Here is a 57671-nt window from a genome sequence, read left to right as displayed (position 1 = left end):
GCTACCGGGCTCGGCCGTCACCTTGATGTGGAGCTGATCCGAAATCACCGTGGTCCCCGCCGTCACCGCCGAACGGTCGCCGCCAGCCTCGCGGATGACTGGCGCGCTTTCGCCGGTGATCGCGGCCTCGTTGACCGAGGCGACCCCGGAGACGACCTCGCCATCGGCGGGGATCTGCTGGCCAGCGACAACGACGACCACGTCGCCGCGCTTCAGCTGCGTTGCTGGGATTTCCTCGGCCGTCCCGCCCTTGCCGATACGCAAAGCGACAAGCTGGTCCTTCGTCGCCCTGAGCGAAGCGGCCTGCGCCTTGCCGCGCCCTTCGGCCAGCGCCTCGGCGAAGTTGCCGAACAATACGGTGACCCACAACCAGATCACCAGCTGCCCCTCGAACAGCAGGTCGCCCGTGCCCGTCGCCAGGTGGTGGAACAGGATCAGCGTCGCCGCCGCGGCGACCACGGCGGTCGCGAACATCACGGGGTTGCGGGCCAGCGTCCGCGGATCGAGCTTGACGAAGGCGTCACGCGCCGCGGGCGCCATCAGCGCGGGGTCGAACATACCGGAACGCGCCATCAGAACCGCTCCGGCCGCAAGAGGGCGAATGTCAGGTAAGCCAGCAGGCCAAGCGCCACCAGCGCGGCCAGAAGTAGATCGAAGGTCATGGGGACTCCCAATGCGCAGTCACAACGGGCTGCCGATGCCGCCGATCCGCGTGAAATATCGCCGCTCCAAACGGGCCTTGCGCATTAAATCTGCGTGAAATGCGCGCGCCGCTGCGGGCCAGCCGGGTGCCGCTTCACGCAGATTTCACGGCCCGCGCCGCTTTTCCGCATCGCGATTTCACGGCGCCCGGGACCATTGGCGTCGCTTCGGCGGCATCGAGATCGCCGCAATTTCTTAAGGGTCTGAATGATGAGAAAATCGAACCTGACGCTCACCGCAACCGCGCTGACGGCCTGCCTCGCGGCGGCGATGCCGGTCGCCGCAGAGGACGCGCAAGTGGCGGTCGGGGAGGACATGGCCGCATCCGGCCCCGGCCCGATCTGCACCGATCGCCCGGCCAAAGGCAACGCCGTATGCACCGTTCCCGAAGGCATGGTGCAGGTCGAGGCCGATCTGTTCAGCTGGACCCGGATCGCCGCTGGCGCGGCTGGGCGAACCGATGTGCTGCTTTATACCAATCCGACGCTCAAATATGGTCTTGGCCCCGACAGCGACATCCAGCTGAACCTCGCACCGCTGGTCGAGGTTCGCACCCGTGCGGGCGGGCAGACCGTCAGCCAGACCGGGGTGGGCGATCTGACGGTGCGTTTCAAGCAGCGCCTGACCGGCCCGGAAAGCGCGGTGCAGGCCGCCCTGCTGCCCTTCGTCAAGGCCCCCACCGCCGCGACCGGGATCGGCAATGGCGCGTGGGAGGGCGGCCTGATCGTGCCGGTGCAGATGCCGGTCGGCAAGGCCACGCTGACGCTCGTGCCGCAACTGAATCTGCTCGCCGATGTCCTCGCGCCGGACGATCGCCATCCGGAGTTCCAGGGCGTGGTCAACCTTGCCCACCCGATCGCGCCGCGCACCACGATCGCGGCCGAATTGTGGACATCGCAGAACTGGGACCCCGCCGGAACCGTGCGCCAGTATTCTGCCGACGCCGCCTTGGCCTATCTGCTGACGGACGAGCTCCAGCTCGATGTCGGGGGCAATTTCGGCCTTAATCAGGCGACCCCCGATGTGCAGATCTACGCCGGGATCTCGGCGCGGTTCTGACGGCATGATCCTTGGAGGGGTGCGGCCGCTGCCCCCTGTCCGGGCGCGCCATCGCACATCACGGGCAGACACGAACGCCATCGCGCGATATGGGCGCGCGATGGCCCGGCTGCTTCTGTTCAACAAACCTTTCGGCGTGCTGTCGCAGTTCACCGATCGCGGATCGCCGACCACGCGCGCGACGCTGTCGGATTTCATCACTGCCAAGGGCGTCTATCCCGCCGGACGGCTCGACCGTGACAGCGAGGGTCTGCTGCTGCTGACCGACGATGGCCGGCTTCAGGCGCGCATTTCCGAGCCGCGTTTCAAGCTGCCCAAGACCTATCTGGTGCAGGTCGAAGGCACGCCCGATGACGCTGCGCTTACGCAGTTGCGCCAAGGTGTCGCGCTCAACGATGGAATGACGCTGCCTGCTGAAGCGTTGCGGATCGACGCGCCCGATCTGTGGCTGCGCGATCCGCCGATCCGCGTGCGCAAATCGGTGCCCGACGCGTGGATCAGCCTGACCATCCGCGAAGGGCGCAACCGGCAGGTGCGGCGGATGACCGCCGCGGTCGGCTTGCCGACCTTGCGGCTGGTGCGCTGGTCGATCGGCGACTGGACGCTGGAGGGGCTGGCCCCGGGAACCTTCATGGAAATCGCCGTATGAACTATCGCCATTCGTTCCACGCGGGCAACAGCGCCGATGTGGTCAAGCACGCGGTGCTGATCGCGCTGGTCAAGGCGCTCCAGCGCAAACCCTCGGCGCTGACGCTGATCGATACCCACGCGGGCTGCGGATTGTACGATCTGGGCGGGCCGGACGCGCTGCGCACCGGCGAGGCGGCGCAGGGCGTGCTGCGCGCCCTGGCCGATGCCGACCCCCTGCTCGGCGATTACCGCGCGGCGGTTGCGAGCGTCAATGAAGGCCCGGAGGAACTGCGGCTCTATCCGGGCAGCCCGCGCATCCTGGCGCAGCTTTTGCGCGAACAGGACGTGCTGATCCTCAACGAAAAGCACCCCGAGGATGCGCAGGCGCTGCGCCGGGCGATGCGCGGGAGCAATGCTGCGGTGCATGAACGCGACGCCTATGAGCTGTGGCTTGCGATGCTGCCGACGCGCACCCCGCGCGGGGTAGTAGTGGTCGACCCGCCTTACGAGCAGACCGACGAACGCGCGCGGATTACTGCAACCCTTGCCGCCGCGCAGCGCAAATGGTCGCACGGCGTAACCGTGATCTGGTATCCGCTGAAAGACCGCGCCGCGCACCAGCGCTGGAAGGACAAGCTGCGCCAGCTTGGCATCCCCAAGTTCCTGAATATCGAACACTGGCTTTACGATGCCGATCAGCCGGGGATCTACAACGGCGCGGGGCTGTTCGTCGTCAACCCGCCCTATGCCTTTGCCCAGGGCCTGCCGCCGCTGCTCGAAGCCTTGCGCACCGCGCTGGCACCCGAAGGGCACCGCGGGACGATGACCGCCGCATGGCTGAACCCCTGACCGGCTCAGCGCGCTAGTCGCTCAGCCAGTGGCGCACGCTGAACCACGCCAGAACCGCCGCGCCGATTACCGCGCAGAATGCGACCACGCCCCAGAACGCCTGCGGGTGATCGGCAAAGGGAATGCCCTGCACATTCATTCCCAAGAGGCCGGTGACAAAGGTCAGCGGCAGGAAGATGAAGGCGGTCACCGCGATGCCCAGGCTGCGCTGATCGATCATTTCGGCGCGCAGATCGGTCAATTGTTCGTGGAGCAGCGCGGCGCGTTCGCGCACCGCCTCCAGTTCCTCGGCCATCCGCGCAAACCGGTCCGCCGCTTCGCGCAGGTGCAGGCGGTCGTCCTTGCTGATCCAGGCGAATTCGAGCTGCGCCATCTGGCCCAGCGCATCGCGATCGGGCGCGACGAACCGGCGCAGCACGATCGCCTGACTGCGGATCCATGCGATATTCCGGCGCAGTTCATAGATGTTGCCCCCGTCGAGCATGCCTTCGCAATCGTCGAGCTGGTCACCCAGATCGGCAACCTTGGGATCGAGCTCGACCGAAATCGCATGCGCCAGCGCGGCAACGAAATCGCCTCCGTCGACGATCCTTCCGCTGCGCGCCGCGGCCTCGACTTTGCCCAGCGCCGCCATGCTGTGACGGCTGACCGAGGTGACCCGGTGGTTTTCGACCCACACCCGGATCGAAACCAGCCCGTCGCTGTCTTGCATGGTGTCGGCGGCCGTGCCGCGCAGGTTGATCAGCACGCCGGCATCGACCGCATCGCAGCGCGGGCGCGTCTCGCTTGCGACCAACGCATTGGCCGCCATGTGCGGCACGTAATCGGGAACGTCCATCTCCTGCCGCTTGCCCGCGCCATCGACATGCAGCCAGACGAACCCAGGCCCGGCAAAGTCCGCGACGGTTTCGGGGCCGATTTCAGTGACGGTGCCGGCATCGACCAGCAAGGCGCGCACGGCGAGCGGGTGGGTTTGATCGTCCATCGGTGCAGGTGTTAGCCGCGCGCGCGCCGGTGCGGCAAGCCGCGGGACATGCATATCCGCGTTGCACGATGCAGCCGTTGGCACGCCCGGATCATCGCACGCCTACCCGGATGCCCCTGCAACGCTGCGATCAGGCACCGGTCGGCCCGGGGGCAAAACATAGCGAACCGCTTGATACCGGCGCAAGTCCCCGCCACTCTGCGCCCTCGGGTTCGGAAAGGGGTATGGGAATATGAAACGGCATTTCTTTGCTTTGGCAGCAGCCCTTGTGGCCCACCCCGCGCTTGCCGATGCGCCGCCAGCCTTGACCGATACGGAAACCGCGGCCCCCACGCTGCCTGAAATCCAGTCGCCGCGCGAACGTGCGACGCTCGAAAACCGGATCCTTGCCGAACGGCTCGACACGCTGATGCCGCAGATCATGCAAGCCGAAGGCGTGGACATGTGGTTGCTGGTGGCGCGCGAATATTTCGAGGAACCGGTGGTCGCCACCATGCTCGATGCCGAAAACATGCATGCGCGCCGCCGCACCATCCTGATCTTCTTCGATCCCGGGAACGGCAAGCCGGTCGAACGCTTGACGGTCAGCCGCTACGGGCTTGGCGGATTTTTCGCACCGGCGTGGGACCCCGACACGCAACCCGACCAATGGGCCGCGGTGGCCGAGATCATCGCGGCGCGCGACCCGCGCAGGATCGCGATCAATTCCTCCGATCTCTACCAGTTCGCCGACGGCATGACGCTGAGCCAGTATGACCGCATGATGGCGGCGCTGCCCGCTGCGCTGCACGAACGGGTCACCAGCGGCGAAGGGCTGGCGATCCGCTGGCTCGAAACCCGCACGCCTGCGGAAACGGAAATCTACCCCACAATCGTGCGGATCGCCCACGCGGTGATCGGCGAGGCGTTTTCGCGCCGCGTCATCACCCCCGGGGTCACCACCGCCGAACAGGTGCAATGGTGGTATCGCGACCGGTTGATGCAGCTTGGCCTTGACCCGTGGTTCCACCCTTCGGTGGCGATCCAGCGGCAGGGTGCAAAGGGCATGCTGGAAGGCGACGAGGTGATCCAGCCCGGCGATCTGCTCTGGACCGATTTCGGCATCACCTATCTGCGGCTCAACACCGATACCCAGCACCTTGCCTATGTCCTGAAGCCCGGCGAGACCGAGGCGCCTGCGGGGCTGCGCGCGGGTCTCGCTAACAGCAACAAGGTGCAGGATTTCCTGCGCGCGGCGTTCAAGCCGGGACGTTCGGGCAACGAAGCGCTGGCCGAGGCGCGCGCCAAGGCGATTGCCGCCGGGCTCGACCCGTCGATCTATTCGCACCCCATCGGTTATCACGGCCACGGCGCAGGGCCTGCGATCGGGTTCTGGGACAACCAGAACCCCGACCCGCGCGGCAGCGGGCCGATCCGGCCGAACACCGCGTGGTCGATCGAGCTGACCTCCTATGCCGCGGTTCCCGAATGGGGCGGGCAGAAAGTCGACTTCCGCACCGAGGAGGACGCGTTCTTCGATGGCAAGACCGTGCGTTTCATCGACGGGCGGCAGACCGCGATCACGCTCATCCCGTCCGGACAATAGGCAGCGGCCGCCGCACAATCGCCCGATTGTCGGCTTAGGCCCGCAGAATAGGCTGCAATCAAAGGATGACCCATGCCGCTTCTGCTGTGCCCCAACGACAACAGTTCGATGCAGACCGTCGACCGTGACGGGGTGCAATTCGACATGTGCCCGACCTGCCGCGGGGTGTGGCTCGACCGCGGCGAGCTGGAAAAGCTGATGTCGGCGGCGCAGGACAATGCCCCGCCGCCGGCAGCGCCGCAGCGCCCCGTTGCCCCGCCCCCGCCCCCGCCCCACCAGCCGCACGGCGGCTATCGCGGCTATGGCGAGGCGGGTGAATACGGCGAGCGCGGAGAATATGGCGAGCGCGGGGAATATGGTCATCGCCGCAAGCGCAGTTCGATTTTCGACATTTTCGATTGATCGCGCAGCGGTGCCGCGCAGCCTCGCGCTCAGCCCCCAAGGCCAGCACTTTTGAGGGGAGCGGCAAGGCTTGCAAGCCTGCCGCGCGGGGGGCATTGGGGCGGCAGAGACAGGAGATACCCCCCACATGACCCAGGCCCTGCGGCATATCGATCACTTCATCGTCGGCCAGTCCCCCGCGCCCACGCGCAAGCACGCTATCTGGAACCCCTCGACCGGCGAAGTGCAGGCCGAAGTTGCCCTCGGGGATGCCGCGCTGCTCGCCCGCGCGGTGGAAACCGCCAAGCGCGTCCAGCCCGCGTGGGCCGCGACCAACCCCCAGCGCCGTGCGCGGGTGATGTTCGCCTTCAAGGCGCTGGTCGAAGCGGAAATGCAATCGCTCGCCGAACTGCTTTCGAGCGAGCATGGCAAGACCGTTCCCGATGCCAAGGGCGATATCCAGCGCGGCCTCGAGGTGATCGAGTATGCCTGCGGGCTGCCGCAGATCATGAAAGGCGAATACACCCACGGCGCCGGGCCGGGGATCGATGTCTATTCGCTGCGCCAGCCGCTCGGCATCGGCGCCGGCATCACCCCATTCAATTTCCCCGCGATGATCCCGATGTGGATGTTCGGCATGGCCTGCGCGGCGGGCAATGCCTTCATCCTCAAGCCTTCCGAGCGTGATCCCAGCGTGCCGGTGCGGCTTGCCGAACTGTTCCTCGAAGCCGGCGCGCCCGAAGGGCTGCTTCAGGTCGTTCACGGCGACAAGGAAATGGTCGATGCGATCATCGACCACCCCGATATCGCCGCGATCAGCTTCGTCGGCAGCTCGGACATCGCGCAATATATCTACGGCCGCGGCGCTGCGAACAACAAGCGCGTGCAGGCCTTCGGCGGCGCCAAGAACCACGGGATCGTGCTGCCCGATGCCGATCTCGATCAGGTCGTCACCGATCTGACGGGAGCCGCCTTCGGCTCGGCGGGTGAACGCTGCATGGCGCTGCCCGTGGTGGTGCCGGTGGGCGAGGAAACCGCCGAGCGATTGAAGGAAAAGCTGCTGAAATCGATCGCGGCCCTGCGCATCGGCGTCTCGAACGATCCCGAAGCCGATTATGGCCCTGTCGTCACGCCCGAACACAAGGCGCGGATCGAACAGTGGATTACCACTGCTGAAGAAGAAGGCGCGGAGATCGTCGTCGACGGGCGCGGGTTCAGCCTTCAGGGCCATGAAAAGGGTTTCTTCGTCGGCCCCACGCTGATCGACCACGTCACCCCGCAGATGCGCTCGTATCAGGAAGAAATCTTCGGCCCCGTGCTGCAGATCGTGCGCGCGGCCGATTTCGAGGAAGCGGTGCGCCTGCCGTCTGAACACCAGTATGGCAACGGTGTCGCGATCTTCACCCGCAACGGCCACGCCGCGCGCGAATTCGCCGCGCGGGTGAACGTGGGCATGGTCGGCATCAACGTGCCGATCCCGGTGCCGGTCGCCTATCACAGCTTCGGCGGGTGGAAGCGTTCGGGCTTTGGCGACATCGACCAATACGGCACCGAGGGCCTCAGGTTCTGGACCAAGAACAAGAAGATCACCCAGCGCTGGCCCGATGGCGCGCAGGACGGATCGAACGCCTTCATCATTCCGACGATGGGATAAACGATATGAACCGGCTTACCCTTCTCGCCCCTGCGCTCACGCTCATGCTGGCTGCATGCGGCAGCGAAACCGCCGAGCCGCCCGCAGCCCCGGCGACCGCCGAGGTCGTCACCGCGGATACCGAAGGCACGCCGGGCGATATGGCCCCGGCCGCCCCGCCCGCAGCGACGCTGACCGCGATCCCGGCGGCATTCCACGGCGTATGGGATGCCGAAAGCGGCAGTTGCGAGCCGGCATCGGATATGCGGCTGGAAATCGCCACAGGCACGATCGGCTTCTATGAAAGCGAGGGCAAGGTCACCACAGTCACCCCGCAGGCCGATGGCAGCGCGGCGGTCGACCTCGCGATGACGGGCGAAGGCGAAAGCTGGAACATGGGCATGGTGCTGAGCGTGCGCGGCGACGGCGATGGCCGCCGCCTCACCGTTCGCGACACCGGCGCAGGGACGAGCGAGGCACGCACGCTGAAGCCCTGCCCTGCCTGATCGCAGAGCTGCATCGCGTGCGGCGGCGGACCGCCGCGCGCGATCCCGCTTGGCTAAACCCGCAATTTGCGGTTAAGGGCGCGATCATGCTTACCTCGCCCCTGCCCGCCTCGGCGCATCGCTGGGCCTGCGCCTGACACGCGATGCAGCGGGTTTTCGCCAATATGGGCTGGCTCTTGGGCGGGCGCGGGTTCAACGCGGTGCTCAGCCTCGTCTACCTCGCGATTGCCGCGCGCACGCTGGGAACGGTCGGCTTTGGCCAGATGGCGCTGATCATCGCGCTGGGCCAAGCGGTCACGGGTTTTTCGAGCTTCCAGACCTGGCAGTTCATCGTGCGTTGGGGCGCTGATCCCGACAATCCCGGGGTCGATATCGCCCGCGCACGCGAGGCAACGGGGTTCGCGGTCGCGCTCGATCTCGTGTCAATGATCGGCGGCACGATCGCGTCGGCGGCACTGGTGCTCAGCGCGCCGCTGTGGCTCGACGTGCCGCCCGATCTCATGTGGCTGACCTTCTGGTATTGCGTGATTTCGGTGATGACGATCCGCACCACGCCAACCGGCATGCTGCGGCTGCATAACGAATATGGCCGCGCGACCGGGGCCGAGGCGGTGCAGCCGATCATCCGCGCGGGCGGTGCGGGCCTTGCATGGTGGCTGATGCCCGATGTGACCGGCTTCATCCTCGCCTTTGCCGCGTCGGAAATCGGCACTGCGGTTTCGCTGTGGTGGGTGGCCGCGCGGGTGCAGCCCGTCAGCCTCGCCTCGGTCAGTTTGAAGGCGATCCCGGCGCGGTATGACGGGGTGTGGCGGTTCGTGCTTTCGACCAACCTGTCGGGCAGCCTTGCGGTCGCGGGCAAGCAGGTGATGATCCTGCTCGTCGGCACGTTTGGCGGGGCCTATCTGGCGGGCGGTTTCCGGATCGCCAACCAGCTCGGCGTGGCGCTGATCGCGCTGGCGCAGACGATCTCCAAGGCGATCCTGCCCGAACTGGTGCAGTCGCGCGACGGCGCGGTCGAGATGGCGCGGCGCATGGCCAACATCGCCGCGATTGCCGGGGTGACTGCGGTGATCACCGCGATCCTGTTCGGCCGTCCGGGCCTTGCGCTGATTGCCGGGCCGGAATTCACCGGGTTTTACTGGGCGATGATCATTCTCTCCATCGCCGGCGCGGTCGAGTTGGTGGGGGCGAGCCTTGAGAGCCTGCTGATTTCGGCGGGCAAGGCGCATGTCGCCTTCCTCGTCCGGCTGTTCCCCACGATCCTTGCGCTGGTCATGCTGCAAATGGCGATCGAGTGGAAAGGCGCGCAGGGCGCAGGCTTTGCGGTGCTGGGGTCAAGCCTGCTCGCGGTGGTCGGCTTCTATGTCGCGATCGTCAACCTGAAGCAGTTCAGGCTGGTGGTCGAACCCGAAGACAAAGGGGCGGACACACCGCCCGCCCCTCCCTTGCCGTAAACCTTCCGGTTGCCGCTTACCCCTCGTAAGCCAGCTTCGGCTTGCGCGCCGCGCCGGTTTCGTCGAGCCGGCGACGCGGCGAATAGTAAGGCGCCTGCTTCAGTGCCTCGTCCCCGCCGAGCGCACGCTCCACCACGGCGCGGAACGCGGTGATGAACTGGTCGATCGCGGCCTTGCTCTCGGTCTCGGTCGGCTCGACCAGCATCGCGCCGTGCACCACCAGCGGGAAATAGACCGTCATCGGGTGATAGCCCTCATCGATCAGTCCCTTGGCGACATCCAGCGTGGAAAGCCCGTTGGCGAAATCCTTGTCGCCAAACAGCGCCTCGTGCATGCACGGCCCGCTGGCACCGAACGGCGCGTGGAGAATGTCCTCCATGCTGCGCAGGATGTAATTGGCGTTGAGCACCGCGTCTTCGGCGACCTGCTTCAAGCCATCGGCCCCGTGGCTGAGGATATAGGTCAGCGCGCGGGTGAACATCCCCATCTGGCCGTGGAACGCGGTCATCCGGCCAAAGGTCGGGCCGCATTCATCGCCATGCTCTTCCTCGACCAGATAGAACGCGCCCGCATCGTCCTTGCGGACAAAGGGCAGCGGGGCATAGGGCGCGAGCGCTTCGGACAGCACCACCGGCCCCGAACCCGGTCCGCCGCCGCCGTGCGGGGTGGAGAAGGTCTTGTGGAGGTTGATGTGCATCGCATCGACGCCAAGGTCGCCGGGGCGCACCTTGCCGACGATGGCGTTGAAATTCGCCCCGTCGCAATAGACGTAGCCACCAGCTGCGTGAACCGCATCGGCGATTTCGCGGAAGTCCTTTTCGAACAATCCGCAGGTGTTGGGGTTGGTGATCATCACGCCGGCAACATCCGGCCCCAGACGGGCCTTCAAGGCGGCGACATCGACGCGGCCTTCGGGCGTCGCGGGGATATCTTCCACCCGGTAACCCGCGAAAGCTGCGGTCGCAGGGTTGGTGCCGTGCGCGCTTTCGGGCACCAGCACGACCTCGCGCGCATCGCCGCGGGCTTCGTGCGCCGCGCGGATCGCGAGGATGCCGCACAATTCGCCATGCGCGCCCGCCTTGGGGCTCATCGCGACCGCGGGCATCCCGGTCAGCGTGCACAGCCAGTGGCCCAGCTGATGCACGACTTCTAGCGCGCCCTGCACGCTCGACTGCGGGGCGAGCGGGTGGATGTCGGCAAAGCCGGGAAGCCGCGCCATCTTCTCGTTGAGCCGCGGGTTGTGCTTCATCGTGCAGCTTCCGAGCGGGAAGAAGCCGAGGTCGATGCCGTAGTTCTGCCGCGACAGCCGCGTGTAGTGGCGCACGGTCTCGGGTTCGGTCAGACCGACGAGGCCGATCGCGGCGCTGCGGGCAAGGCCGCCCAGCCGGGTCGGTGCGCTTGCATCGACCTCAGGCAGATCGACGCCGGTCACGTCCGCGCGGCCGATTTCGAACAACAAAGGTTCTTCGAGCATCAGCCCGCGATTGCCGGTGGTGGTGACCGGGCCGCCGTGGAACCCGTCGGCGGCGGCCTGCATCTCGGGCTTCCAGCCGCTCTTGTTGGGGGCGTTCACTGTGCAGTCTCCTTGATGGCGGCTTCAAGTTCGGCGGCGAGACGCTCGATGTCCTCTTCGGTGGTGGTTTCGGTCACCGCGACCAGCAGCCCGTGTTCGAGCGCTTCGACGCCCGGATAGAGCCGCCCGAGCGACACGCCGCCAAGCACGCCGCGATCCGCCAGATCGCGCACGATTGCGCGCGCGGGCTTGCCGCCGAGCATCACAGTAAATTCGTTGAAGAAGGCGCGGTTCAGCACCTCGACCCCCGGCACGCGTGCCAATCGGTCGGCGGCAAGGCAGGCGAGGCGGTGGTTTTCCGCCGCAAGCTGCCTCAGGCCCGTCTCACCCAGCAGCGTCATATGGACGCTGAAGGCGAGCGCACAGAGGCCGGAATTGGTGCAGATGTTGCTGGTCGCCTTTTCGCGGCGAATGTGCTGTTCGCGGGTCGAGAGCGTCAGCACGAAGCCGCGTTTGCCTTCCGCATCGGTCGTCTCGCCGCACAGCCGGCCCGGCATCTGGCGCACATGCTTGGGATCGCGCACGGCGAACAGGCCGAGGTAAGGCCCGCCGAATTGCAGGCCGACGCCCAGCGACTGGCCTTCGCCCACCACGATGTCGGCGCCCATTTCGCCAGGGCTCCGACAAGCGCCCAAAGCGACAGGCTCGGTGTTGACCACCACCAGCAGCGCGCCCTTGGCATGCGCGGCTTCGGCCAGCGGGGTCAGATCGCTGATCCGCCCCAGGATATCGGGATATTGCACCACGACGCAGGCGGTCTGATCGTCGATCCGCGCGATCAGCCCGTCGAAATCGGGCTCCGCGGTGATCGCGGGCAGCGCGTCGGCGATTTCGTCGCCGGTGAAGTGCGCCATGGTCTTCACCACCTGCGCATAATGCGGGTGCAGCGCGCCCGAAAGCACCGCGCGCTTGCGCTTGGTCACGCGGGTCGCCATCGCGACGGCCTCCCAGCACGCGGTCGAGCCGTCATAGAGCGAGGCATTCGCCACCGCGCAGCCATAGAGGCGCGCAACCTGCGTCTGGAACTCGAACAGCATCTGCAGCGTGCCCTGCGCGATTTCGGGCTGGTAGGGCGTGTAGGCGGTCAGAAACTCGCCGCGCTGGATGATGGTGTCGACGCTGGCCGGGACATGGTGGCGGTATGCGCCCGCGCCGATGAAGAAGGGCACGTCGCCCGCGACCAAGTTCTTTGCCGCCAGCGCCTTCATGTGGCGCTCGACCGCCATCTCGCTCGCATGCATCGGCAACCCCTGGATCGGGCCGTCGAGCCGGGCGACCTCGGGCACATCGACGAACAGGTCGTCGATCGCCGAAGCGCCGATTTTTGCCAGCATCGCTTGCCGGTCGGTATCGGTCAAAGGAAGGTAGCGCATGGGAGAGGGGTGTCCGTGGCTGGGAAGGTCAGGAAGGCGCGTGGCCGGGTCTTGCGGGCCGATCGGTGGACGTGCCGGCGGGGAAACCTGCGCCCCCGCCCGCGCCGTCTCTAGAGATCCTCGATGAAGGCCTTGTAGCCGTCTTCGTCCATCAACGCGTCAAGCTCGGCTTCGGCGGCGATGGTCATCTTGAAGAACCAGCCGCCGTCTTCGGGCGAGGTGTTGACCAGCGAAGGGTCTTCCTCAAGCGCGGGGTTCACTTCGGTGATCTCGCCCGTGATCGGGGCGTAGACGTCGCTCGCGGCCTTGACGCTTTCGACCACGGCGGCATCCTTGCCCTGTTCGATCATCGCGCCGACTTCGGGCAGTTCGACGAACACGATGTCGCCCAGCTGGCCTTGCGCATATTCGGTGATGCCGACCGTGGCGATATCGCCTTCAACGTCGATCCATTCGTGTTCATCGGTGTAGTAACGCATGGGTCAATTCCCCCTGTAGTAGCGGTGCGGGACAAATGGTGTGGGCGAAACGGTGGCGGCAAGGCGCTTGCCGCGCACTTCCACTTCGAGCGCGGTGCCGATGGCCGCATGTTCGGCAGCGACATAGGCCATTGCGATCGGCGCTTGCAGCGTGGGCGAAAAGCCGCCGCTGGTGACGATCCCGATCTTCTCGGCGCCGTTGAAGACTTCGGCGCCTTCGCGCGCGGGCAGGCGGCCTTCGATCCGGAGGCCGACCCACTTGCGGCCCGTGCCTTCGGCGATCTCGCGGTTGATCCGCGCGGCACCGGGGAAGCCGCCTTCACTGCGGCGGCGCTTGTTGATTCCGAAGGTGAGCCCCGCCTCGATCGGCGAAGTTTCGGGGGTCATGTCGTGGCCGTAAAGCGGCAGGCCTGCCTCAAGCCGCAGCGAATCGCGCGCGCCGAGCCCGATCGGCTCGACTTCGGGTTCGGCGCAGAGCAGATCCGCGATTTCGGCGGCAGCTTCGGCGGGCAGCGAGATCTCGAACCCGTCCTCGCCGGTATAGCCCGCGCGCGCAATGGTGACATCGTGGCCTGCAAGCTGGAACCGGCCGAACTTCATGAAGGTCAGCGCCGACAGCGGATGCTCGCCGGTCGCGTGGCGGGCCAGCGCTTCGGCGGCCTTGGGGCCCTGCAGTGCCAGCAAGGCGCGGTCATCGAGGTAGTTCATCGTGATGTCGTCAGGCAGCGCCTCACGCAGCGTCCCCATGTCGTCCCACTTGGTCGCGCCGTTGACGACAAGGTGAAGCGCATCGGGCCAGCGCGAGACCATCAGGTCGTCAAGCACCCCGCCCTCTTCATCGAGCAGCAGCGAATAGCGTTGCTGACCGACTTTCAGCGTCGACAGGTCGATCGGCAGCACGGCTTCGACCGCGGCATCGAGACCCGGGCCGGACAATAGCAGCTGGCCCATGTGCGACACATCGAACAGGCCCGCGTTCTGCCGCGTCCAGTTGTGTTCGGCGACGATCCCGCCGTGCGGCCCGGCATACTGGATCGGCATGTCGTAACCGGCGAAGGGCACCATCCGCGCCCCGCGCGCACGGTGCCACGCATCGAGCGGCAGCGGCTCAAGCGCGATGTCTTCGACGAAATCTTCGGTGTCTTGATCGGTCACGTGGGTGTCCCCGGGAACAGAATACGGCAGTCCGGCAGCGCGCGAAGCGCCGCCACAATAACTGCCCCCTCTGTCGGGTGACCTGAGAGCTTCGGCAGGCCGCAAAGACGACCAACCTCCCCTTCGGTGGCCTTTTGCCATACCGGCAAAAGACGCTTTCCAGAGTGTCACGCAGCCGAGCGGTCCGTTGGCCTGAGAGTTTCCGGGGCGGTTGCTCCTTCGGCGCCTTTGCCCCCGATCAAGGGTGCATCGGGCTCTCCCGCTCGCCTGCCCGCGCCAGAATCACTCCCGGCGCGGAAGACGATTTCGCCCTGCCCATATTGCTGCATCGCGTCAATCGGCGAGGCGCAGCTTTCTCCGGTGAAAACCCGTTTGCGCAAGGCAGGGCGGCTGAATAGACAGGCGGCCGCGATGAACCTCACCGAAGTCTACCTGATCGCGCTGACGATCATCTTCGCCGTCCCCTGGCTGGTATGGCGCGTGGCGCGCACCGATCACTGGGCGCCGCTGGTGGTGGTGCAGATCGTCGGCGGCATCCTGCTTGGCCCCGGGGTGCTGGGCGCGGTGTTCCCCGATTATTACGCCTTCGTCTTCCGCCCAGACGTGATCACCGCCTTGAACGGCGTCGCGTGGTGGGCGGTGATGCTGTTCGTGTGGATCGCCGGGATCGAACTTGACCTGTCGCAGGCCTGGAAACACCGCGGCGAGACGGGGCTGACCGCCGGCCTCGCGCTCGGCGTGCCGCTGCTCGCGGGCACTGCGGCGGCGGCGGTGATCCTGCAATTTCCCGGCTGGCGCGGCGCGAACGGCGAATACTGGCAGGCGCTGCTCGGCATCGGGATGGCCTGCGCGGTTACCGCCCTGCCCATCCTCGTGCTGCTGATGGAGAAGCTGGCTATCCTGCGCGAAGCGCTGGGCCAGCGGATCCTGCGCTATGCCAGCTTGGATGACATCGCGATCTGGGGTGTGCTCGCGCTGATCCTGCTCGATTTCGACCGGCTGGCGCGGCAGGCGATCTTCATTGCCGGCTTTGCGGTCGCCGCCTTCCTGATCCGCCGCCTGATGGCGCGGATCAACGAGGCCGACCGCTGGGCGGTGGGGCTGATCTGGCTCGCGGTGTGCGGCTTTGCGGGCGACTGGTCGGGGCTGCATTACATGGTCGGCGCGTTTCTGGCGGGCGTTGTGCTCGATGCGAAGTGGTTCGGCCACGAGGCGATGGACCGGTTCCGCAACACCGTCCTGCTGACGATCATGCCGGTGTTCTTCCTCTCGACCGGCCTGCGCACGCAGTGGGAAGGCGGCGGGCTTGCCGTGTTCGGCGTCGCTGCGCTGCTGCTGGCGGCAGCGGTGGGGGGTAAGCTCCTGGGCGTCCACATCGCCGGACGGCTGCTGGGCTGGAGCCGCACCGAGGCGAGCCTGATCGGCTGGCTGCTCCAGACCAAGGCGCTGATCATGATCATCTTCGCCAACATCCTGCTCGACAAGGCGGTGATAACCCCCACCACCTTCACCGCGCTGCTGCTGATGGCGGTGGGCAGCACGATGCTGACCAAGCCCTTCGCCACCCCGCTGATCGCGAAGCTGGGCGAACGGGTGAAGGCCGAGGCCTGATTCGCCGCCGCCGCCTGCTTTCGTTCAGCTTGGACTTGCCGAAGCTGAAGCATGAGACGCTTGAGACACTGTCCTGAAAGCGAAAAGTCGCCGCCCGCAGGTGTGCGGTCGGATGGCGGAACATAATGGGCGGCGCGCAGGGTCATGCCGTCGATCCTGCGCGCCGGAAGGCGAGTAGGAAAGCCCGCCCCGGCCGTGCCGCCCCAAAGGTCAGTCGAGGTTGGGCCTCAGCCAGCGTTCGGCCTGTTCGACGCTCACCCCGCGCCGTGCGGCATAGTCTTCCAACTGGTCGCGGCCGACGCGGGCGACACCGAAATACTGGCTTTCGGGATGACCGAAATAAAAGCCCGAAACCGCCGCAGTCGGCCACATGGCGAAGCTTTCGGTCAGCGTCAGCCCGGCATTGGCGGGCGCATCAAGCAGGTCGAACAGGATCGGCTTCAGGCTGTGATCGGGGCACGCAGGGTATCCCGGCGCAGGCCGGATGCCGCGATACTCCTCCTTGATCAGCGCCGCATTGGTGAGCTGTTCACCCGGCGCATAGGCCCACAGCGTGGTGCGCACGTGCTGGTGGAGCGCCTCGGCAAAGGCTTCGGCAAAACGGTCGGCCAGCGCTTTCAGCAGAATGTCGGAATAATCGTCCTTGTCCGCCTGGAAACGCGCCGAATGCGGCTCGATCCCGTGAATGCCGACCGCAAAGCCGCCGATCCAGTCGCCCGCCGGGTCGATGAAGTCGGCCAGGCACATGTTGGCCCGGTCGCGGCTTTTCTTGACCTGCTGGCGCAGGAAGGGAAGGCGCACATGGCTTCCGGTTTCGGGCAGGTGGATCGTCACATCGTCGCCGTCGCGCGCGCAGGGCCACAGCCCGGCAACGCCGCGTGCGGTGAGCCACTTCTCCGCGATCACCTGGTCGAGCATCGCATTGGCATCGGCGAACAGCTGCGTCGCGGTTTCGCCCACCACCTCGTCGGTGAGGATCGCGGGGTAGTTGCCGTGCAGTTCCCACGCGCGGAAGAACGGCGTCCAGTCGATGAAGTCGCGCAGGTGCGCCAGATCCCAGTCGGCAAAGACATGCAGGCCCGGCTGTTCGGGCGGCGCGGGCTTGTCCGAAAGGAAGGCGTCGTAGAAATTGGCCCGCGCTTCCTCGATCGGCAGCAGCACGCTTTGCGACTTGCCGCTGCGCGCATCGCGGACGTGGGTGTATTCGTCGGCGACCTCGGTGACGTAATCGTCGCGCTGGGTGTCGGAGAGGAGCTTGGAGGCCACGCCCACCGCGCGGCTCGCATCGAGCACATGGATCACCGGCCCTTCGTAAGCCGGGTCGATCTTCAGCGCGGTGTGGACCTTCGATGTGGTCGCCCCGCCGATCAGCAGCGGCATGGTCATGCCCGCACGCTGCATTTCCTCGGCGACCGTGACCATCTCGTCCAATGACGGGGTGATGAGGCCCGACAGGCCGATCATGTCGGCCTTGTGTTCCTGCGCCGCGGCAAGGATCGTGGGCCAGGGCACCATCACGCCAAGGTCGACCACGTCATAGCCGTTGCACTGGAGCACCACGCCGACGATGTTCTTGCCGATGTCGTGAACATCGCCCTTCACCGTCGCCATGATGATCTTGCCCTTGGCCTTGCGTTCCTCTTCGGGAAGCAGGTCCTTTTCCGCCTCGATGAAGGGGATGAGATGGGCGACCGCTTTCTTCATCACGCGCGCGGATTTCACCACCTGCGGCAGGAACATCTTGCCGCTGCCGAACAGGTCGCCGACCACGTTCATGCCGTCCATCAAGGGGCCTTCGATCACTTCGATCGGGCGGCCGCCCTTGGCAGCGATTTCGGCACGCATGATTTCGGTGTCGTCGACGATATGCGCGTCGATGCCCTTGACCAGCGCGTGTTCCAATCGCTTTGCGACCGCCCAGCCGCGCCATTCTTCGGCGGCCTTTTCGTCCGCGACGCTCTTGCCCTTGAAGCTTTCGGCAAGCGCGATGAGGCGTTCGGTCGCGTCGGGATCGCGGTTGAGGATCACGTCCTCGCAGGCATCGCGCAAGGCGGGGTCGATCTGGTCGTAAACGTCCAATTGCCCTGCGTTGACGATCGCCATGTCGAGCCCGGCGGGGATCGCGTGGTAGAGGAACACCGAATGCATCGCGCGGCGCACCGGCTCGTTGCCGCGGAAGCTGAAGGAGAGGTTGGAGAGGCCGCCCGAGTAATGCGCATGGGGGCACAATTCGCGCAATTCCTTCACCGCCTCGATGAAGTCGACGCCGTAATTGTTGTGCTCCTCGATGCCGGTGGCGACCGCAAAGATGTTGGGGTCGAAGATGATGTCTTCGGGCGGGAAGCCTTCACCCACGAGCAGGTCATAGGCGCGCTTGCAGATTTCCACCTTGCGCGCCTTGGTGTCGGCCTGCCCCGTCTCGTCGAAGGCCATGACCACGGCGGCCGCGCCGTAATCCATGCAGATCCGCGCGTGTTCGAGGAACTGGGCTTCGCCTTCCTTCATCGAAATCGAATTGACGATCGGCTTGCCCGACACGCACTTGAGGCCCGCCTCGATCACGTGGAATTTCGAGCTGTCGATCATCACCGGGACGCGGGCGATATCGGGCTCGGCGGCGATCAGCTTGAGGAACGTCGTCATCGCGTGGACCGCGTCGAGCAGCCCTTCGTCCATGTTGACGTCGATCACCTGCGCGCCGTTTTCGACCTGCTGGCGCGCGACTTCGACCGCGGCGGCATAATCGCCCGCCATGATCAGCTTCTTGAACGCGGCCGAACCGGTGACGTTGGTGCGCTCGCCGATATTGATGAAGCGCGCGGAGGAGGAGGTCTGGGTCACTTGCAAACTTTCACTTCGGATCAGGCGGCGATGAACGCTTCGAGCCCGGCGAGCCGCATCTGCGGCGCGGGCGAAGGCACCGTGCGCGGTTCGCTGTTGGCGACTGCGCGGGCGATCGCGGCGATGTGCGCCGGCGAAGATCCGCAGCATCCGCCAAGGATATTGACCTGTCCGTGATCGGCCCAGTCCTTGACCAGCCCTGCGGTCGTCTCGGGCATCTCGTCATATTCGCCAAGCTCGTTGGGCAGGCCGGCGTTGGGATAGATCATCAGCAGCGTGTCCGCGATCTGCGAGAGCACCTTGACGTGCGGGCGCAGCTGATCCGCGCCGAAGCTGCAATTCAGCCCGATGGTGACGGGGTTCGCATGGCGCACCGCATACCAGAAGGCCTCGACCGTGTGGCCCGAGAGGTTGCGGCCCGACAGGTCGGTCAGCGTCATCGAGATCATCACCGGCACTTCCCGGCCCAGATCGCGCTCGAGATGCTTGACTGCCATGATCCCGGCCTTGGCGTTCAGGGTATCGAACACGGTTTCGATCAGGATGAAATCGCATCCCCCTTCGATCAATGCTTCGGCCTGTTCCTTGTAGACCGCGACCAGTTCGTCGAAGTCGATCTCGCGGAAACCCGGGTCTTCGACATCGGGGCTGAGCGAAAGCGTCTTGTTGGTCGGCCCGATCGCGCCTGCGACAAAGCGCGGGCGGCCATCCTTCGCGGCGTATTCATCGGCCAGTTCGCGCGCGATCTGCCCGCTGGCGACGTTGATTTCGCGCACCAGACCTTCGGCGGCGTAATCGGCCTGGCTGATGCGGTTGGCCGAGAAGGTGTTGGTCGAGACCACGTCCGAGCCGGCATCGAGATAGGCGCGGGTAATGTCCGCGATCACATCGGGCCGCGTCAGCGCGAGAATGTCGTTGTTGCCCTTCTGGTCGGCGCTGAGGCCAAGATCGCCCGCATAATCCGCCTCGGACAGCTTGCGGTTCTGGATCTGCGTCCCGAAGGCGCCGTCGAAAATCAGCACGCGGCTCGCAGCGGCGGCCTGGAGTTGTGCGCGGGCGTTCATGCGTTGTCTCCGACGCTTCCGGTTTCTTGGGGGCGTTTGCCGAGCATGTGGCAGATCGCATAGGCGAGCTCGGGCCGGTTGAGGGTGTAGAAGTGGAAATCGCGCACCCCGCCCGCGTAAAGCCGGCGGCACAGTTCGGCGGCGACTGTGGCCGCGACCAGCTGGCGTGCGGCGGGCTTTTCGTCGAGCCCTTCGAAGAGGCCATCCATCCACGCCGGGATCGCCGCACCGCAGGCAGAGGCGAACTTTCTCGCCTGCGCCACGTTGGTGACAGGCAGGATGCCGGGCAGGATCGGCGCATCGATCCCTGCCGCAGCGCACTTGTCGCGGAAGGCGAAGAAGGCTTCGGGCGAGAAGAAGAACTGGCTGATCGCGCGGGTCGCGCCGGCATCGAGCTTGCGCTTCAAATTGTCGATATCCGCCTCCGCCGAGGCCGCATCGGGGTGGGTCTCGGGATAGGCGGCGACCGAAATCTCGAACGGCGCGATGGCTTTCAGCCCTGCGACGAGTTCAGCCGCGCTGGCATAGCCTTCCGGGTGCGGCACGAAGGGCGCGCCCGGTTCGCCCGCATCGCCGCGCAGCGCGACGATGTGCCGCACGCCCGCGTCCCAATATTGTTCGGCAACCTCGCGGATCTCGTCCTTGCTCGCCGCAACGCAGGTCAGGTGCGCCGCCGCCGGGAGCTTAGCCTCGGCAATGATCCGCGCCACGGTGGCATGGGTGCGCTCGCGCGTCGATCCGCCCGCGCCATAGGTGACAGAGACGAAGCTGGGGCCCAGCGGCTTCAGCTGCGTCACCGCGTCCCACAACTGTTCTTCCATCTTCGCGCTCTTGGGCGGGAAGAATTCGAAGCTCACCGCGACATCGCCCGGCAGGCCTGAAAACAGCGGCGTGTCGGTGGCGGTGCGGTATTCGTTGAGTTGGTCGAGCGTCGGGGTCATGTCGCGGATTCCAGAGCGGTGGTCTTGGTGGAAGCGGGGGTAGGAGCGGCGCCGGGGCGGCGGGTGGCGGTCCAGATCTTGACCACCAGCTTGCCCCCATCGAGCGCCTGCGGTGGGCGCGCGGCAAAGCCTGCGGCTTTCAGCATGTCGGCCATCTGCCGGTCGGAAAAGCCCAGCCGCACGTGCTGGTGGCGGGTGCGCAATTCCTCGTGATCGTGGCTGGCGAAGTCGACGATTCCGATCCGCCCGCCGCCGCGCAGCACGCGCGCCGCTTCGGCGAGCGCAGGTGCGGGATCGGCGGCAAAATGCAGCACCTGGTGCAGGATCACGGTGTCGAAACTGGCATCGGCAAAGGGCAGATCGGCAAAATCGCCCTGCACCAGCTCGACACTGCTGGCGGGCAGATGCTGGAGCTTGGCGCGCGCGACGCGCAGCATTTCAAGGTTCTTGTCGAGCGCCACCACACGCTCGGCCGCTTGCGCGAACAATTCGGCGATCCGGCCCGTGCCCGTGCCGATGTCGAGCAGGTGGCCCAGCGGCGCATCGCCAAGCGCATCGGCGAGGCGCGTTTCGACCTCGGCATCGGCGCTGTGCAGCGCGCGCAGATCGTCCCATTCGCCCGCATGGCGCGCAAAATAGGTTTCCGCCGCCGCCTCGCGCGCGTCGCGGATCGCGGCGAGTTTCCTGCGGTCGGCCTCGCACAGCGCGGCAAAGCCGGGTTCCTCGTGTTCGGCAAGGCCAAGCAATTGCTGCACCGCGTCGATCAGGGCTCCGCGCTGTTCGCTCTGCCGCAGGAACACCCAGCTGCCTTCGCGCCGCCTTTCGGCCAGCCCCGCATCGCACAGGATACCGACATGGCGCGACACGCGCGGCTGGCTCTGGCCGAGCACCTGCGCAAGTTCGCCCACCGCCAGTTCCATCGCGCCGAGCAACCGCGCGATGCGCAGCCGGGTGGGATCGCCCAACGCCTTGAAGATGTCCTCGATCAGCATGACCGGGATCATATAAAGATATTTTTATATCTGTAAATCACCCAAGATCGCCGTCCCCGCTTGCCGGTGGCCGAGTCATGTCAGGGCGCGGCGATCGCGCCTGCGCCGCTGGCCGCGCGATAGGTTTCCGCGCGTGCGGGCAGATCGGCATCGACGTTGTAGCGCGCGACCGCATCATCGATCGCGCCTGCAGCATCGGGCGTGCTGACCGCGACCAGACAGCCGCCAAAGCCTGCCCCTGTCAAACGCACCCCGCCCGCATCGCCCAGATGTTCGGACACCATCTGCGCCAGCCGGTCGATCGGCGGGAGCGAGACGGCAAAATCCTGCGACAGCGACAGGTGCGCCTCGCGCATCACGCGGGCGAGCTGCGCGGTGTCGCCGCGGGCCAGCGCCACCGCGACCGGTTCGACCCGCGCGATTTCGCCCACCACGTGACGCGCGCGGCGATAGAGCACGGGGTCGAGCCCGCCCTCGCCCGCCGCCAGCCCGTCCGGATCGAGATCGCGCAGCGCGTCGACCCCGAAATGCGCGGCGGCCGCTTCGCATTCGGCGCGGCGCTGGTTGAAGGCGCTTTCGGTCAGATTGCGGCGGATGCCGGTGTCGATGATCGTGATGGCGAGCGCAGGGTGCACCGGGATCGGCATGTGTTCGAGCGTGCGGCAATCGAGCAGCAGCGCATGGCCTGCGATGCTCGCGGCCGAGGCCATCTGGTCCATGATTCCGCATGCGCAGCCGACGAATTCGTTCTCGGCCCATTGCGCCGCGCGGGCGAGCGTTTCGGGCGCAAGCCCCAGCCCCGACCAGTCCGAACAGGCGAGCGCGGTCGCCACTCCGAAAGCCGCGGACGAGGACAGCCCAGCCCCGATCGGCACATCGCCCGCGACCGCGATCCGCATCGGCGCAGGTGCGTGGCCGGCATCGATCAGCGCCTGCACCACCCCGCGCACGTGGTTCTGCCAGTTGTTCTGGCCCGGACGGATCGGCGCGGCGGGATCGAAACTGTCGCGCGCGCTTGCCGCCTCGCCCATGTCGAGCGCCACCGTCTCGAACATTGGAGGCCCGCCGCTGCTGCGCGCCGCGGGGCCGGCGGCGACGATGGTTTCGCGGTCGATCGCGCAGGGCAGGACAAAGCCGTCGTTGTAATCGACATGTTCGCCGATCAGGTTCACCCGCCCGGGCGCAGCGTAAAAGCGCACCGGATCGGTGCCGTATGCGGCGCGGAAGCCCCTTGCTGCGCGGGCGATCAGTTTGTCGCGGCGGTTCATGGCGTGTCCTGTTCGTGTTGGGGCCGATAATGCACCGCGCCGCTGACGCTGCGCAACATCTGCGCGGCGCGTTCGGGGGTGAGGTCGCGCTGCGGCTCGCCCAGCATTTCGTAGCCGACCATGAATTTGCGCACGCTCGCCGAGCGCAGCAGCGGCGGGTAGAAATGCGCGTGAAGCTGCCAATGGCGCGTATCCGGCATCCCGAAAGGCGCCTGATGCCAGCCGAAGGAATAGGGAAAGCTGGTCTGAAACAGGTTGTCGTAACGCGTGGTCAGCGCTTTCAAAATCTGCGCGAGGCTGGCGCGCTGCGCATCGGCAAGTTCGGGCAGGCGCGCAACCCCGAAACGCGGCAACAGCAGCACCTCGAACGGCCACGCCGCCCAGAAAGGCACGATCGCGAGCCAATCGTCGTTGATCTCGACCACGCGCTCGCTCGCCGCCTCGCGCTCGGCCAGATCGGTCAGCAGCGCGCTGCCGTGCCGTGCCAGCCAGTCGCGCTGGCGCGCATCCTCGGTGGCGACCTCGTGCGGCACATGCGCGCTTGCCCAGACCTGTCCGTGCGGGTGCGGGTTGGAACAGCCCATCATCGCGCCCTTGTTCTCGAACACCTGCACATTGGCGAAGCGCGCGCCAAGTTCGGCGGATTGCGCCGCCCAGGTGTCGACCACGCTGCGCAGTTGATCGTGGGTCAACAGGGGGAGCGACCTGGCGTGATCGGGGGAGAAGCAGATCACGCGGCACACGCCGGGCGAAGGCTCGGCACGCAGCAGTGGATCGTCACCGGGCGGGCTGCCCGGCGTGTCCTCGAGCGCGGGAAAGTCGTTATCGAACACGTGGACGCCCGTGTACTCGGGGTTCACCGCGCCGCCGATGCGGGTGTTGCCGGGGCACAGGTAACAGGCCGGATCATAGGCCGGCGGCAGCGGGTCGGGGGGCGAAACCTCGCCCTGCCAGGGCCGGCCCATGCGCTGGGGCGAGACCTGCACCCACCCGCCGTTGAGCGGATTGTGCCGGCGGTGGGGGCGGGCGGTATCGGCGCTCATCCAAACGTCTCGTCAGCTGACCGCTTCGCCAGCCCGGCGAACACTTCGCGCGGCGCGAACCGTGCCCGCCCGCCCAGCACAAAGCGGTTGAAGGCGAGCGCCGCGATCACGCTGGTCACCAGCGTCACCACCATGAAGTCGATGTAGTGCAGCCCGATCATGCCCGCAGGCTCGGCGACGAAGCTGAACAGGGCATAGGTCGCAAAGCCCCAGATGACCCCGACAATCGCCGCGCGGCTTTCGACGCCTTTGAACAGCAACCCGACGATGAAGGCCGACAGGATCGGCATCGACGACAGCCCGTTCAATTGCTGGAGGAGGTTGATGATGCTGGTCGCGCTGGCAAACACCGGCACCAGCGCGATGGAGATGACGGTCAGCAGCGCGGTGATGATCGCCGACAAGCGCCAGTGGTTGGCCACCTTGCCCACGAACTTCTCGTGAAAATCGACCGCGTAAAGCCCGACCGCAGCGTTCATCACCGCGGCGGTGTGCGCGATCACGGCAGCCGCGATCGCGGCGGCAAACACCCCCGACAGCCACGGCGGCAGGACCTCGCCCACCAGCCGGCCATAGGCGGCATCGTCGATATCGCCGAACAGCTGGAACGCGGCCACGCCCGGGATCACCACGATAGCGGGGATGATCAGGATCCGCACAACCGCCGCCGCCAGCACGCCTTTGCGCGCCTCCTTCACGTTGGGGGCCGCCATCGCCTTTTGCGTGATCGGCTGGTTGGTCGACCAGTAATAGATCTGGATGAAGATCATGCCGGTAAACAGGGTGTGGAACGGGATCGGACTGTCGGCCGCGCCCACCATCGTCAGCCGTTCGGCCGGAACCCCGCGCGCGAGGTCCCAGTCGACCGCGTTCAGCGCAAGGATCACGATCAGCACCGCGATTGCCAGCACGCCAATCCCCGAATAGGTCTCCATCACCGCCACCGCGCGCAGGCCGCCCGCCATCGTGTAGGCGGCGGCAATCACCCCCAGAAAGCCCGCCAGAGCCATGAGCGGAAAATCGATGCCCGCGGTTTTCAGGAACAATGCCCCCGAATAGAGCCCGGCAGGAAGATAGATCAGCACCATGCCGAACAGGAACAGCGCCGACACCAGCGTCCGGATTCCGCCCCCGCCATAGCGTTGCTCGAGCAGTTCGGTCACCGTCGTCACGCCCGCGCGGTAATAGATCGGCACGAACACGAAGGCGAGGATCAGGAGGCCCACAAAGCCGCTGATCTCCCACCAGGCGAGCAGCAGCATCTGGTTGCCGTTCATGCCCACAAGCTGATCGGTCGACAGATTGGTCAGCGTGATCGCGCCCGCGACGAACAGCCAGTTCAGTTTGCCCCCCGCCAGATAGACGTCCTTGCGGGTGGCGCCCGGATCCTCGCGCCGCAGCGTCGCCCACGTCGCCAGCGCGATGGCCAGCGTCAGCGAGGCGAACACCGCCAGCTGGGTCATGCCCGCTCCCGTAAAGCCCTGTCCCATTTTCCCCGCTTTCCCCTCTCTCTTGCGGCGGTTACAGCGCATTGGCGGGTTGCCGACAAGCCTTGGCGGGACAATCGTCACCGGCGTCTGCGCAAACGGGAGGGAACGCGCGTGGAATTCGTCAGGATCGACGGCGAGCGGCTGACGCTGGTGTTCGCGCTGGAGGTGGGCGGCGCGGCCGATTGCATCTATCTGGGCGCGGCGCTGCCGGATGGCGAGGATCTGGCCGCGCTCGCTGCCGCAGGCGCGCGCGGGCGGCACGAAAGCCAGCCCGATGTGCCCCCGGTGCCGGGGCTGCTGCCCGAACGGAAAGGCGGATGGGGCGGAACGCCGGCGGTGGTGCTGCGGCAGAGCGGAGAAGCCGTTCCCACCGATTTTCGGCTGGACACCTGGCAGGCGCAGCCGGGCAGTCTGGCGCTGACCTTTACCGACGCGAGGCTGGGGATCGCTCTTTCGCAAGGCTGGCAGATCGCGGCGAGCGATGTTGTCGAAGCCCATGCCACGCTTGCCAATCAGGGCGAACACATGTTCGAATTCGAACGCTTGGCCGCGCCCGCGCTGCCGCTGCCGCGCCGGTTCACGCGGATCACCACCCTTGCTGGCCGCTGGGCAGGCGAGATGCGCGAGGCCGCCCGCGACCTTGCCCCCGATGGCTTCATGCGCAGCTCTGCGGCGGGCAAGCCGGGGTTCGGCGGCGGGAACTGGCTGATCCTTCACGATTCCGCCGGCGATGAAGCGCTGGGCGCGCACCTTGCCTTCAGCGGCGACCACGACACGCGGATCGAATGCGACATGCAGGGCAGCGGGGATGGGCGCGCGGTGTTGCAGATGGCCGCGGGCCAGCCCCACGCGCTCGCCCGCCTCGCGCCCGGGTCGGTCGCCGCGACCCCGAAGCTGGTGTTCGCGCGCGCCCCCGACCGTTCGGCGCTGGCGCAGGCTTTCCATGCCTATCTGCGAGGGAACGTTCTGCCACAGCGCGCCGCATGGGGCCCGCGCAAAGTCCACCTCAATTCGTGGGAAGCGCTGGGGTTCAAGCTGTCCGAGGATGCGCTGATGCGCCTTGCCGAGGATGCGGCCAGCCTCGGCATCGAACGCTTCGTGCTCGACGATGGCTGGTTCGGCGGCCAAGAACAAAGGCGCAGGGACGATCGCACCAGCCTCGGCGATTGGACCGTCTCGCGCGATGTCTTTCCCAACGGCCTCGCCCCGCTGATCGCCCGTGTCCACGAACTCGGCATGGATTTCGGCCTGTGGGTCGAGCCCGAAATGATCTCGCCCGACAGCGACCTTTACCGCGCGCATCCCGACTGGTGCCTGCATGTCGAAGCCCGCGACCGCCCCACCATGCGCGGACAGCTCGCGCTCGACCTGTCGCGGCCAGAGGTGCGCGAATATCTGATCGAGCGGCTGGATGCGCTGCTGACCGAGAACACGATCGCCTACCTCAAGTGGGACCACAACCGCGACCTGTTCCCCGATCCGGGCAAGGCGCTGTGGCAGGCGATCGGATTCTATCATGTGGTCGACAGCCTGCGCGAAGCCCACCCGCATGTCGAAATCGAAAGCTGTGCAAGCGGCGGCGGGCGGATCGATTTCGGCGTCCTTGCGCGCGTCAACCGCGTCTGGCCGTCGGACAACAACGACGCGGTCGAGCGCCTCAGGATCACGCCTGCATGGAGCCAGTTCCTGCCATTGGAAGTGCTCGGCAGCCATGTCGGCCCCTCGCCCAATCCGATCACCGGGCGCCGCCTCGCCATGGATTTCCGCGCCAAGGTCGCGGTGTTCGGCCACATGGGGGTGGAGGCCGATCCGGCGCGCATGACCGACAAGGAGCGCGAAATCCTTGCCGTGCATATCGCGCTCTACAAGCAATGGCGCGGGGTGCTGCATTCGGGCGCGCTTCACCGCTTGTCGCACCCCGATCCCGACATCACCGGCATGATGGTGACGCATGAAGGCAAGGCGCTCGCGCTCGCGGCGCAGACCGCCTTTTCGCCCGTCTTCGATGCCGCCCCGCTGCGGCTCGCCGGGCTCGACCCGCAAGCGCGTTACCGCGTCACGCTGCCCGAACCATGGCCGCCGCGCGCGAAACACTACCTCGCCAATCGGGAAACATGGGCAGCGGGATTGACGCTTTCGGGCGCGGCGCTGATGACCCACGGCCTCGCCCTCCCCCTTACCCACCCCGAAACCGCGTGGATCATCGCGCTGGAGGCCATCGCGTGAAACTCGGCTGCTGCTACTATCCCGAACATTGGCCCGAAGACATCTGGGCAGAGGACGCACGGCGGATGCGCGCCATGGGGCTCAGCCTCGTGCGCATCGGCGAATTCGCGTGGAGCCGGATCGAGCCCGAACCCGGGCATTACGACTGGGGCTGGCTCGACCGCGCGATTGAAACGCTGCACGCAGCGGGCCTCAAGGTGATCCTCGGCACGCCCACCGCCACCCCGCCCAAATGGCTGGTCGACCGGATGCCCGATATGGTCGCGATCGACGAACAGGGCCGCCCGCGCGGCTTCGGATCGCGGCGGCATTACTGCTTCAGCCACGAAGGTTATCGCGCCGAATGCCGCCGGATCGTCACCGTGCTGGCGGCACGATACGCAAAGCACCCGGCGCTGCACATGTGGCAGACCGACAACGAATATGGCTGCCATGATACCGTGCTGTCGTTTTCCCACGCCGCCGCTGCCGCATTCCGCGGCTGGTGCGCCGCGCGTTACGGCACGATTGCCGCGCTCAATGCCGCATGGGGCAATGTCTTCTGGAGCATGGAATACCGCTCCTTTGCCGAGATCGACCCGCCGCATCTAACCGTGACCGAGGCGAACCCCACGCACTGGCTCGATTACCGCCGCTTTGCCTCCGATCAGGTGGCAAGCTTCAACCGCGAACAGGTGGCGATCCTGCGCGAAGCTGCCCCCGGCACGCCGATCACGCACAATTTCATGGGGTTCTTCACCGAATTCGATCACCACGATGTGGGCCGCGATATCGATGTGGCGACGTGGGATTCCTATCCGCTGGGGTTCCTCGAACAGTTCTGGTTCTCGCAGGCAGAGAAACGCGATTACCTCAGGCAAGGCCACCCCGATATCGCCGCCTTCCACCACGATCTTTATCGCGGCTGTTCGCCAAAGGAAGCTGGCTCGCGCTGGGGCGTGATGGAACAGCAGCCCGGCCCGGTGAACTGGGCGCGGTTCAACCCGGCGCCGCTGCCGGGGATGGTGGCGCTGTGGACGCTCGAAGCCTGCGCACACGGGGCCGAACTGACCAGCTATTTTCGCTGGCGGCAGGCGCCGTTCGCGCAAGAACAGATGCACGCCGGCCTGCTGCGCCCCGACAGCACCGAAGCCGAAGCCGCGGACGAGGTACGCGCGGCCGCCGCGGTGCTGGATGCGATCGGCCCGCAGGCCTGCGCGCAGGCACCGGCCGCATTGGTATTCTCCTACGAAGCGGCGTGGGTGATCGGCATCCAGCCGCAGGGCCAGTCGTTCCGCTATCTCGAACTGGTGTTCGAGGCCTATTCGGCGCTGCGCATCCGCGGGCTCGATGTCGACATCGTTTCGCCCGATGCCGACCTGTCGGCCTATCGCATGGTGGTGGTGCCGACCTTGCCGATCGTGCCCGATGGCTTTGCCGAAAAGCTCGCTGCGCTATCCTGTCCGGTGCTGCTCGGCCCCCGGTCGGGGAGCAAGACGGACAGCTTCTGCATTCCCGATGGCCTTGCGCCCGGGAACTTGCGCGACCTGACGGGTGTGACCGTCAACCGCGTGGAAAGCCTGCGCGATGGCGTGAGCGAGCCTGCCGATGGCTTTGCCGTCACCCGCTGGCGCGAGGATGTGGTGGCCGATCACGCCCCGGAAATCACCGATGCGGCCGCGCGCGGGGTCGTTTACTACAAGGATGGGGTGCGGTATTGCGCGGTCTGGCCCGACCGCGATCTGCTCGCGCTGCTGGTCGAAAGAATGGCGCACGAAGCGGGTGTGGAACTATGCGATCTGCCCGCCGGAATTCGCGTCCGGCGCACGCAAACCCATGTTTTTACGTTCAATTATTCGGGCCAAAGCGTTTCCTTGCCCGGTTTTGATGCCCCCTTGCCCCCCGCCAGCTGGCATCTAGCCCCCCTCTAGCCCCGTCCTGCCCTCCCTCAGACCCCCGAGAACAATCGCGAATAATGCGACTCCAGCGTTTCGGAGCCATATTCGGGGGTCAGATCGGCGGAATATTCACCGGTCGCAGGGTCGATCACCAGCATCGATTCGGTGGCATAGTATCGCGCGATCCGGGCATATTCGGCCTTCGCGGCAAACCACGAGGAAAACGGCGCACCAAGTCGCAAGATCCGCTCGGCGATGGTGAAAATCCGGGGCGAGATCGACGTGAATCTGGCGGGCCTGCCTGCCGCGCGGAACAGCAATTCGCCCTGCTCTTTCAACGAGATCGCCGGCCCAGGCCCACCGATCGGCAGCGTTTTTCCTCGCATTGCCGGATTGTCGATCGCCGCGGCGATGAACCGCGCCAGATCATCATCGCTGATCGGCTTGCAGCAGGTCAGGTGGCCATCCCCGAAAATCAGGAAAGGCTTGCCCCCCTTCACCCTTTTTGCCTGTCCAGACAAGGACTTGAAGTAAGCGGTGGGGCGGATGATGGTGTGCGCAATCGCGCTCTCGCCAAGCCGTTTCTCGAACGCCAGCTTGGCATGCTGGAACGCGAGGCGCGGTTTCTGGACGCAGATCGCCGACAGCAGGATGAAGTGCCCGGCGCCCGCCGCTTCTGCCGCCGCGAGCAGTGCACAATTGGCATTGCAATCAACCGCCTGCGCATCATCCGGTGCGCCTGAACGCGAGGCGATGCACGAGATTACGACCTCCGCCCTCGCCCGCGCCAGCACCGCCGGATCAGTAAGGTCACCCCGTGCCAGCACCGTCACGCAGTGCCCGTCCGCTTCGAGCCGCCGCAGCACCGCCGACCCGATCGTTCCCGATGCTCCGGCAAGCGCCACGCGGCGCGGCGTTGGATTGGCGAGGGTCATTCCCCCCTCTACCCCGCGCCGCACCGCCCCGCAAATCTGTGCGTTGCGCGAAGAGCCTGGGTTGCGCATCATTGCGGCGGGACAGGAGAGCGCAGCGATGGCAGCCGACTACGACATGGTGATCCGCGGCGGCACGATTGCCGATGGGATGGGCGGCGATCTGATCGAAGGCGACATCGCGATCACCGGAGGACGGATCGCCGCGATCGGCAAGAACCTTGCGCGCGGCACGCAAGAGATTGACGCGCAAGGGAAATTTGTCACCCCCGGGTTCATCGACGTGCACACGCATTACGATGGCCAATGCATCTGGGCCGAGGAACTGTCCCCCTCCTCCTCGCACGGGGTGACGACTGCGGTGATGGGCAATTGCGGGGTCGGCTTTGCCCCCTGCCGCAAGAGCGACCGCGAGATGCTGGTCAATGTCATGGAAGGGGTCGAGGACATCCCCGGCGTGGTGATGACCGAAGGGCTCGACTGGGATTGGGAAACCTTTCCCGAATATCTCGACAAGGTCGCCGCCGGAAAGCGCGACATCGACATCGCCGCCTATCTCCCGCACTCCCCCTTGCGGGTGTACGCGATGGGCGCTCGCGGCGCGGCACGCGAAGTCGCCACGCCGGATGATCTGGCGCTGATGCGCCGCCTGACCGCCGAGGCAATGCGCGCCGGAGCGCTGGGGTTTGCGACCTCGCGGCTCTCGATCCACAAGACCGCCAGCGGGGACGCAATCCCCACATTCGACACCGACATCGCCGAACTCGAAGCGATCACCGGCGGGATGAAGGATGCCGGAGCTGGCACGTTCCAGGTGGTGCTCGACGCGTTTCGCGGCTGGGACAAGGAATATCCGGTGATCGAGCGGGTGATCGCCGCCAGCGGACGCCCGGCGACCTTTACGCTCGCCTCGGGCAACGAAGGCCCGCCGCGCTGGCGGCGCGTGCTCGACATGCTCGAGGCGACCAATGCAGCAGGCGGCACCGCGCATGCGCAGGTGATGCCGCGTCCGATCGGATTGATCGCGGGGCTCGAGCTTACCGTCCACCCCTTCGTGCTGTGCCCGTCATGGGCAAAAATCGCGCACCTTTCGATCCCCGAACAGGTTGCCGCAATGCGCGATCCCGCACTGCGTGCCGCCTTGCTGACCGAGGATTTCGCCCCGGGCCACCCCTTCAACGAGCTTGCGCGCAACTGGCGCTGGCTGTTCCCGCTCGACAATCCGCCCGATTATGCGCCGCCTGCCCACATGAGCATGGCAGGCCAGGCCGAAGCACGCGGCTGCACCCCGCAGGAAGTCGCCTATGACCGGTTGCTGGAGACCGAAGGACGCGGGCTATTCCTCGCCGCGCTCGGCAATTACGAGAACGCATCGCTGGCCAGCGCGCACGAGATGCTGCGGCATCCCTATTGCGTCCCCGGACTTGGCGATGGCGGCGCGCATTACGGCGCGATCTGCGATGCGAGCTATTCGACTTATCTGCTCACCCAGTTCGTCAAGGGCGGCGGGGCGCTCGCCATCGGTCTGGCGGAGGCGGCGCATATGCTGGGCGCCAAGGCTGCCCGTGCGGTGGGCCTCACCGACAGGGGCACGCTGGCGGTCGGCGGGCGCGCGGATCTGAACGTCATCGATCTTGATGGGCTGACGCTGCATCTGCCCGAGGTGGTGCGCGATCTGCCTGCGGGCGGACGGCGGCTGCACCAGCGCGCCACCGGCTACGAGGCAACGCTTGTGGCGGGCGAGCTTATCCGCCGCTTCGACCAGCCCACCGGCGCGCGGCCGGGCAGGCTGGTGCGCGGCGCGGCCTACCGGGCTGCAGCCTGATCCGCGCCGGACACCGCTTCGAACAGCAACCCGCTGCCCGCACCGGGCACGGCGACATAGCCTGTTGGCGCGGGCATAGCCCTGTCGATTTCACCGACGATCCAGATATGCGTGAACACCCCGCGCGGCAGGCGACTTAGCGAGCGCGACAGCCGGGGGCGCGAGGGCGCTTCGGCGCATTCCTCGCGCAGGACGAGGTGCGAGGGGTCGCGCACGAACGGCTCGGCCGCGGGAAAATGGACCTTGAGCGGGTTGACGCCGGGCTGCTGCCACTGGTCGTTCACGAACGCGCTCTTGCGCGCCATTGCCGCGCCCGAGAGGTGATCGAGCGGAGCCAGCGCCCAGCGCGTGCGGCATGGCTTGACCGAGAAGAACACCACCCGCGCGCCTTCGGGCAGCTTGTCGATCGCCGGGATCGCCGCCTGCACCTGCCGGTCCAATGCCATATAGGCGGCGGTGGTGGTGGCCATCCGCACTCCGAAGAAGGCGATCGCCAATCCGCCGCCGATCATCAGCGCCCGCTTGCGCGTGGAGGCAGGCGCAATCGCGACAAAGGCGACCGCCAGCGCGTAAGGCAGCAGCCGCATGTCGGCAAAGGCCGAACCGAACACGCGGAACGGCAAGGCAAGGAAGAACACCATGCACAGCGCAGCGGCAATGCCCACGCCGCGTTCGAAGCGCACGTTTCTGCTCGCCAGCGCCCAGCCCAGCAGCATCAGCACGAACCCCAGCGAGGCCATGTCGAAATCGCGCCAATAGGTGCGCAGCGGCGACATCAGCCAGATCAGCTTGTATTGCCACGCCCACCCCGACATCGCCGCGCCTGCGCTTTCGGCCCGCCAGATCACCATCGGGATCACCGGCAAGAGCAGCGGCCAGCAGGCGGCAAGAATGCGGATCACCGCCTGCACCGGCCGGGTGCGCTGGGTCCAGACCTCGGCCAGCATCGTCGATCCGGCGAGCAGGCCGAGGAACGCCCAGCCATAGGTGTGCGCGATCCAGATCGCCGCGCCCGCCACCGCAAGCCACACCTGCGCCGCGCGATGGCGCCCGGTCTTGCGCAGTCGCAGCCACGCGGCAAAGGCCAGCAGCGCGAGCGCCATGCTCAGCGCATAATTGATGAACCCGTAGTTGAATGGAAAGCCGTAGATCATCGGGATCGCCGCGAGCGCAAAGGGCGTGACCCGGCCATGTACCTCGCGGCTGACCAGCAGTAAGCCCAGTGCGCCCAGACCTTGCGTGATCATCACCGTCGCGCGGACCGCGCCTTCGAGACCCAGCAGGGGATGCAGCAGCTCGACCAGAATATCCCCACCGAGATTGCCGATCAGCTTCCATTCGTAGGTGAAATAGGGCTGCAACCCGGGCCGCTGCGCAAGTTCGGTCTGCACCGCGAACCGGCCGAGGTGCCCGTAAAGATCGGTCAGCGGGGCGATCCCCACCACCAGCAGCGGTGCGATCGACGCGATCAGAACCAGCACGATGACAGGCCACCGGTCGAGCCAGCCGAACGGGATCCGCGCGCCCGGTTGCGGCGCGGGCGAAAGAGGGGGTGCTTGGGTCATCGAGGGGTCGCTGGCTTGAAGACGAAGAATTGCGAAAGCAGGAAAAAGGTCACGATATAGGCAGCGATCGCCGGCAACTGGGCGAGCGGATCGTCCGATCCCAGCACGCTCTGCGCGCCCAGCAGCACCGCCACGTTGATGCCGTAGGCGATGGCGAAGGCGCAAAGAAACCGTGCCACCTCGCGCGCCGAGACCGCTCCCGTCATCCCGAACACGAACCGCCGGTTGAGCGTGAACGACAGCATCAGACCCACTGCATAACCTGCGGCATTGGCGACAAGGCCGGAAAGGCCGGCCCACAGCCCGCCGAAAATCACCGCCCATCCCACGGCGGAATTGGCAAGGCCGGTCAGCCCGAAGCGCAGCAGCCGCGAAACCATGGGTTCAGCGCGCGACGAGGCAATATTGCGCGCCCAGCGGCAGCCAGCCCAGCATCCGCTCCAACGGGCGCAGCGGCGCAAGCATCGCGGGGAAGAACAGCGTCCAGCGCAGCGCGATATCGGTGAAGCCCGCCGCGCGGAACCGGCGGCGCATTTCGGGCGCGCTGATCAGGACCGCATTGGCATCGAACGGACAGGTCGCCACCGCGTGCCGTGTGGCCGGGTTCCAGGGGTTGTGCTCGAACAGGACGAAGCGCCCTTGCGGGCTCAGCGTGCGGCGGATTTCGCGCAGCAGACGGATGTGGTCGGCTTCGGGGATGTGGTGGAACACGCAAGCCGTGAACACCATGTCGAAGGTGGCGTCGGCAAAGGGCAGCGTCTGCCCGTCGTAGCACACCGTTTCGAGCGGCCGGATCGCGCGCGCCTCGCAATGGCTGAGCGAGCGCGACGAGACATCGAGCGCGGTGAGCGCCGCATCGGGAAAGGCGCGTTGCAGATGCGCGACGCAATTGCCCCGACCAGCGCCGAAATCCATCATCCGCCGCGGCGCGACGCCTGCCGCCGCCATCGCACGCGCAGCTTCCTTCGCCTTGTATTCGGCGAAGAAATCGGGATCCTCGCCGCTCAGCCTGACCGATTGGGCGTGCTGCGCGTCATATTCATCGACATAGGCATCGAATTCAGCTTGCGACACGGATGACCTCGTTTTGCTTGGCATCGGCCGCAGCGGCAACCTCGGGCTCCTCGTTGGCGGCGATCGGGTGACGGCGCACTTCGGAAATGATGAACAGCGGGCGCTGCTTGCCTTCCATGTACATCCGGCCGAGATATTCGCCGAACACGCCAAGCACTAGGAGCTGCACAGAGCCGAGGATCAGCGTCAGCGCAGCCAGGCTCGCCCAGCCCTGCACCGCGCCGCCCTGCAGCCATGCCCAGACCACCCAGACCAGCGCGCCAAGTCCCGCCAGCCCGAACAGCATACCCAGATGCGAGGCAAAGCGCAGCGGCACCACCGAAAAACTGGTGATCGCATCCACTGCCAGCGCGATCATCTTGCGCAAGGGATAGTTCGTCTCGCCTGCAAACCGCGCGTCGCGGTCATAGGGGAAGGCGATCTGGTTGAAACCGATATAGCTCACCAGCCCGCGGATGAAGCGGTAGCGTTCGGGCATCGCGTTGAGCTGGTCGACCACGCGCCGCGTCATCAGGCGGAAATCGCCCGTGTCGCGCGGGATATCGGTGTCGACCATGCTCGCCAGCGTGCGGTAGAACAACGAGGCGGTGCCGCGCTTGAAGGCCGTCTCGCCGCTGCGCTTGATGCGCTGGCCATAGACCACGTCGTAACCCGCGCGCACCTTTTCGAGCATCGGCCCGAGCAGTTCGGGCGGATCCTGCAGGTCAGCATCGAGCACGAACACCAGCTGTCCGCGCACATGGTGCAGCCCGGCGGTGAGCGCGAGCTGGTGGCCATGATTGCGCGACAGGTTGATCGCAACGATCCGCGGATCGCGCGCAGCGTGCTGACAGATCGCGTTCCAGCTGCCGTCCTTTGACCCGTCGTTGACGAGGATCAGCTCGTAGCTGTCGGCGAAGATCGCCTGCGCGGAAGCCGTCACACGGGAAATCAGCGCGTCGAGCCCGGCCTCCTCGTTATAGACCGGAATGACGACCGAAAGTTCGCACGAGCCGGCGAATGAGTGCGATACCTGCAAGTGCCCTGCCCTCCTCAAGCCTGAAATTGCGCTGACGGATAAAAGCCGATTGGCACCGCCAGTCCAACGCCTTCAATGACAGTTTTTGGCGATGGGGCGCGAGCCTTGGGATTGCGCAAGAGCAAGGCTTCATCCCGTGCCATAGCAACCTTTGCGCACGGAGCAAGAATTTTGGCCGCATTGCCGCCACATTTCACACAACCCCAAACGCCAGAACCACGCACACACGTCCGCAACCATCGGCGACGATGTCACGACAAAGCGTGATGGACGGCAGGGGTTTGCGGGGGGAGAGAAGCCGGAAAAAGGTGGTGCCGCTTACGTGAAGCGACCTCCAGCACTCAAAAAGCCCAGAAATCGGCCATTCTTGCCTGCCGCTGATCCGTATTTTGCACCGGCCTTTTGTACCTCCTTCTCCCGAGACGCAAGCCTCTTGTTGGCGGGCTAGACGGAACGTGCGATTAAGGTAATGTCACCGTCAAACGCTTGACCACAGGGGACAATTGGTGGCCGTCGATCTTCATGACCTCTCGCGTCGTCTGTTCCAGGCGGCGAACCAGCTATGGACCAATACGGCCCTGAGGCCCGACCAATACGCCCAGCCCGTGCTCGCCTTGATCGCGCTGCGCCAGATGGAGGCCAAGTTCGACAAGGTTCACGCTGAGCTCTCCAAGACCTTTACGGGCCGCCTGACGCCCACCGCTGAGGCCTACCATGGTCACGGAGCCGTGTTCCTGCCCGCCAAAGCCCGCTTCTCCTACCTGCTTGGCCTGCCCGAGAACGAGAGCGTCGCCGAGGCCCTTAACGAGGCCATGAAAGCCATCACTGATCACAACCCTGACCTCGCAGGGGTAATGCCCCAGGGCTACGGGTCGCTGCCTGACAGGGTCCTCAGGAACCTCCTCCGCATCCTCCAGCCGCTGGATGTCAGCGGCGATGCCTATGGCGCGATCTTCGAGTACTTCATGGGCGAGTTCGCCTCGGCCTACATGCAGAAGGGCGGCGAGTACTTCACCCCCTCCTCCATCGTTAAGCTGATCGTCGAGGTGATCGAGCCCTACCACGGCAAAATCCTCGACCCTGCCTGCGGATCGGGCGGCATGTTCGTTCACTCCGCCGACTTCGTACGTCGCCATCACAAGAGCCCAAGCCGCGAGATCAGCGTCTATGGGGTCGAGAAGATGGAGGACACGCAGAAGCTCTGCCGCCTCAACCTCGCGGTGCATGGGCTTTCAGGGAACATCGCGGTGGCCAACGCCTACTACGAAGACCCGCACCAGATGGTCGGCAAGTTCGATTTTGTGATGGCCAACCCGCCGTTCAACCAGTCGGAAGTGGACCGGGAGCGGCTGACCAACGAGGCGGGCACGGTAGACGCCCGGTTCTCGCTCGGCATCCCCACGGTAAACAATGCAAACTACCTGTGGGTCGGGCTGTTCGCCGCTGCGCTGAACGAGACGGGCCGGGCGGGCTTCGTCATGGCCAACTCGGCCTCGGACGCTGGCGGCTCGGAGCGCGAGCTCAGGAAGAAGCTGGTCCAATCGGGGATGGTCGACGTGATCGTCTCGACCTCGACCAACATGTTCTTCACGGTGACCCTGCCGGTCACCCTGTGGTTCCTCGACAAGGGCAAGCGGAAAGGTGAGCGGTCCGACGAGGTGCTGTTCATCGACGCCCGCCACATCTTCCGCCAGGTGACCAGAGCCCATCGCGAGTACACCTCCGAGCAGATCGAGTTCATCGGCAACATCGTGCGCATGTGGCGCGGCGAGGAGGCAGAGGTCGAGCAAGGCAGCGCGGCCATGATGACCGAGACCTTCGGCGATGATGGGTACAAAGACATCGCTGGGCTCTGCAAGGTCGCCAGCCGAGCGGAGATTGCGGCGCAGGACTGGAGCCTCAACCCTGGTCGCTATGTGGGCGTCGCGGCTGGCGAGCAGGTGGACGATGCCGACTTCAAGCTGAGGCTGGAGGCACTCCAGGAGGAGCTGGAAGGGCTCAACACGGATGCGGTTCGTATACAGGGGCTGATTGCGCAGAATGTTGCCGAGGTTCTATCGGCATGACAACGACGGGCCATCCGCTGATTGATCGAGCCCCTACAAGCTGGCGACGGGCGACTGTTGACGAAGTGAAGTCCGGTGACCGCCATGCATGCGTTGCAGGGCCGTTCGGCTCGTCGATAAGTTCGAAGTACTTCACCGCCGAGGGCGTCCCAATTATTAGGGGCTCGAACTTGACGGTCGACCTTGAGCGTTTCGTTGCCAGAGACTTCGCCTTCGTCAGCGAGGAGACTGCGAAAAGGTTCGCAGCACAAACCGTTCGCGCGAATGATCTGGTTTTTACCTGCTGGGGAACCATTGGGCAGGTAGGGCTCATCCCGAATAACGGGCCTTTCGATCGCTACGTTATCTCGAACAAGCAACTCAAGCTGCGGGTCGACCCTGATGTTCTCGATCCCCTGTTCGCCTACTACTTCTTCGCGTCACCTGAGACCGTCCAATATGTCCGCGATCGGGCTATTGGCGCTGCCGTCCCTGGCATAAATCTTGGCATCCTCAAATCACTGCCGGTTCTAGTGCCACCTTTAGCAATCCAGAGACGCATCGCGGCAATTCTCGGAGCCTATGACGACCTGATCGAGGTGAACCGGCGGCGGGTGGCGGTGCTAGAGGATATGGCGCAGGGGCTGTTCGAAGAGTGGTTCGTCCGCTTCCGCTACCCTGGACATCAGGATGTGCATGCTGACAACGGCGCTGATAAGTCTCTTCCACCCGGCTGGAAAAGCGTACCCTTGGGCACTGTCGCTCGGAACGTTCGCACAAAATACGAGGAAGGGGGGAGCGATGTTACTCGGTTGCTTGATCTGTCACGCATTCCGCGCCGATCAAACCTTGTCAGCGAGTTTGGTGATCCCAGCGAGTTGTCTACAAGCCGCATAATCGCTCAGACAGGAGATGTTTTGTTTGCAGGGATAAGACCCAATCTCTGGAAGGTTGTGACAGCGCCATGTGACGTCGTGACGAATGTATCGGTTCACGTGGTTCGAAGCTTGAAGGAAGTGCCGCAGTCGTACTTGTGGGGAGCGCTGTTTAGAGACTTCGCCGTTGCTTGGGCCTCCCAGCACGCGAACGGCACCAAGATGCCAACGCTCAACTGGAAAACACTTAGCCAGTTTCCCATCATCTTGCCCGAAAGCTCCGTTCTTTCTCAGTTTGATAAAGTCGTCTCGCCCCCGTTGAAGGCGATTTCTGCCTTTGTCTTGGCCAACCAATCTCTCGCAGCCTCCCGAGACCTTCTGCTCCCCCGCCTCATCTCCGGCCAGCTTTCCGTCGAGGCTGCCGAACGCGAACTGGAGGACGCCGCATGATCCCTAAGCTCGGCAAGATGCAGCGGGTCGACGTAAGGAGCGCCTGGCCCAACGAGGCAAGCCACTTCACCCCCTGGCTGGCGTCTGACGAGGGCATTGAGCTCCTCCAGGAGGCGCTGGGCATGGAACTAGAGGTCGAGGCGACAGAGAAGTTCGTCGGCCCCTTCAAGGCCGACATCCTGGCCAAGCGCACCGACACGACCGATGACCATTGGGTGCTGATCGAGAACCAGTTGGAGCGCACGGACCATCGGCACCTGGGGCAGCTTTTGACTTATGCGGCTGGGCTCAACGCGGTGACTATCATCTGGATCGCCGATAGCTTCGCCGAGGAGCACCGCGCCGCGCTCGACTGGCTCAACGATGTGACCGGCGACAACGTCGAGTTTTTCGGGCTGGAGGTCGAGCTGTGGCAGATCGCCGGATCACCGCCCGCCCCGATGTTCAACGTCGTCGCTGAGCCGAACGATTGGTCTCGAACTGTCCAACAGAGCGCGAAGAGCCAGGTCTCCGATCTGAAGGGCCAGCAGCAGAAGTTCTGGGAGGGGCTGCGCAGCCGCCTGATCGTAAAGAAGAGCGTTGTGCGCCCGCAGAAGGCCCACCCTCAGCACTGGGCGAACTTTGCGTTGGGAAGGGCAGGGACCAGCCTGAACGCTTGCATCAACTCCCAGAAGAACACGGTGTGGATCGAGTTCGCGTTCTATGGCCCGCCTGGAAAGGTATGGTACAACGAGGTGGAGGCGCAGAAGGTGGCCATTGAGGCAGCGTTCGGCGAACCACTCGACTGGCAGCGCATGGAGGGCAAGAAGCAAAGCCGAGTAGCACTGCACCGGCCCAACTCCGACTTCGACAACGAACAGGACTGGCCCAATCAGTACCAGTGGCTGATCGAGAAGCTGGAGCTATTCCACCAAGTCTTCCAGCCGGTCGCCAAGTCCTTGAGCTCCGGCGCTGGCTTCGAAGCCCCCTCCGTCACCGACGAGCCGCAGGTCGACTAATGGCCCCGTCGCTCTCCGGCCTGGTCGCCTCCGAAGACGGCATTGTCGAGCAGCCAGCTCTGGCGTTGCTGCAAGAGCTCGGCTGGGAGTGCGTCAACCTCTACCTCGACCAGCCGGGGCCACAGAACGCCTACGGTCGCACGAGCCTGAGGGAAGCCCACCTTCTCGGAAGGCTGCGGGTGGCGCTAGCCAAGCTCAACCCAGGGCTTCCCAAGGACGCCCTCAGCCTGGCCGAGGAAGAGCTCACGCGGGACCGAACGGCGCTTCTGCCCGTCGCGGCCAACCGCGAGGTCCTGAAGCTCCTAAGGGACGGCGTCAGGGTCGAAGTAAAGAACGAGCAGGACAGGTTCGAAGACGTCCTGGTGCGGGTGATCGACTGGAAGAACCCAGCCAACAACGACTTCCTAGTCGCCAACCAGGTGTGGATCGAGGGCGTCCTCCACAAGCGGCGGCCCGATACAATCGGCTACGTCAACGGCCTGCCCCTGCTCCTGGCTGAGTGGAAGGCACCCACGGCACCGCTGGCTGACGCCTACGAGAAGAACCTGAGGGACTACAAGGACGCGATCCCGCAGCTATTCCACGCCAACGGCCTGGTGATCCTCTCCAACGGGCTGGAAACGGTCGTGGGGGCGAGCCACGCTCCCTACCAGTTCTTCTCGCCCTGGAAGAGGCTGGAGGAAGGCGGGCCAGAGAACCCCAGTCTGGAGACGATGCTGAGGGCCACCTGCGAGCCTGCACGCTTCCTCGACCTGATCGAGAACTTCGTGCTCTTCGACGAGGCCAAGGGCGGGCTCATCAAGATCATCGGTCGGTACCACCAGGTCTTAGGGGTCAACCGGGCCATCGAGGCCGTCAGGCTCACCGAGGAGAACCAAGGGAAGCTCGGCGTCTTCTGGCACACTCAGGGCTCCGGCAAGAGCTTGTCCATGGTGATGTTCGCCGAGAAGGTCCTGCGGCGCATGGGCGGCAACTACACCTTCGTGGTGGTAACCGACAGGACCGAGCTGGACGTTCAGATCGCGGGGCAATTCGCCACCGCCGGGGCGCTGACGAAAGACACCCAGCAGGCCCAGGCAGGTAGCCGTGCGCACCTGAGGGAGCTGCTGGCAGGGAACGAGCGCTACGTCTTCACGCTGATCCAGAAGTTCCTGACCGACGATAGCGAGCCCATGCCGGTGCTCTCGGAGCGTTCGGACATCATCGTGATGACCGACGAGGCCCACAGGAGCCAGTACGCTCAACTCGCGGCCAACATGCGCAAGGCGCTGCCGAACGCTGCCTTCATCGGCTTCACCGGCACCCCGCTCATCAAGGGGGACGAGAGCCGGACCAGAGAGGTCTTCGGGGACTACGTGTCGATCTACGACTTCGCCCAGTCGGTGAAGGATGGTGCAACGGTCCCGCTGTTCTACGAAGGTCGCAAGCCGGAGCTCCAGCTCAACACCGAGGAGCTCCAGGAGGAGCTCGATACACTGCTCGATAAGGCGGCGCTGGACGAAGAGCAGGAGAAGAAGCTCAGCAAGCAGTTCGCCCGCCAGTACACGCTCATCACCAACCCCGACCGGCTCGACAAAGTTGCAGAGGATGTCGCGCTCCACTTCGCGCAGCGGGGATACCGTGGGAAGGCAATGTTCGTGGCAATCGACAAGGCCACGGCAGTTGCCATGCACGACAAGGTGAAGGCAGCAGTTGCCCGCCTGATTGCCGAGGACGAGGAGCGCCTCAAGACGGCTTACGAGGCCGAGGGGGCTGCTATCGCTGAGCGGCTCGTATGGCTGCGCGAGCTCGATATGGCAGTTGTGGTCAGCCAGGGGCAGAACGAGGTCGATGACCTGCGCCAGAAGGGCCTCGATATTCTTCCTCACCGGGAGCGGATGCAGCGAGAGGACCTCGAGACAAAGTTCAAGAACAAGGATGACCACCTTCGGCTGGTGTTCGTGTGCGCCATGTGGATCACTGGGTTCGACGTCCCCAGCATTGGCACCGTGTATTTGGACAAGCCGATGAAGTCGCACACGCTGATGCAGACCATCGCCAGGGCCAACCGGAAGGCAGAAGGCAAGACCTCCGGCGTGATCGTGGATTACGTCGGCGTCTTCCAGAACCTGCAGAAGGCGTTGGCGGTCTATGCCGCTGGGCGCGGCGATGGCGAGACCCCGATCAAGGACAAGGGACAGCTCATCAAGGAGCTGGAGAAGGCTCTGGATGGCGTGAGGGCCTCTGTAGCGCCACATGGGGTCGATCCTGAAGCGATCATGGCTGCCGAGCACTTCAAGCGCCTAGAGCTCCTCAAGGAAGCTGTGGAGGCCCTAGTGGCTCCTGACGACCGGCGACGGGAGTTCCTGCGGCTCGCCGGTGCAGTGACGCGAGCGTACAAGGCGCTGCTGCCAGACGAGCGAGCCGCACCGTACCTCAAGTCGGTCGCAGTGTTCCATGCGCTTTCGGACATGGTGAGGGCTAAGCTGGGCCCAGTCGACATCTCGGCCATCTCCGCTCGGATCGCTCAGCTCCTGGACGACAAGCTCGAAGGGGTCGCCATCGTAACCCCCATCGTCGAAGGGGACACCGCAGCGGGCCGCGTTGACCTGTCCGGCATCGACTTCGAGAAGCTGGCCAGTCTGTTCGACACGAGCCCCAAGGTGGCGACCGAGAAGATGCGCGAGGCCGCCGAGGAGAAGGTCAAGCAGATGGCGGAGACCAACCCCACACGGGTCAACCTCGTCGAGCGGCTGGAGAAGCTGGTTGCCGAATACAACGCAGGTGCGATCGACCCCGAGAAGTTCTTCGAAGGGCTCAAGGCCTTCATCGACAGCCTGGACGAGGAGGAGCAGCGGGCGGCCCGCGAAGAGCTAACCGAGGAAGAGCTCGCCATCTTCGACCTCCTCACAACTCCCGAGCCCAAACTGACTAAGGCACAGGAGCAGGAGGTCAAGCGGGTGGCCCGAGGGCTGCTTGAGAAGCTCCAGCGGCTCGTGGACGCTGTGGACTGGATGCGGGGCCAGGAGACCCGTGGCGCGGTCCGCTGGGCCATCCAGGTGGGTCTGAACGAGCTCCCCGACGACCCATATCCCAAGCACCTATGGGACGCGAAGGTCGATCAGGTGTGGGACTTCGTGCTCAAGAGGTACTCCGCGAGTGCGGCGCATCATTCCTGAAAAATCGGTGGGGCAGGGTAGACAGTGGGGTCGTTTCCAAACTGCATCGAGGTGACTTCGTAGATTTCGGGCTCCTCATCTTCCCCACCGTACAACCAAATCGACGCGCTTCCCGGACCGCGCATGTTGAACCGCCAAACAGCTCCTTCCAAGCGATCCTCGAAAGGGTCCGCCCACGGCCCGGCCAAATCCAATACCTCTCCTGCCCTTATGCGTTGCAGGTTGAGAGCACTCACAAGCATCTCAATGTCACCCGAGGGCTGATCCAAGTGACCGTTGGCTGCGATTAGGTCGTGGGTATACCAGGCACGAATGGTGGCGCGGGATCGGGGCTGCTTCGTCGGAATGGGGGCAGCTTCGTCAGCGTCGGATAGTGGAAAGCACTCAGCAATATGTACGGCCTCGATCCGTGCATCATCAGGGGTCAAGAAATACCCGATCCTGTCGAGCTCTCCCGCATCGACGAAGTAGATGGGCCCCCATCCCATTATGTTGATGGAAAACTCTTCGCCGTCGTGCCCCAAGCCCATCAGCGTCTCAACGCTTTCCGCCTCCTCCTCAATCCGGTCGAGGAGCTCCGATGCGGCGAGCGCCCTGAACTCCGCGTTTTCTTCGTGGGACAGGTCGACACCAAAGGTGAGATACTGAAGGTATGCGGAAGAGCGGGTCGCGACCTCAAGCAGGGGCAGGTCGCTGAGCCCGTACTGTCTAGGGGTCTCATCCAAGTTCATCGTCATCTCCTTGCCGCCCTACAAGCTGCGCATCGTGGCTCCAATTTCTTGATGAATGGCAAATTGTTAGGAGCCAAAGCAGCCATTCTCCTCGGGGCAAAAGATTTCGTACTCTAATGCCTCCCTTCGCCCCCCCTTTCGCTCCCTTCCGTTGACTGAGGGGTAGGGAGATGGTGTAGTACACCCCCATCTTATGGGCCCTTGGGTCTTTAGCCTTCCTTCAGGGTGACGTTCGGCACCAAGGGGCAGGACCTTCCCGTCACTCCCTCCACGTAGTCCCTGAACGCCTCCTTCAGGCACCTTGCGGCCTCTTGTGTCCGTGTCTGTGGGACGATGAGAGCGTCGTGGATGGGCAGAACCGGGATGTCATGGGTGAACATAAGCCGCTCCATGGCCAGCCGAAGGATTTCAGCCTCGTGGAACTGGAGGTCGAGCGTCGAGTGCCCGAGGACCCCGACATCGACGAGGAGCGGGTGCTTCGCTTTCACATGAGCCGCGACCTCGCGGATCGAAAACTGGTCCTCCAGCCGCTGCCCAGGACGCTCTTCCGCAAAGTGGGCTTGCGAAGTCTTCGACCACTTGCGGGCCCCAGGGTTTGACGCTCCGATAGCCTGCGCCACCCACAGCTTCACTACGATCCTGGGAAGGTCTTCAACCTCGTAAGGGTCCTCTGAGGGATCGAAGGGTTCATCTGCAAGGGCATGAAGCAAGGTGAGGTGCGAGGCTTTCAGGTCGACCTCCGTCACCCGCTTGCCTTTGATGCTTATCAGCCGCTGCCTCAGGTCCGCGTTCCACCTCTCGTATGCCTGGCCGCCAAGGGTCGAGTAAAAGCGCCCGCCCTTGTTCCAAGCGAAGTCCGGCTGGTCACCGTCGTTGAAGATGCGGCGGAGGCCGTGGAAGGCAAGGCCATCGATGTCCTGGCCGAGCAGATACTGGTTAATCCTCTCGATCTGTGCGTCGAGCTCTGAGGCCCTCGGGTCACTCAGGTCGACCGAGAGTGCCTCTGAGGGTTGCTTAACGCCCCGGATGAGCTTGCGCCTCTTTCGGAGTTCGACCCGCTTCTGGTCGCCTCCAAGCACCTGGTGCGGCTTGAGGGTCCAGTGGTCCTCCCAGTCCCCAGAGGTCACCCCCAAAGCTCCAGCCAGCCTCCACAGAGCATCGGTCATCAGGAAGCACGTTGCCGCTCCCTGCCTCTCCCCCTTCGGCGCTCCCCACTTGGGGTAGCCGACACGGCGAACAAGTAGTCCCTTGACCTCCAGGGCACGGGTGACCTCGATGAACATGTCGTAGCCAAAGCCGAGGCTACCGGCGCGGAAGTGGCTGCGGGACATTCCATGGGCCCCGGCCAAAGGGGTGCTGGAGACCCCAGAGGTTCTGGCCAGGTTCATCAGGTCTGCCAGGAGAGCGGTCGTGGCTGTGCGGAGCTTGAGCCGGGTCGCGTCTCCGGCCTCTTTTCGTCGTGCTGAGGATGCCCGGCGAGGTAGGACAACTTCGTCCAGTAGACGGTCGACCATGGCCTCCGCAGCAATCGAACGGGCTCTTCCGGTCAGAGATATGGGACACGCAAGTTTCCTGTGGGTTGGGGGAAGTGGGACTGGTGAGGGGGGCAATGTACGGTGTCCTTTGGAGGCCGGAACGTGCGTCTGTGGCTTCGATTTTTGTGTTCTGGCCCGAGCTACTACGTCACTGCTCAAGACGTTGACAGAGCTGAAAACCTCAATTCTATGATGAACTTGCAGCGTTCAGCTTACCCCCGTATTTTCTGACCAACCGTCAGGCCTTTGCGGCCTCTGCCAAATACCGCTTCACGCTGGTGGCGCTAATCCCGAAGTGTTCTGCGGTCTCTCTGATGCTTGCACCGCGCTCCTTGCGCCACGCGACCACCTGAGGGCCGTCAGCAGCCTTCGGTCTACCCAGGCTCACCTTGCCCCTGTGCGTGCGCCCTGTGGCCACCAACGAGAACCTTGCAGCCGCTCGGCCCGCTTCACACCGTTCCCTGATCCTGTTGCGCTCAATCTCCGCCATCTGAGCAAGGACCGCGACGATGATCTTCCCTGCATCACCGGAGATGGGCCCCAGGCCCCGCACGTCCACTGTAATACCCTTATCGATGAGGTGCTTCACCGTGGTCTGAACGTCCAGAGCGTCGCGCCCCAGTCGGTCGATGGAGTAGACGTGGACCGCATCGCCCTGCCGTGCATAGTCCAGCAATTCACTGAAGCCAGGCCTGTCAGCAGCCAAGGTCCCACCGCTGACCCCCTCGTCGGTGAACTCTCGGTCGAAGCCGCCACCAAGAGCCTCCCGCTGGGCCTCAATGGACTGGTCGTGGGTGGAGACGCGGAAGTAGGCGATGCGCTGGGTCATGGGGGAGCTCCTAATGGACCAAAAGATACCTAGGCGAAATGTGCCTAGCCCAGAATCCCTAAAGGTATCTTTATGCCCATCCTGAGCCAGCGCGGGACGGGTGGTCCGAAAGGTACAAGTTGTTGGCCCCTGATACCCGTAATCGGTGCGAATTTGTCAATGCACATAATCTACGGTGCCCCCAAAAAAGGCCTTTGTTTTGCAAGAAGATAGCGCTTAGGAGCGACCGCCCTTTTTAAGAGGAAAACAAATGAAGAATATACTGGCCTGTGGATTGGCTTTCGCAATGGTTGGCACCGCCACTCCGGCTCTGGCCGACGGTTTGGTGGTCGAGGGCAACGGAGCGCGGTCCGAAGGCGTGTGGGGCGCGGAGCTTGGTCTCGGTTATCAAGTCACTGCTGGCGGCTTTTCGCTCAGGCCTATTGGTGGTGTCTTGGTATATCAGGGCGACAATGAGCGCTACTTCACGGACACATTCAACAACGGCCAAACCCGCTGCCGAGACAGAACCAACGGCCAATTCGCCGACGACCGACTGTGTGATGATACGGCTCTGAAGCCTTACGGTAAGCTCGAAGCCTCGTACACCGTTGCGGGTAGCCTCGAATTAGGTGGCGGTGGTCGATACGATGGTGGGGCTGTTCGCCCTTATGGCTTGGTGAGCTTTCCGATTGCGCCGCGCTTTCGAGTTCATGGAAATGTCGGCGAAGAGTTCTTCGCTCTAGGCTTGCGCGGAGCCTTCTAAAATGATGAGGTGCTGGCGCTTCCTTCAAGGCGTCGGCACCTTTCTGGCCGCCTCAAATGTAAGCCGTGACACCTATTGTTTTGGGTCCCCTTTACTTGTTCGGATGGTACCAAAGGGCCCAGTCGGAATTGCTTTCGAAGATGGCGGCTTCGCTGATGGTGCATGACGAAGGTCAGACCGCGCTTGCAGATCGACGTCACCTAAGGGGGGAAGCGCATGCAGGAGATGCTTAGAGAGGTCCTGGAGCTGCAGCTCGATTTCTCGTCCGAGAATACTCCAGCCATGGAACGTCGAGGCCAATTGGTTCGCAACATGATGCCGGAAGAGCTCCGCCGATGGCGGGCGGTGACTGGCAGCGCGGTGCTACCGTTCAAGGGCCGCCTCAATGTCCAAGGCAAGGACGGAACCGGTAGGAAGACCTTCGTTCCCTGGATCAGGGTTCACTCGCCTGAGTTGTCGCCTTCGGCACAGAAAGGCTGGTACGTCGTCTTCCTGTTCCACGCCAACGGTGACGGTGTATCCCTATGCGTGAGCCACGGCTCCACCTCGTTCAACGGCAGGGACTTCGTGCCTCGGAGCGACGAGGAGGTGGCTGAGCTCATGTCATGGGCGCGTGGGCTGCTCGGGAAGCAGGCTGGACTGCTCGGGTTCCGCGAAGGGGTCGACCTCGGTTCCAATTTTGGCCTCTCGGGCCCCTACGAACGCACCACGGCATTCTCCAAGTTTTACCCTGTCGAGATCCTGCCTGGCGACGAGCAGCTCCAGAAGGACCTGGAGCAAGCGGTAGGCCTCCTCGGACAGCTCTATCACGCCATCGAGCTTGGCAGGGCACCAGAGGCGGTCGCGCCGGACATCCAGGAGGCTCAGCTCCAATTGGAGGCCATTGCCAGCCCGCGCCGATCAAATAGTCGAGGTGGACAGGGGTTCGGACTGAGCGCAGCGCAACGGAAGGTGGTTGAGGATCAGGCCATGCACCTTGCCAAAGGGTGGCTCAAAGCAAACGGCTACGATGACATCCAAGACGTAAGCGCCACTCAATCCTGCGACTTCACCGCAAGCCGAGGAGGCGTCGAGCACGTTGTCGAAGTCAAGGGCACCACAGCGGGCTTCGGCACCATCCTCCTCACGGCCAATGAGGTTGAGCTGCACCGCGTCAACAACCCGCACAACGTCTTGATCGTCGTACACAGCATCGACCTGTTGGAGATGCGAACACAGGCAGCTGGCGGGATCGTTACGGCCATCGAAGGCTGGGAGGTCGATAAGGCTGAGCTGCGCCCTCTCAGCTACTGCTGCAATCTCTGACCACTTGGTTTGTGCAGAACCGGGGGATCTTTTCGACAGCCGCCGCCTTCGCACTAAGTGAGACGCTGCCATAGGTCCGCCCCGTCGTCTTCGGGGCATGCCCCTGGATTGCGTCAGCGACCCGCTCCTCGATGCCAGCATCGTAGGACATCGACTTGAAGGTGTGCCGCCAAGCGTGGTTTGGCATGATGTCCGGGTCATCCACTCCGACGTCTTTGCGGACCCATTGGGCAAGCCGTTCGCCCACCTTCTTGAAGTGACGGGTACCTTCCTTCTCAACCCGCTGAGCCAAGGGATCGTAGAAGAGTGGACCGCTGCCAACCCCCTTAACGACCTTCAAAAAGCCTTGGTCGATCAGATGTGAGTGGAGCGGAACAACCCTCGCCTCCTTCGTTTTTACCGATCCTGCCTCTGGGGTGATCCGGGCCGCCCAGATGCCGTCCTCCTCGAAGACATCTTCTGCCCTTAGCTGGCTGAACTCGTTCACCCTCGCACCTGAGTACGCGCATAGCCAAGGTATCCACCGCCTGGCACGGGCATGGGTTATCGAGAGCCGATCCGACGACTTCTGCAAGGTCGCTGCTAGGATGGCGCGTGCCTCCTCTGTCGTGAAACTACGATCCCGGACCTTCGCCTTCTTCGGGATGCGCACAGTCACATCCCGTGCCACGTTGTGATCGAGGAGCTGCTCTTCGACGGCCCAGTTAAGGGCGGCTCTGACGGAGGTGATATACTTGTCTCGGACCGTCACAGGGTCTCGAAGGGTTCCCTTATGAGTAGTCTCGGCGAGGAGCTCGTCGCGCCAGGTCCGCAGGTCACTTGCCGTGAGCTTTGAGGCATCATCGTGTCCCAGCCAGTCGACAAGTCGTGCCACATAACGCCGCCATTCATCCCGCACGCCAGGCGTCACCCCTTGGCTCGAAGCATAGGCATCAAACGTTGCCAATAGAGGAACCTGCGCTTTAGCTCGCGGCAGATCGGAGGCTCTTTCGGCTGGTCGGGCGGGCGGTAGCGCAGTGGGCACATCGTCGCCATCGAGCCGCTTGAGCTTAGCCTCGGCAACCCTGATGCAGGCGTCGTTCAGGGCCCGACACAAACTCTGCATGCCGATGATGTCGGAAGGGTTGACCACGTAGCCATGCGCTTCAAGCAGGAGCTCAGCGTCGTCCTTGTGGCTCGAGCAGATGCCCTCGAGGTCACCGGCGGCGCGTAGGCTCCGATGGAAGTCCAGGCTCCAGGACGCTGTCTCTCTGGCCTTACTGGCCCACCTCAAGGGGTCCTCAGGTCGCCAGCTGGCCCTGTGGGGGATACCTCGTGCTTCAAGGTCACCGACGATGCCTAGGTAGAGCTCGCGTTCGCCGGGGTCCCAGCGCGATCCATCGTCGGCCTCCAATTGCTCTGCCACGAAGGTCTCAGCGAGCCAGGCAATGGTCGGCGGGTCGAGGGGATCGTACGCCTTGTCCCGCGCCTTTACAGCTAGCGACAGCAGCCGCTCGTATTCCTTAGTAGCAGCTCGGTGATGCTGGTCGAAGGTCGGATCGTCCACGCGGCCCAAGGATCGCTTAACCAGCTTCTGACAACCCGGAACGAAGGGGACCAGAGGCGCGGGGAAGTAGCGGCGATAGTCGCAGCGACCTGATTTTTGGACGACGATATAGGGCAGCACGAGACCCACTTTTGTACCTCCGCATTGTACCGCAGCGGAGCAAGAAAGCCTGATATTGCTGAGCTTTTCCGGGAAATCAATCCCTTACGAAGGTGTGGTGCCGCTTACGTGACTCGAACACGTGACCCCATCATTACGAATGATGTGCTCTACCGACTGAGCTAAAGCGGCATTCCGGCTGTCGCGACCTAGGCTGTCGGGCCAAGGTGCGCAATTGCAAAAGGTGGAGGCCCGAGCCGGAATCGAACCGGCGTGCGAGGATTTGCAGTCCTCTACGTAACCACTCCGCCATCGGGCCGAGCCTTCCGGGGCCAAAGCTCCGGGAGGAAGCGGCGCACTAGCGATTCGGCGGCCGCTTGGCAATGCGAGAATGGCGCATCGCCTGCATTACGCAACGTCAGTCTGGACGGAGCGGCGGCTGCGGGCCATGAACCTCGCCATGACCATTGCCAGCCTGCTCGAACCTGTCACCGGCCAACCCGGCCCTGCGCATCTCTCCCATGCATCCGACTGGATGCAGGGCAGAACGCTGTATGGCGGCGCATCGGCGCTGGTTGCCTACACAATGGCCGTGCGCGCGTTTCCGGGGCTTCCGCCGCTGCGCGCAGGCCAGGTCGCATTTGTTGCGCCCGTCGGCGAGGACATCGCGCTCACTGCCGAGATCGTGAGGCAAGGGCGCAATGTCACACAGGTGCGCAGCGAGATCCTGTGCGAGGGCCGCGTTGCCCTGAGCGCATTCTGGCTGTTCGGCGAAGGTCGCGAGCCCAATGCGGTTCAGCCCGCAAGCCGGCCCGAAGACTGGCCCGGCGCGCCCGAGGACAACGCACCGGTCACGCACAGCTTTGCGCCCGCCTTTGTCGCCAAGAACTTCGAACTGCGCCACGGGCAGACCAAGGGTACCGACCGCGGTGCAACCGTCCGGCGCTGGGCGCGGCTCACCGAGGCGCATGATCTCGATCCGGTGTCCACGCTGGTGCTGATGGGCGATGTCATGCCGCCGGGCGCGATGCGGGTGATGCAGCGCCAAGGGCCGCTGAGTTCGGTAAACTGGTCGTTCAACGTGCTCGACCCGACAAGCCGGTCGCGCGATGGCTGGTATCTGGCCGAAAATGCCAGCCAGCACGCCGATGCCGGCTACTCGTCCGAACGGCTGCGACTGTGGGATGCCGACGGGCAGCAAGTGCTCGACGGCATCCAGTGTGTGGCCGTGTTCGGCTAAGCCGGATCAGCCGCCCAGAGTCGCCTTGCGTTCGGCGCGATCGATCCGGATCACCGGGTAATCCGAGCCCTCGGGCGGATGATAGACAAAGCCCGGGGTGGCAGGGTCTTCCCACTCGCCCGGATTGAGACCATCGCCGCCGAGCGATCGCCATTCGCCGCCTTCCGGAAAGCGCGTGAGCTTGTCCAAGTGGCGATTGCGTTCAGCGGCAAGCGCGGCGACGTGATCCTCCAGCCCGGTGTCGCGCGCGGACCAGTCGATCGGCCAGTCCTGACAGTAGGCGTTGTTGTTGCCATGCTGGGTGCGGCCGAATTCGTCGCCCGCGGTGAGCATGATCGTGCCGGTCGAGGCGAAGAGCGTGCCCAGCAAGGCGCGCAGATCGGCCGCGCGGCAGGCAAGCACGTGCGGATCGTCGGTCGGCCCTTCGGCGCCGCAATTCCACGAATTGTTGTCGCTGTGTCCGTCGCGATTGTCTTCGCCGTTCGCCTCGTTGTGGCGCTCGTTGTAGGCCACCGTATCGGCCAGCGTGAACCCATCGTGCGCGGCAAGGAAGTTGATGCTGCGGGTCTGTTCGCCGAACAGGTCGGACGATCCGGCAAGCCGGGTCGCGAGCACATTGATCCCCGCCTCGCCCTTCCAGAATTTGCGGACATCGTCGCGGAACCGGTCGTTCCATTCGAGCCACGTGTCAGGGAACTGACCCACCTGGTAACCGCCCGGCCCAATGTCCCAGGGTTCGGCAATCATGACTCGGTCCTGCAACCACTCGTCCTGCGCGATCGCGGCGAAGATCGGGGCTTCAGGATCGAAACCGGGGCTGCGCGCCATGATCGGCGCAAGGTCGAAGCGGAAACCGTCGATCCCGCAGCGCGCGACGAAGTGGCGCATCGTGTCGAGCGCAAGTTCGCGGATCCATTCCTGACCGAAATCGACCGTGTTGCCGCATCCCGAATCGTTCAGCATCACGCCGTCTTCGCTGCGCGCATAGGCGGTATCGTCGAGGCCGCGCAGGCAGATGACATTCCCCGTCGCGTCGCCCTCCCCGGTGTGGTTGAAAACCAGATCGAGCAAGACCCCGATCCCCTCGGCATGCAAGACCTCGACCGTCTTGCGCAGCTCGGGAACGCCGCCGGGGCAAAGGCCCGGATCGAGCGCCATCATTGCAACCGGATTATAACCCCAGTGGTTCGCAAGCCCGAGCGGCCCGAGGTGCGGTTCATCCATCCAGGCGATGATCGGCATGAATTCGACCGCGCTGACACCGATCTTCTTGAGGTGCGCCATCACCGCCGGATGCGCCATCGCCGCGATCGTGCCGCGGATATTTTCCGGCACGTCGGGATGTTCGAGCGTGAACAGCCGGACGTTGACCTCGTAGATCAGGCCGCCATGCGTAAAGGCGGGCGGGGCCTTTGGAAAGGCCTCGTATTCGCGCATCACGATCGCGCGCGGCACGATGTGCGCGGTGTCCGCGGCGTGTTCGGTGAGCGACTTGTCGGCCTTGAACCGGCGGTCGAGTTGCGTTGCGTGCGGATCGACCAGCAGTTTCGCCTCGTCGAACCACAGCCCCTTGTCCGGCGCCCATTCACCCTTGGCGCGGTAGCCATAGCGTTGCCCGGTCAGATCCTCGGGCAATTCGGTGACCCAGTGCTCGCCATCATCGTCGCGCGTCATCGCGATGCGCGTTTCCTTGTCGTCGCTATCGAACAGGCACAGGTCGAGCTGGTCGGCGCGCGGCGCGCGGACACGGAAGCGGGTCGTGCCATCGCTGACGATGGCGCCGAGATCGGCGCTCATGTCACGACATCCGGCGCGGTGCGGCCAGTCAGCGCGGCGATGCGCGCAAGCTTTTCCGCCGCATCAATGATATCGGTCAGCATGGTCAGGGTATCTCCGTCGAGGATGCCATCGAGAGGCTCGTAGCGTTCGAGATACAAGCGGATCGTCGCGCCTTGTGTTCCCGTGCCCGACAAGCGCACGACAAACCGGCTGCCCCCTGCAAAGCCGATGCGCAGGCCCTGGTCCGCGCTCACTGCGCCATCGACCGGGTCGGTATAGGCGAAACTGTCGGCCATGCTGACGGTCAGCGGGCCGACCGCCGTCCCGGGCAGGTCGGCAAGCTGCGCGGTCAATGCGGCAACGACCGCTTCGGCCGCGGCACTGTCGACGTTTTCATAGTCGAACCGGGCATAGTAGTTGCGCCCGAAGCGCGCCCAGTGCTCCTCGGCGATCTGGCGCACGGGCTTTCCGGTGGCCGCAAGGATGTTGAGCCACAGCAACACCGCCCACAGCCCGTCCTTCTCGCGCACGTGATCGCTCCCGGTGCCCGCGCTTTCCTCGCCGCAGATCGTCGCCTTTCCAGCGTCGAGCAGCGTGCCGAAGAACTTCCAGCCCGTCGGCGTTTCCCATGCGGGAATGCCCAGAGCCTCAGCCACGCGATCGGCTGCGGCGCTGGTCGGCATGGAGCGCGCGATGCCCTTCAATCCGCCCGCATAGGCCGGGGCATGGTGCGCATTGGCTGCCAGCATCGCGAGCGAATCCGACGGGGTAATGAAGATGCCCTTGCCGATGATCAGGTTGCGGTCGCCGTCCCCGTCCGATGCCGCGCCAAGCGCGGGCGCATCGGGCGACATCATCAGATCGTAAAGCACGCGGGCATGGACCAGATTGGGATCGGGGTGATGCCCGCCGAAATCTTCGAGCGGGGTGCCGTTATGCACCGTGCCCGTCGGGAAGCCGAGCCTGCGTTCGAGGATTTCGGTGGCATAGGGGCCGGTGACCGCGTGCATCGCATCGAACGCCATCGTCAGCCCGCCGCGCACGGCTTCCCGGATCGCGGCGAAATCGAACAGCTGCTCCATCAGATCGGCATAGTCCGCGACAGGATCGATCACGTCGACGATCATGTCGCCGATGAGGGACGTGCCGATCCGGTCGAGGTCGATGTCCGCGCCGTCTTCGGCAATCATCCACCGGTCGATCGCTTGCGTGCGGGCATAGATCGCCTCGGTCACCGCCTCGGGCGCGGGGCCGCCATTGGCGATGTTGTACTTGATCCCGAAATCCTCGTCCGGACCGCCGGGATTGTGGCTGGCCGACAGGATCAGCCCGCCGCTCGCGCGGTATTTGCGGATCACATGGCTCGCGGCCGGGGTCGAAAGGATGCCGCCCTGCCCCACCAGCACGCGGGCATAGCCATTGGCCGCAGCCATGCGGATCGCAGTGGCAATCACGGCGCGGTTGTGAAACCGCCCGTCGCCGCCGATCACCAGCGCCGCACCCTCACCGCGCTCGGCAACGTCGAACACCGACTGGATGAAGGTTTCGGCATAGCCCGGTTGCTGAAACACGCGAACTTTCTTGCGCAGCCCCGATGTGCCGGGTTTCTGACCGCTGAAAGGCGTGGCGGCGACTGTCGTGATCATCCCTGTGTCCTGGTCAATTGGCGGTAGAGCGCGGCATAGGCAGCGCCGCTGGCGCCCCATGAAAAATCGGCGCGCATCCCGTTTTTCTGGATGCGTCTCCATTCTGCCGGCTGCGCATAGAGGTTGGCTGTGCGGCTGATCGCCATTGCCAGCATCGTGTCGGTGACGGCATTCATCTGGATGCCAGTGGCGACCCCTGCGGCGAGTGCGGCAGGGTTGGCATCGATCACCGTATCGGCAAGCCCGCCGGTGCGTGACACGACCGGTACGCAGCCATAGGCCAGTCCGTAAAGCTGGGTCAGCCCGCATGGCTCGAACCGGCTGGGGATAAGGATCGCATCGCCGCCTGCCTGCAAACGGTGCGAGAGCGCCTCGTCATAGCCGATCCGCACCCCGATCCGCCCAGGGTGGCGCGCGGCGGCGGCGAGGAAAGCCTCTTCCATCTCGCTGTCACCCGATCCCAGCAACGCAAGCCGCCCGCCAATCCCCACCAGATGATCGAGCACGCCGGCGAGCACATCCATGCCCTTTTGCCAAGTCAGGCGGCTGACGACGATGAACAGCGGGCCATCGCCCGGAGCCAGCCCGAATTCGCGTTCCAGCGCGCGTTTGTTGCGCACCCGCGACGCCAGCCGGGATACGGAGAAAGTGGCTGCAAGCGTGGGATCATTTGCCGAATTCCAGTCGGCGGTATCGATCCCGTTCAGAATTCCATGGACGCATCCCGAACGCGCCTGCACGATCCCTTCGAGCCCCATGCCGAATTCTGCCGAGCGGATTTCCCCGGCATAGGTCGGGCTGACGGTGGTGATCGCATAGGCCAGCTGCATGCCTGCCTTGAGATAGCCGACCTGCCCATAGGCCTCGACTCCGTCGACGTGCCAGGCGGCCTCGGCAAGGCCGAGCTCGGGAAATATTTCGGGCGGAAAGGCACCCTGAAACGCCATGTTATGGATCGTCATGATGCTCGGCACGGGTGCGGCATCTGCATCGTCGGAATAGCGCAGGTAGGCAGGCACCAGACCGGCCTGCCAGTCATGCGCATGGACCAGATCGAACGTCCGCCCCTTCACCGCGCCGCGCGCGACATCCGCTGCGGCGCGCGAGAATGCGGCAAAGCGCCGCCAGTTGTCGTCCCAGTCCTGCCCCGAAGCGTCACCATAGGGCCCGCCCGCGCGATCGAAGAGCGCGGGCGCATCGAGCACCAGCAAATCGTGATCGCCAATTTTGCCGGCCAGAAGGCGCGCCGGGGTGCCCAGCAACGCGGGCCATTTGTAAAGCGCACGCGTCTTACCGAGGGCCGCCAGCACCGCGGGGTAGCCGGGAAGCATGGTGGTCACTTCCACCCCCTGCCGGGCCAGCGCCGCGGGCAAAGCGCCAGCGACATCGGCCAGCCCGCCGGTCTTGATCAGCGGCGCGGCCTCGGACGCGACCGACAGAACCCTCAGCGTCACAGCCCCAGACGCGCCATCATGTCGCGGGTGACCAGCACCACGCCTTTTTCGGACACGCGGAAGCGGCTTGCATCGAGCGCGGGATCCTCGCCGATCACCATGCCTTCGGGGATACGCACGCCCGAATCGATGATCACCCGCCGCAGCCGTGCGCCGCGCCCGATGTTGCAATAGGGCAGGATCACCGCTTCGTGCGCGCTCGAATAGCTGCCCAGTTTGACCCCGGTGAACAGCAGGCTGCGCACCACTTCGGAACCCGAGACGATGCAATCGCCCGACACCAGAGACGAGACGGCAAAGCCGCGCCGGCCGTCCTCGTCGTGCACGAACTTGGCCGGTGCGGCGACCACCGCATCGGTCCAGATCGGCCAATCGCGATCATACAGGTTCAGCTTGGGGACGGTGTCGGTGAGGTCGAGGTTGGCTTCGAAATAGGCATCGAGCGTGCCCACATCGCGCCAGTATTCCTCGATCTCCTCGGCTGCGCGGATGCAGCTGTTGGTGAACCGGTGCGCCACCGCTTTGCCGTGCTTGACGATATAGGGGATGATGTCGCCGCCGAAATCGCGTTTGGAGGTGGGGTCGTCGGCATCGCGGCGCAATTGTTCGAACAGGAATTCGGTGTTGAAAACGTAGATGCCCATCGAAGCGAGCGCCATGCCTTCATTACCGGGGATGCCGGGCGGGTCGGCGGGCTTTTCGACGAAGGCGGTGATCGTATCGGCGCCGTCGACCTGCATGACGCCGAAGCCGGTCGCTTCCATCCGCGGCACGACCAGACAGCCAACGGTGACATCCGCGCCCGAATTGACGTGCTGCTGCAGCATCAATTCGTAATCCATCTTGTAGATGTGGTCGCCCGCAAGGATAACCATGTACTTGGGTGCAAGGCTGGCGATGATGTCCATGTTCTGGAACACCGCATCGGCCGTGCCTTCGTACCACTGGTTCTCCGACACGCGCTGGCTGGCGGGCAGGATATCGAAGCTTTCGTTGCGTTCGGGGCGCAGGAACGTCCAGGCGCGCTGCATGTGGCGGATCAGTGAATGCGCCTTGTACTGTGTCGCCACCCCGATGCGGCGGATGCCCGAATTGATCGCGTTCG

Annotated in this window: 46 protein-coding genes, 2 tRNA genes and 2 riboswitches (2 of these 50 only partly in view); of the genes, 19 read left to right on the top strand and 29 right to left on the bottom strand. The window is 64.8% G+C overall.

What is annotated here, in order from left to right:
• Window positions 1–573: the start of a potassium-transporting ATPase subunit KdpB gene (gene kdpB / locus A9D12_RS07385; protein WP_068350706.1), read on the bottom strand. 1437 nt of this gene lie to the left of the window's left edge; the window shows 573 of its 2010 coding nt (coding positions 1–573); it begins with the start codon at window positions 571–573; its stop codon lies beyond the left edge, outside the window.
• On the bottom strand, window positions 573–662 hold the full coding sequence (locus A9D12_RS07380; protein WP_068350705.1) for a K(+)-transporting ATPase subunit F: 90 nt from the start codon (window positions 660–662) through the stop codon (window positions 573–575). The genes kdpB and A9D12_RS07380 overlap by 1 nt, the downstream gene beginning before the upstream one ends.
• A gap of 250 nt (window positions 663–912) precedes the next feature.
• On the opposite strand from A9D12_RS07380, the gene A9D12_RS07375 reads away from it, so the two are divergent.
• The 3 genes from A9D12_RS07375 to A9D12_RS07365 all read left to right on the top strand — a co-directional run bounded on the left by A9D12_RS07375 (window position 913) and on the right by A9D12_RS07365 (window position 3240).
• Entirely contained in the window at window positions 913–1761 is an 849-nt protein-coding gene (locus tag A9D12_RS07375; RefSeq protein ID WP_068353972.1) for a transporter, read from the top strand.
• 100 nt (window positions 1762–1861) lie between these two features.
• Window positions 1862–2410, top strand: coding sequence for a pseudouridine synthase (locus A9D12_RS07370; RefSeq protein ID WP_068350704.1), 549 nt, complete (start codon window positions 1862–1864; stop codon window positions 2408–2410).
• On the top strand, window positions 2407–3240 hold the full coding sequence (locus tag A9D12_RS07365) for a 23S rRNA (adenine(2030)-N(6))-methyltransferase RlmJ (protein ID WP_068350703.1): 834 nt from the start codon (window positions 2407–2409) through the stop codon (window positions 3238–3240). Before A9D12_RS07370 ends, A9D12_RS07365 begins: the two co-directional genes overlap by 4 nt.
• 13 nt (window positions 3241–3253) lie before the next feature.
• Here the strand turns inward: A9D12_RS07365 and A9D12_RS07360 are convergent, their stop codons facing one another.
• Window positions 3254–4225: a CorA family divalent cation transporter gene (locus A9D12_RS07360; protein WP_082925451.1), complete on the bottom strand. Its 972-nt coding sequence runs from the start codon at window positions 4223–4225 to the stop codon at window positions 3254–3256.
• Window positions 4226–4457: 232 nt separating this feature from the next.
• Here A9D12_RS07360 and A9D12_RS07355 point away from each other — a divergent pair, with 232 nt between their 5' ends.
• From A9D12_RS07355 to A9D12_RS07335, 5 genes are all read left to right on the top strand, one after another.
• The gene (locus A9D12_RS07355; RefSeq protein ID WP_068350702.1) at window positions 4458–5810 is read left to right on the top strand and encodes a M24 family metallopeptidase; all 1353 of its coding nucleotides are present in this window, start codon (window positions 4458–4460) and stop codon (window positions 5808–5810) included.
• Window positions 5811–5882: 72 nt separating this feature from the next.
• Window positions 5883–6212, top strand: a complete 330-nt coding sequence (locus A9D12_RS07350) for a TFIIB-type zinc ribbon-containing protein (protein ID WP_068350701.1) — start codon at window positions 5883–5885, stop codon at window positions 6210–6212.
• Between the two features lie 139 nt (window positions 6213–6351).
• Entirely contained in the window at window positions 6352–7845 is a 1494-nt protein-coding gene (locus tag A9D12_RS07345) for a CoA-acylating methylmalonate-semialdehyde dehydrogenase (RefSeq protein WP_068353960.1), read from the top strand.
• Window positions 7846–7850: 5 nt separating this feature from the next.
• Window positions 7851–8330 carry a hypothetical protein gene (locus A9D12_RS07340; RefSeq protein WP_068350700.1) on the top strand — a complete coding sequence of 160 codons (480 nt, stop codon included), beginning with the start codon at window positions 7851–7853 and terminating at the stop codon, window positions 8328–8330.
• A 143-nt stretch (window positions 8331–8473) separates the two neighbouring features.
• Window positions 8474–9784, top strand: a complete 1311-nt coding sequence (locus A9D12_RS07335; protein ID WP_068350699.1) for a lipopolysaccharide biosynthesis protein — start codon at window positions 8474–8476, stop codon at window positions 9782–9784.
• A gap of 16 nt (window positions 9785–9800) precedes the next feature.
• On the opposite strand, the gene gcvPB is transcribed toward A9D12_RS07335, so the two are convergent.
• The 4 genes from gcvPB to gcvT all read right to left on the bottom strand — a co-directional run bounded on the left by gcvPB (window position 9801) and on the right by gcvT (window position 14364).
• A complete protein-coding gene (gene gcvPB, locus A9D12_RS07330; protein ID WP_231889747.1) occupies window positions 9801–11321 on the bottom strand; it encodes an aminomethyl-transferring glycine dehydrogenase subunit GcvPB in 1521 nt (506 codons plus the stop codon).
• 32 nt (window positions 11322–11353) lie between these two features.
• On the bottom strand, window positions 11354–12730 hold the full coding sequence (gene gcvPA / locus A9D12_RS07325; protein WP_068350697.1) for an aminomethyl-transferring glycine dehydrogenase subunit GcvPA: 1377 nt from the start codon (window positions 12728–12730) through the stop codon (window positions 11354–11356).
• Between the two features lie 110 nt (window positions 12731–12840).
• Window positions 12841–13209, bottom strand: coding sequence for a glycine cleavage system protein GcvH (gene gcvH / locus A9D12_RS07320; protein WP_068350696.1), 369 nt, complete (start codon window positions 13207–13209; stop codon window positions 12841–12843).
• 3 nt (window positions 13210–13212) lie between these two features.
• A complete protein-coding gene (gene gcvT, locus A9D12_RS07315) occupies window positions 13213–14364 on the bottom strand; it encodes a glycine cleavage system aminomethyltransferase GcvT (protein ID WP_082925450.1) in 1152 nt (383 codons plus the stop codon).
• A gap of 60 nt (window positions 14365–14424) precedes the next feature.
• Window positions 14425–14534, bottom strand: a riboswitch (glycine riboswitch).
• Window positions 14535–14636: riboswitch (glycine riboswitch) on the bottom strand.
• Window positions 14637–14775: 139 nt separating this feature from the next.
• Here gcvT and A9D12_RS07310 point away from each other — a divergent pair.
• Entirely contained in the window at window positions 14776–15975 is a 1200-nt protein-coding gene (locus tag A9D12_RS07310; RefSeq protein WP_068350695.1) for a cation:proton antiporter, read from the top strand.
• A 210-nt stretch (window positions 15976–16185) separates the two neighbouring features.
• Here the strand turns inward: A9D12_RS07310 and metH are convergent, their stop codons facing one another.
• The 7 genes from metH to A9D12_RS07275 form a co-directional block, all read right to left on the bottom strand.
• Window positions 16186–18837, bottom strand: coding sequence for a methionine synthase (metH, locus tag A9D12_RS07305; RefSeq protein ID WP_418251579.1), 2652 nt, complete (start codon window positions 18835–18837; stop codon window positions 16186–16188).
• On the bottom strand, window positions 18837–19880 hold the full coding sequence (locus tag A9D12_RS07300; RefSeq protein WP_068350693.1) for a homocysteine S-methyltransferase family protein: 1044 nt from the start codon (window positions 19878–19880) through the stop codon (window positions 18837–18839). The genes metH and A9D12_RS07300 overlap by 1 nt, the downstream gene beginning before the upstream one ends.
• Window positions 19877–20821: a methylenetetrahydrofolate reductase [NAD(P)H] gene (gene metF / locus A9D12_RS07295; protein WP_068350692.1), complete on the bottom strand. Its 945-nt coding sequence runs from the start codon at window positions 20819–20821 to the stop codon at window positions 19877–19879. Before metF ends, A9D12_RS07300 begins: the two co-directional genes overlap by 4 nt.
• Complete coding sequence (locus A9D12_RS07290) at window positions 20818–21813, bottom strand: ArsR/SmtB family transcription factor (RefSeq protein WP_082925631.1); 996 nt, start codon at window positions 21811–21813, stop codon at window positions 20818–20820. The genes metF and A9D12_RS07290 overlap by 4 nt, the downstream gene beginning before the upstream one ends.
• Before the next feature lie 80 nt (window positions 21814–21893).
• Window positions 21894–23081: a galactokinase gene (gene galK / locus A9D12_RS07285; RefSeq protein ID WP_068350690.1), complete on the bottom strand. Its 1188-nt coding sequence runs from the start codon at window positions 23079–23081 to the stop codon at window positions 21894–21896.
• A complete protein-coding gene (locus tag A9D12_RS07280) occupies window positions 23078–24124 on the bottom strand; it encodes a UDP-glucose--hexose-1-phosphate uridylyltransferase (RefSeq protein ID WP_068350689.1) in 1047 nt (348 codons plus the stop codon). The genes galK and A9D12_RS07280 overlap by 4 nt, the downstream gene beginning before the upstream one ends.
• Window positions 24121–25587 carry a sodium:solute symporter family transporter gene (locus A9D12_RS07275; protein ID WP_068350688.1) on the bottom strand — a complete coding sequence of 489 codons (1467 nt, stop codon included), beginning with the start codon at window positions 25585–25587 and terminating at the stop codon, window positions 24121–24123. The genes A9D12_RS07280 and A9D12_RS07275 overlap by 4 nt, the downstream gene beginning before the upstream one ends.
• A 138-nt stretch (window positions 25588–25725) precedes the next feature.
• Between A9D12_RS07275 and A9D12_RS14660 the strand changes: the two genes are divergently transcribed.
• A complete protein-coding gene (locus tag A9D12_RS14660; protein ID WP_068350687.1) occupies window positions 25726–27840 on the top strand; it encodes an alpha-galactosidase in 2115 nt (704 codons plus the stop codon).
• Window positions 27837–29750, top strand: coding sequence for a beta-galactosidase (locus A9D12_RS07265; RefSeq protein WP_068350686.1), 1914 nt, complete (start codon window positions 27837–27839; stop codon window positions 29748–29750). Before A9D12_RS14660 ends, A9D12_RS07265 begins: the two co-directional genes overlap by 4 nt.
• A gap of 17 nt (window positions 29751–29767) precedes the next feature.
• Here the strand turns inward: A9D12_RS07265 and A9D12_RS07260 are convergent, their stop codons facing one another.
• The gene (locus tag A9D12_RS07260; RefSeq protein ID WP_068350685.1) at window positions 29768–30652 is read right to left on the bottom strand and encodes an NAD(P)H-binding protein; all 885 of its coding nucleotides are present in this window, start codon (window positions 30650–30652) and stop codon (window positions 29768–29770) included.
• A gap of 97 nt (window positions 30653–30749) precedes the next feature.
• Between A9D12_RS07260 and A9D12_RS07255 the strand changes: the two genes are divergently transcribed.
• A complete protein-coding gene (locus tag A9D12_RS07255) occupies window positions 30750–32474 on the top strand; it encodes an N-acyl-D-amino-acid deacylase family protein (protein ID WP_068350684.1) in 1725 nt (574 codons plus the stop codon).
• Here the strand turns inward: A9D12_RS07255 and A9D12_RS07250 are convergent.
• From A9D12_RS07250 to A9D12_RS07235, 4 genes are read right to left on the bottom strand one after another with little or no spacing between them, the layout of a single operon-like run.
• A complete protein-coding gene (locus A9D12_RS07250; protein WP_068350683.1) occupies window positions 32456–34039 on the bottom strand; it encodes a hypothetical protein in 1584 nt (527 codons plus the stop codon). The two genes, A9D12_RS07255 and A9D12_RS07250, sit on opposite strands and share 19 nt — an antisense overlap.
• Window positions 34036–34419 carry a GtrA family protein gene (locus A9D12_RS07245; protein WP_068350682.1) on the bottom strand — a complete coding sequence of 128 codons (384 nt, stop codon included), beginning with the start codon at window positions 34417–34419 and terminating at the stop codon, window positions 34036–34038. Before A9D12_RS07245 ends, A9D12_RS07250 begins: the two co-directional genes overlap by 4 nt.
• A gap of 4 nt (window positions 34420–34423) precedes the next feature.
• Complete coding sequence (locus A9D12_RS07240) at window positions 34424–35113, bottom strand: class I SAM-dependent methyltransferase (RefSeq protein WP_068350681.1); 690 nt, start codon at window positions 35111–35113, stop codon at window positions 34424–34426.
• The gene (locus A9D12_RS07235) at window positions 35100–36131 is read right to left on the bottom strand and encodes a glycosyltransferase family 2 protein (protein WP_068350680.1); all 1032 of its coding nucleotides are present in this window, start codon (window positions 36129–36131) and stop codon (window positions 35100–35102) included. The genes A9D12_RS07240 and A9D12_RS07235 overlap by 14 nt, the downstream gene beginning before the upstream one ends.
• A gap of 506 nt (window positions 36132–36637) precedes the next feature.
• On the opposite strand from A9D12_RS07235, the gene A9D12_RS07230 reads away from it, so the two are divergent.
• Genes A9D12_RS07230 through A9D12_RS07215 form a run of 4 tightly spaced genes read left to right on the top strand, consistent with a single transcriptional unit; the run spans window position 36638 to window position 43657 of the window.
• The gene (locus A9D12_RS07230; RefSeq protein WP_068350679.1) at window positions 36638–38197 is read left to right on the top strand and encodes a type I restriction-modification system subunit M; all 1560 of its coding nucleotides are present in this window, start codon (window positions 36638–36640) and stop codon (window positions 38195–38197) included.
• Window positions 38194–39501, top strand: coding sequence for a restriction endonuclease subunit S (locus A9D12_RS07225; RefSeq protein ID WP_068350678.1), 1308 nt, complete (start codon window positions 38194–38196; stop codon window positions 39499–39501). Before A9D12_RS07230 ends, A9D12_RS07225 begins: the two co-directional genes overlap by 4 nt.
• Entirely contained in the window at window positions 39498–40499 is a 1002-nt protein-coding gene (locus A9D12_RS07220) for a DUF4268 domain-containing protein (protein ID WP_068350677.1), read from the top strand. Before A9D12_RS07225 ends, A9D12_RS07220 begins: the two co-directional genes overlap by 4 nt.
• Window positions 40499–43657 carry a type I restriction endonuclease subunit R gene (locus tag A9D12_RS07215; protein ID WP_068350676.1) on the top strand — a complete coding sequence of 1053 codons (3159 nt, stop codon included), beginning with the start codon at window positions 40499–40501 and terminating at the stop codon, window positions 43655–43657. The genes A9D12_RS07220 and A9D12_RS07215 overlap by 1 nt, the downstream gene beginning before the upstream one ends.
• On the opposite strand, the gene A9D12_RS07210 is transcribed toward A9D12_RS07215, so the two are convergent.
• The 3 genes from A9D12_RS07210 to A9D12_RS07200 form a co-directional block, all read right to left on the bottom strand.
• A complete protein-coding gene (locus A9D12_RS07210; protein ID WP_068350675.1) occupies window positions 43648–44394 on the bottom strand; it encodes a hypothetical protein in 747 nt (248 codons plus the stop codon). The genes A9D12_RS07215 and A9D12_RS07210 overlap by 10 nt on opposite strands.
• Window positions 44395–44597: 203 nt before the next feature.
• Window positions 44598–45902: a hypothetical protein gene (locus A9D12_RS07205; protein ID WP_197489894.1), complete on the bottom strand. Its 1305-nt coding sequence runs from the start codon at window positions 45900–45902 to the stop codon at window positions 44598–44600.
• A gap of 259 nt (window positions 45903–46161) precedes the next feature.
• Window positions 46162–46752 carry a recombinase family protein gene (locus tag A9D12_RS07200; protein ID WP_068350673.1) on the bottom strand — a complete coding sequence of 197 codons (591 nt, stop codon included), beginning with the start codon at window positions 46750–46752 and terminating at the stop codon, window positions 46162–46164.
• 250 nt (window positions 46753–47002) lie between these two features.
• Between A9D12_RS07200 and A9D12_RS07195 the strand changes: the two genes are divergently transcribed.
• The gene (locus A9D12_RS07195) at window positions 47003–47497 is read left to right on the top strand and encodes a hypothetical protein (protein WP_231889728.1); all 495 of its coding nucleotides are present in this window, start codon (window positions 47003–47005) and stop codon (window positions 47495–47497) included.
• A 216-nt stretch (window positions 47498–47713) separates the two neighbouring features.
• Window positions 47714–48802, top strand: coding sequence for an MrcB family domain-containing protein (locus A9D12_RS07190; protein WP_068350672.1), 1089 nt, complete (start codon window positions 47714–47716; stop codon window positions 48800–48802).
• Here the strand turns inward: A9D12_RS07190 and A9D12_RS07185 are convergent.
• From A9D12_RS07185 to A9D12_RS07175, 3 genes are all read right to left on the bottom strand, one after another.
• Window positions 48780–50348: a tyrosine-type recombinase/integrase gene (locus A9D12_RS07185; RefSeq protein ID WP_231889727.1), complete on the bottom strand. Its 1569-nt coding sequence runs from the start codon at window positions 50346–50348 to the stop codon at window positions 48780–48782. The two genes, A9D12_RS07190 and A9D12_RS07185, sit on opposite strands and share 23 nt — an antisense overlap.
• Before the next feature lie 215 nt (window positions 50349–50563).
• Window positions 50564–50639, bottom strand: a tRNA-Thr gene (locus tag A9D12_RS07180).
• A 53-nt stretch (window positions 50640–50692) separates the two neighbouring features.
• Window positions 50693–50766: transfer RNA gene (locus A9D12_RS07175), tRNA-Cys, on the bottom strand.
• A 141-nt stretch (window positions 50767–50907) separates the two neighbouring features.
• On the opposite strand from A9D12_RS07175, the gene A9D12_RS07170 reads away from it, so the two are divergent.
• Window positions 50908–51687 (top strand): acyl-CoA thioesterase, encoded by a 780-nt coding sequence (locus A9D12_RS07170; protein ID WP_068353952.1) that lies wholly within the window; start codon window positions 50908–50910, stop codon window positions 51685–51687.
• A 6-nt stretch (window positions 51688–51693) separates the two neighbouring features.
• Here the strand turns inward: A9D12_RS07170 and glgX are convergent, their stop codons facing one another.
• The 4 genes in view from glgX to glgC are tightly spaced (each overlapping or abutting the next) and all read right to left on the bottom strand, a layout consistent with a single transcriptional unit that may run on beyond the window.
• The gene (gene glgX, locus A9D12_RS07165; protein ID WP_068350670.1) at window positions 51694–53484 is read right to left on the bottom strand and encodes a glycogen debranching protein GlgX; all 1791 of its coding nucleotides are present in this window, start codon (window positions 53482–53484) and stop codon (window positions 51694–51696) included.
• On the bottom strand, window positions 53481–55112 hold the full coding sequence (locus A9D12_RS07160; RefSeq protein ID WP_068350669.1) for an alpha-D-glucose phosphate-specific phosphoglucomutase: 1632 nt from the start codon (window positions 55110–55112) through the stop codon (window positions 53481–53483). The genes glgX and A9D12_RS07160 overlap by 4 nt, the downstream gene beginning before the upstream one ends.
• Window positions 55109–56566 carry a glycogen synthase GlgA gene (gene glgA, locus A9D12_RS07155; RefSeq protein ID WP_068350668.1) on the bottom strand — a complete coding sequence of 486 codons (1458 nt, stop codon included), beginning with the start codon at window positions 56564–56566 and terminating at the stop codon, window positions 55109–55111. Before glgA ends, A9D12_RS07160 begins: the two co-directional genes overlap by 4 nt.
• Window positions 56563–57671: the 3' portion of a glucose-1-phosphate adenylyltransferase gene (gene glgC, locus A9D12_RS07150; protein ID WP_068350667.1), read on the bottom strand. 157 nt of this gene lie beyond the right edge of the window; only the last 1109 of its 1266 coding nucleotides appear in the window; the start codon falls outside the window, past its right edge; its stop codon occupies window positions 56563–56565. The genes glgA and glgC overlap by 4 nt, the downstream gene beginning before the upstream one ends.

Origin of the sequence: Erythrobacter neustonensis, from assembly GCF_001663175.1 — a bacterium.
Taxonomy (GTDB): Bacteria; Pseudomonadota; Alphaproteobacteria; order Sphingomonadales; family Sphingomonadaceae; genus Erythrobacter; species Erythrobacter neustonensis.
This window is presented reverse-complemented; position numbering and strand designations above follow the sequence as displayed.

Coding starts and splice junctions, on each gene's coding strand:
- A9D12_RS07380 (WP_068350705.1), bottom strand. CDS start 662: ATGACCTTCGATCTACTTCTGGCCGCGCTGGTGGCGCTTGGCCTGCTG.
- A9D12_RS07375 (WP_068353972.1), top strand. CDS start 913: ATGAGAAAATCGAACCTGACGCTCACCGCAACCGCGCTGACGGCCTGC.
- A9D12_RS07370 (WP_068350704.1), top strand. CDS start 1,862: ATGGCCCGGCTGCTTCTGTTCAACAAACCTTTCGGCGTGCTGTCGCAG.
- A9D12_RS07365 (WP_068350703.1), top strand. CDS start 2,407: ATGAACTATCGCCATTCGTTCCACGCGGGCAACAGCGCCGATGTGGTC.
- A9D12_RS07360 (WP_082925451.1), bottom strand. CDS start 4,225: ATGGACGATCAAACCCACCCGCTCGCCGTGCGCGCCTTGCTGGTCGAT.
- A9D12_RS07355 (WP_068350702.1), top strand. CDS start 4,458: ATGAAACGGCATTTCTTTGCTTTGGCAGCAGCCCTTGTGGCCCACCCC.
- A9D12_RS07350 (WP_068350701.1), top strand. CDS start 5,883: ATGCCGCTTCTGCTGTGCCCCAACGACAACAGTTCGATGCAGACCGTC.
- A9D12_RS07340 (WP_068350700.1), top strand. CDS start 7,851: ATGAACCGGCTTACCCTTCTCGCCCCTGCGCTCACGCTCATGCTGGCT.
- A9D12_RS07335 (WP_068350699.1), top strand. CDS start 8,474: ATGCAGCGGGTTTTCGCCAATATGGGCTGGCTCTTGGGCGGGCGCGGG.
- gcvPB (WP_231889747.1), bottom strand. CDS start 11,321: ATGCAGGCCGCCGCCGACGGGTTCCACGGCGGCCCGGTCACCACCACC.
- gcvPA (WP_068350697.1), bottom strand. CDS start 12,730: ATGCGCTACCTTCCTTTGACCGATACCGACCGGCAAGCGATGCTGGCA.
- gcvH (WP_068350696.1), bottom strand. CDS start 13,209: ATGCGTTACTACACCGATGAACACGAATGGATCGACGTTGAAGGCGAT.
- A9D12_RS07310 (WP_068350695.1), top strand. CDS start 14,776: ATGAACCTCACCGAAGTCTACCTGATCGCGCTGACGATCATCTTCGCC.
- A9D12_RS07300 (WP_068350693.1), bottom strand. CDS start 19,880: ATGAACGCCCGCGCACAACTCCAGGCCGCCGCTGCGAGCCGCGTGCTG.
- metF (WP_068350692.1), bottom strand. CDS start 20,821: ATGACCCCGACGCTCGACCAACTCAACGAATACCGCACCGCCACCGAC.
- A9D12_RS07290 (WP_082925631.1), bottom strand. CDS start 21,813: ATGCTGATCGAGGACATCTTCAAGGCGTTGGGCGATCCCACCCGGCTG.
- galK (WP_068350690.1), bottom strand. CDS start 23,081: ATGAACCGCCGCGACAAACTGATCGCCCGCGCAGCAAGGGGCTTCCGC.
- A9D12_RS07280 (WP_068350689.1), bottom strand. CDS start 24,124: ATGAGCGCCGATACCGCCCGCCCCCACCGCCGGCACAATCCGCTCAAC.
- A9D12_RS07275 (WP_068350688.1), bottom strand. CDS start 25,587: ATGACCCAGCTGGCGGTGTTCGCCTCGCTGACGCTGGCCATCGCGCTG.
- A9D12_RS07260 (WP_068350685.1), bottom strand. CDS start 30,652: ATGACCCTCGCCAATCCAACGCCGCGCCGCGTGGCGCTTGCCGGAGCA.
- A9D12_RS07255 (WP_068350684.1), top strand. CDS start 30,750: ATGGCAGCCGACTACGACATGGTGATCCGCGGCGGCACGATTGCCGAT.
- A9D12_RS07250 (WP_068350683.1), bottom strand. CDS start 34,039: ATGACCCAAGCACCCCCTCTTTCGCCCGCGCCGCAACCGGGCGCGCGG.
- A9D12_RS07245 (WP_068350682.1), bottom strand. CDS start 34,419: ATGGTTTCGCGGCTGCTGCGCTTCGGGCTGACCGGCCTTGCCAATTCC.
- A9D12_RS07225 (WP_068350678.1), top strand. CDS start 38,194: ATGACAACGACGGGCCATCCGCTGATTGATCGAGCCCCTACAAGCTGG.
- A9D12_RS07220 (WP_068350677.1), top strand. CDS start 39,498: ATGATCCCTAAGCTCGGCAAGATGCAGCGGGTCGACGTAAGGAGCGCC.
- A9D12_RS07215 (WP_068350676.1), top strand. CDS start 40,499: ATGGCCCCGTCGCTCTCCGGCCTGGTCGCCTCCGAAGACGGCATTGTC.
- A9D12_RS07210 (WP_068350675.1), bottom strand. CDS start 44,394: ATGACGATGAACTTGGATGAGACCCCTAGACAGTACGGGCTCAGCGAC.
- A9D12_RS07205 (WP_197489894.1), bottom strand. CDS start 45,902: ATGGTCGACCGTCTACTGGACGAAGTTGTCCTACCTCGCCGGGCATCC.
- A9D12_RS07200 (WP_068350673.1), bottom strand. CDS start 46,752: ATGACCCAGCGCATCGCCTACTTCCGCGTCTCCACCCACGACCAGTCC.
- A9D12_RS07195 (WP_231889728.1), top strand. CDS start 47,003: ATGAAGAATATACTGGCCTGTGGATTGGCTTTCGCAATGGTTGGCACC.
- A9D12_RS07190 (WP_068350672.1), top strand. CDS start 47,714: ATGCAGGAGATGCTTAGAGAGGTCCTGGAGCTGCAGCTCGATTTCTCG.
- A9D12_RS07170 (WP_068353952.1), top strand. CDS start 50,908: ATGACCATTGCCAGCCTGCTCGAACCTGTCACCGGCCAACCCGGCCCT.
- glgX (WP_068350670.1), bottom strand. CDS start 53,484: ATGAGCGCCGATCTCGGCGCCATCGTCAGCGATGGCACGACCCGCTTC.
- A9D12_RS07160 (WP_068350669.1), bottom strand. CDS start 55,112: ATGATCACGACAGTCGCCGCCACGCCTTTCAGCGGTCAGAAACCCGGC.